This is a genomic window from Rahnella inusitata (assembly GCF_965118895.1).
GTDB lineage: Bacteria > Pseudomonadota > Gammaproteobacteria > Enterobacterales > Enterobacteriaceae > Rahnella > Rahnella inusitata_A.
Genome location: NZ_CBCPJJ010000014.1, coordinates 288,358 through 329,471, shown reverse-complemented (window position 1 = coordinate 329,471; position 41,114 = coordinate 288,358). Strand labels below are relative to the sequence as shown.

Annotated in this window: 32 protein-coding genes (1 of these 32 running past the window's edge); 12 read left to right on the top strand and 20 right to left on the bottom strand. The window is 54.7% G+C overall.

Annotated elements, in window-relative coordinates; translation table 11 throughout:
- Together envZ and ompR are read right to left on the bottom strand one after the other, a co-directional pair.
- A partial coding sequence (gene envZ / locus ACMHLI_RS14890; RefSeq protein WP_413530139.1) for a two-component system sensor histidine kinase EnvZ occupies positions 1-826 on the bottom strand: 826 nt, incomplete at its 3' end.
- Complete coding sequence (gene ompR / locus ACMHLI_RS14885) at positions 823-1,542, bottom strand: two-component system response regulator OmpR (protein WP_009635740.1); 720 nt, start codon at positions 1,540-1,542, stop codon at positions 823-825. The genes ompR and envZ, both read right to left, overlap by 4 nt.
- Before the next feature lie 658 nt (positions 1,543-2,200).
- Between ompR and ACMHLI_RS14880 the strand changes: the two genes are divergently transcribed.
- The 4 genes from ACMHLI_RS14880 to ACMHLI_RS14865 all read left to right on the top strand — a co-directional run bounded on the left by ACMHLI_RS14880 (position 2,201) and on the right by ACMHLI_RS14865 (position 7,220).
- Positions 2,201-2,755 carry a fimbrial protein gene (locus tag ACMHLI_RS14880; RefSeq protein WP_413530138.1) on the top strand — a complete coding sequence of 185 codons (555 nt, stop codon included), beginning with the start codon at positions 2,201-2,203 and terminating at the stop codon, positions 2,753-2,755.
- 94 nt (positions 2,756-2,849) lie between these two features.
- Positions 2,850-3,536 (top strand): molecular chaperone, encoded by a 687-nt coding sequence (locus tag ACMHLI_RS14875; RefSeq protein WP_413530137.1) that lies wholly within the window; start codon positions 2,850-2,852, stop codon positions 3,534-3,536.
- Positions 3,537-3,669: 133 nt separating this feature from the next.
- Positions 3,670-6,117, top strand: a complete 2,448-nt coding sequence (locus ACMHLI_RS14870; protein WP_413530136.1) for a fimbria/pilus outer membrane usher protein — start codon at positions 3,670-3,672, stop codon at positions 6,115-6,117.
- Between the two features lie 11 nt (positions 6,118-6,128).
- Positions 6,129-7,220, top strand: coding sequence for a fimbrial protein (locus ACMHLI_RS14865; protein WP_413530135.1), 1,092 nt, complete (start codon positions 6,129-6,131; stop codon positions 7,218-7,220).
- A 54-nt stretch (positions 7,221-7,274) separates the two neighbouring features.
- Here the strand turns inward: ACMHLI_RS14865 and pbpC are convergent, their stop codons facing one another.
- Both pbpC and ACMHLI_RS14855 read right to left on the bottom strand, forming a co-directional pair.
- Positions 7,275-9,644: a penicillin-binding protein 1C gene (gene pbpC, locus ACMHLI_RS14860; RefSeq protein WP_413530134.1), complete on the bottom strand. Its 2,370-nt coding sequence runs from the start codon at positions 9,642-9,644 to the stop codon at positions 7,275-7,277.
- Positions 9,645-9,719: 75 nt separating this feature from the next.
- A complete protein-coding gene (locus ACMHLI_RS14855; protein WP_413530133.1) occupies positions 9,720-15,725 on the bottom strand; it encodes an MG2 domain-containing protein in 6,006 nt (2,001 codons plus the stop codon).
- A 274-nt stretch (positions 15,726-15,999) separates the two neighbouring features.
- On the opposite strand from ACMHLI_RS14855, the gene greB reads away from it, so the two are divergent.
- The 6 genes from greB (at position 16,000) to ACMHLI_RS14825 (ending at position 23,191) form a co-directional block, all read left to right on the top strand.
- Positions 16,000-16,473: a transcription elongation factor GreB gene (greB, locus tag ACMHLI_RS14850; RefSeq protein ID WP_413530132.1), complete on the top strand. Its 474-nt coding sequence runs from the start codon at positions 16,000-16,002 to the stop codon at positions 16,471-16,473.
- A 122-nt stretch (positions 16,474-16,595) separates the two neighbouring features.
- Complete coding sequence (locus ACMHLI_RS14845) at positions 16,596-18,929, top strand: Tex family protein (protein ID WP_413530131.1); 2,334 nt, start codon at positions 16,596-16,598, stop codon at positions 18,927-18,929.
- A 414-nt stretch (positions 18,930-19,343) separates the two neighbouring features.
- Positions 19,344-19,568 carry a ferrous iron transporter A gene (feoA, locus tag ACMHLI_RS14840; RefSeq protein ID WP_413530130.1) on the top strand — a complete coding sequence of 75 codons (225 nt, stop codon included), beginning with the start codon at positions 19,344-19,346 and terminating at the stop codon, positions 19,566-19,568.
- Between the two features lie 65 nt (positions 19,569-19,633).
- A complete protein-coding gene (gene feoB / locus ACMHLI_RS14835) occupies positions 19,634-21,952 on the top strand; it encodes a Fe(2+) transporter permease subunit FeoB (protein WP_413530129.1) in 2,319 nt (772 codons plus the stop codon).
- 8 nt (positions 21,953-21,960) lie between these two features.
- Positions 21,961-22,200, top strand: a complete 240-nt coding sequence (locus ACMHLI_RS14830) for a FeoC-like transcriptional regulator (protein ID WP_413530147.1) — start codon at positions 21,961-21,963, stop codon at positions 22,198-22,200.
- Positions 22,201-22,270: 70 nt separating this feature from the next.
- The gene (locus ACMHLI_RS14825; RefSeq protein WP_413530128.1) at positions 22,271-23,191 is read left to right on the top strand and encodes a LysR family transcriptional regulator; all 921 of its coding nucleotides are present in this window, start codon (positions 22,271-22,273) and stop codon (positions 23,189-23,191) included.
- Here the strand turns inward: ACMHLI_RS14825 and ACMHLI_RS14820 are convergent.
- The 11 genes from ACMHLI_RS14820 to bioH all read right to left on the bottom strand — a co-directional run bounded on the left by ACMHLI_RS14820 (position 23,171) and on the right by bioH (position 32,848).
- The gene (locus tag ACMHLI_RS14820) at positions 23,171-23,815 is read right to left on the bottom strand and encodes a hypothetical protein (protein WP_413530127.1); all 645 of its coding nucleotides are present in this window, start codon (positions 23,813-23,815) and stop codon (positions 23,171-23,173) included. The genes ACMHLI_RS14825 and ACMHLI_RS14820 overlap by 21 nt on opposite strands.
- Before the next feature lie 188 nt (positions 23,816-24,003).
- Complete coding sequence (gene mdcH, locus ACMHLI_RS14815) at positions 24,004-24,939, bottom strand: malonate decarboxylase subunit epsilon (protein ID WP_413530126.1); 936 nt, start codon at positions 24,937-24,939, stop codon at positions 24,004-24,006.
- A 24-nt stretch (positions 24,940-24,963) separates the two neighbouring features.
- Positions 24,964-25,590, bottom strand: a complete 627-nt coding sequence (locus tag ACMHLI_RS14810; protein WP_413530125.1) for a malonate decarboxylase holo-ACP synthase — start codon at positions 25,588-25,590, stop codon at positions 24,964-24,966.
- A 19-nt stretch (positions 25,591-25,609) separates the two neighbouring features.
- Positions 25,610-26,572, bottom strand: coding sequence for an AEC family transporter (locus ACMHLI_RS14805; protein ID WP_413530124.1), 963 nt, complete (start codon positions 26,570-26,572; stop codon positions 25,610-25,612).
- A 188-nt stretch (positions 26,573-26,760) separates the two neighbouring features.
- The gene (gene mdcE, locus ACMHLI_RS14800; RefSeq protein ID WP_413530123.1) at positions 26,761-27,576 is read right to left on the bottom strand and encodes a biotin-independent malonate decarboxylase subunit gamma; all 816 of its coding nucleotides are present in this window, start codon (positions 27,574-27,576) and stop codon (positions 26,761-26,763) included.
- Positions 27,573-28,415, bottom strand: coding sequence for a biotin-independent malonate decarboxylase subunit beta (locus tag ACMHLI_RS14795; RefSeq protein ID WP_413530122.1), 843 nt, complete (start codon positions 28,413-28,415; stop codon positions 27,573-27,575). Before ACMHLI_RS14795 ends, mdcE begins: the two co-directional genes overlap by 4 nt.
- A complete protein-coding gene (locus ACMHLI_RS14790; RefSeq protein WP_413530121.1) occupies positions 28,405-28,707 on the bottom strand; it encodes a malonate decarboxylase subunit delta in 303 nt (100 codons plus the stop codon). The genes ACMHLI_RS14795 and ACMHLI_RS14790 overlap by 11 nt, the downstream gene beginning before the upstream one ends.
- Before the next feature lie 20 nt (positions 28,708-28,727).
- Positions 28,728-29,603 carry a triphosphoribosyl-dephospho-CoA synthase gene (locus ACMHLI_RS14785; RefSeq protein WP_413530120.1) on the bottom strand — a complete coding sequence of 292 codons (876 nt, stop codon included), beginning with the start codon at positions 29,601-29,603 and terminating at the stop codon, positions 28,728-28,730.
- A gap of 5 nt (positions 29,604-29,608) precedes the next feature.
- Positions 29,609-31,270, bottom strand: a complete 1,662-nt coding sequence (gene mdcA, locus ACMHLI_RS14780) for a malonate decarboxylase subunit alpha (protein ID WP_413530119.1) — start codon at positions 31,268-31,270, stop codon at positions 29,609-29,611.
- Positions 31,271-31,578: 308 nt separating this feature from the next.
- Positions 31,579-31,848, bottom strand: coding sequence for a YdgH/BhsA/McbA-like domain containing protein (locus ACMHLI_RS14775; RefSeq protein ID WP_413530118.1), 270 nt, complete (start codon positions 31,846-31,848; stop codon positions 31,579-31,581).
- Between the two features lie 229 nt (positions 31,849-32,077).
- Positions 32,078-32,848, bottom strand: coding sequence for a pimeloyl-ACP methyl ester esterase BioH (gene bioH, locus ACMHLI_RS14770; protein WP_413530117.1), 771 nt, complete (start codon positions 32,846-32,848; stop codon positions 32,078-32,080).
- 46 nt (positions 32,849-32,894) lie between these two features.
- Between bioH and gntX the strand changes: the two genes are divergently transcribed.
- Both gntX and nfuA read left to right on the top strand, forming a co-directional pair.
- Positions 32,895-33,578 (top strand): DNA utilization protein GntX, encoded by a 684-nt coding sequence (gene gntX, locus ACMHLI_RS14765; RefSeq protein ID WP_413530116.1) that lies wholly within the window; start codon positions 32,895-32,897, stop codon positions 33,576-33,578.
- A gap of 103 nt (positions 33,579-33,681) precedes the next feature.
- Positions 33,682-34,257, top strand: a complete 576-nt coding sequence (nfuA, locus tag ACMHLI_RS14760) for a Fe-S biogenesis protein NfuA (RefSeq protein WP_112167529.1) — start codon at positions 33,682-33,684, stop codon at positions 34,255-34,257.
- 137 nt (positions 34,258-34,394) lie between these two features.
- Here nfuA and malQ read toward each other — a convergent pair whose 3' ends face one another.
- The 5 genes from malQ to ACMHLI_RS14735 all read right to left on the bottom strand — a co-directional run.
- Entirely contained in the window at positions 34,395-36,527 is a 2,133-nt protein-coding gene (gene malQ, locus ACMHLI_RS14755) for a 4-alpha-glucanotransferase (protein ID WP_413530115.1), read from the bottom strand.
- An 8-nt stretch (positions 36,528-36,535) separates the two neighbouring features.
- Positions 36,536-38,950, bottom strand: coding sequence for a maltodextrin phosphorylase (gene malP, locus ACMHLI_RS14750; protein ID WP_413530114.1), 2,415 nt, complete (start codon positions 38,948-38,950; stop codon positions 36,536-36,538).
- A 306-nt stretch (positions 38,951-39,256) separates the two neighbouring features.
- Positions 39,257-39,946 (bottom strand): L-ribulose-5-phosphate 4-epimerase, encoded by a 690-nt coding sequence (locus ACMHLI_RS14745; protein ID WP_413530113.1) that lies wholly within the window; start codon positions 39,944-39,946, stop codon positions 39,257-39,259.
- On the bottom strand, positions 39,943-40,803 hold the full coding sequence (locus ACMHLI_RS14740) for an L-ribulose-5-phosphate 3-epimerase (protein ID WP_413530112.1): 861 nt from the start codon (positions 40,801-40,803) through the stop codon (positions 39,943-39,945). The genes ACMHLI_RS14745 and ACMHLI_RS14740 overlap by 4 nt, the downstream gene beginning before the upstream one ends.
- Before the next feature lie 10 nt (positions 40,804-40,813).
- A protein-coding gene (locus ACMHLI_RS14735; protein WP_413530111.1) for a 3-keto-L-gulonate-6-phosphate decarboxylase UlaD crosses the window boundary here: on the bottom strand, positions 40,814-41,114 show its 3' portion. Its footprint extends 356 nt past the window's final position; only the last 301 of its 657 coding nucleotides appear in the window; the start codon falls outside the window, past its right edge — the gene reads right to left on this strand; the stop codon is at positions 40,814-40,816.

The following is a 41,114-nucleotide window of genomic DNA, read 5'->3' as shown; positions in this document are numbered from 1 at the left end:
CTTCAATGTCTTTATTGATCGACTCTGCAAGATACCCATCGCCGTCGCTCATCATTTCTGTGGCTAAACGGATGCGCGTCAGCGGGGTGCGTAAATCATGGCTGACACCCGCCATCAGTAAAGTGCGGTCATCGGCCAGCAGTTTTACACCGGCAGCCATCTGGTTGAAGGCTCGCGTTACCGAACGGACTTCAGACGCGCCGTATTCACGCAGCGGCGGAGGGATAATCCCTTTACCCACCTGCAACGCAGCGTGCTCAAGTTCCACAAGGGGTCGGTTCTGAATACGAATGAATAGCCATGCGCCGCCGATCGCCAGCAACATAATCGCGAGCGTATAGCGGAACAGCGGGGAAAAATCACCCTGATGGATTTCAGTAAGAGGAACGCGTACCCAGATGTCAGGCGATAGCCAGGTTTTCAGCCATACCACCGGCGTGTTTTTGTTTACTTCCACACGCACGTCAGTCGGCCCACCGAGCTGCTGGGCCATCTGCTGACTCAGAAATTCGTAGTGCTGCGCCCAGCGCAGACCGCTCTCCTCAGCCGCAGAGTTGGTATAGAGAGAGATGCCCAGTTCGCGATAAATCTCGCGACGAAACGCCGGTGGAACTGCCAGCAACGTGCCATCTTCCAGCTGCAAACGGTCTGTCATCAGCATACGGACTTCGTATGCCAGCACCTTATTGAACTGCTGCAGGCTCGGTAAGATGGCGAAGTTCAGCACCACCAGATAGGTCGTCACCAGGCTGACGAACAGCAAGGTGACGATTAATAACAGTGTTCGGGCAAACGAGCTACGCGGTGAAAAGCGTATTCGTCTCATGCCTTACTGCCGTCCGGGACGAAGACGTAGCCCAGACCCCAGACGGTCTGGATATAACGCGGATGCGCCGGATCTTCTTCTACCATGCGGCGCAGACGGGAAATCTGCACGTCGATAGAACGCTCCATTGCACTGTATTCACGGCCACGCGCCAGATTCATCAGCTTGTCACGGGACAGCGGTTCACGCGGATGGCTCACCAGCGCTTTCAGGACGGCGAACTCACCACTGGTCAGCGGCATAGGCTCATCTTCGCGGAACATCTCGCGGGTACCGAGGTTCAGTTTGAACTTACCGAACGAAATCACTGCTTCTTCCTGAGAAGGTGCGCCCGGCAACTCGTTGGCCTGGCGGCGCAACACGGCACGGATACGCGCCAGCAGTTCCCGTGGGTTGAATGGCTTAGGGATGTAGTCGTCGGCGCCAATTTCCAGGCCGACGATACGGTCAACTTCTTCACCTTTCGCCGTCACCATAATGATCGGCATCGGGTTGCTCTGGCTGCGCAGGCGGCGGCAGATAGATAAACCGTCTTCACCCGGCAACATCAAATCCAGCACCATCAGATGGAAGGATTCACGGGTCAGCAGGCGATCCATCTGCTCGGCATTCGCAACGCTGCGCACCTGGAAGCCCTGCTCTGTCAGATAACGTTCTAAAAGTGCGCGCAGACGCATGTCGTCATCGACAACCAGAATCTTGTGATTTTCTTGCATGTAACTCTCCCAAAGGCGTGAATGCCTGAAGCTTCTATTGTTAGAAATATGAGCCAAAACAGACAGCGTTTAATGGTATATATTCTAGTCGAAATTGTAACAATGAATACGGATTTCCTAATTTATCAACAATATCAGAGGAATCTACCGTCATCTAGGATTGGTTTGTTACGGTTTGTCGCGATCCCAGTTGGACATTTTTTACACACCCCCTGACCTCAACGGCTCAACACTCAACCATTACATTTCAATAGTTCATTGATAAAAAGAAATTTCAGAAACAAGATTAACTTAAAATAAACGAATAAATATAACTCTTTACTGCAGCCGCTGATATTTCAAGAAACTCACTTACCATAACTATTAAATTAAAATGTTTAATAAAAGGGAATTTGTAACGTCCACCCCCGATTAAATCATTTAACCAAAACACCAAATAATCATCTGGGTGAATTAAAAAATAACGAATGATCATTTAAATGAATATAAAAATCCCGGCTTTATAAAGCTAACGTGATAATGATCGATACACACTATTCAATGTGTAAAACAGTTGATAGAATCCGCGTTCACAGGAATTTGATTAGTATCACGAATATATTAATCAAGCGTGCCTGTGACTAAACTCTTGATTTTTTATTTCAGAATGGACGCGAAAATGAAAACGACATACAAGCTCATAGTAAGTGGGTTACTGCTGGCATTAGCCGGTAACAGTTATGCGATAGATGGAAGAATAAATTTTCACGGTGAGATTATAAAAACCGCTTGTATCATTAATGGTGGTAATGATGTTGAAGTTGAATTAGGCACCTATTCTGCGGCACAATTCCGCGAGATTAATGATACGTCACCCAATATTCCTTTTACTCTGCCACTGGCTAACTGCCCTGTTGCAAAGGTGCAAAATGACCCCATCCCGCACTTTCGTGTGTGGCTGGAAGCTGAAGCGGTAGACGCAACACATCCAAATTTAGTGAAATTAGGAAATAGTTTTGGCGATACTATGGCCGACGGTGTAGGGATTCAGATTCTGGATGCCGCAACAAAAGACGTGATGCTTCTCAATACATTACCAACCATAACTTACGACATCAACAGCGCTACGATGAACGTCAATCTGCTGGCGAATTATCAGTCCTACAAAACCCCTGATCTGATCACTGCAGGTCCGGCTGATGCAAGCGTCAATGTAACGCTCGATTACCGTTAAGCCACTCCTCAGAGGCAGGCCCAGTAAAATGGGCCATTTTTCATTACCCGGGTAACGGAATATCTATCATTCATTACTGGATGCAATCATCTAAATGCGTAATATCATCAATTCAATCATTACATTTACTCTTCTGTTTTTTCTACCGATTCAGCTGAGCTATGGTGGCGGAATTCTTGTGGGCCGCACGCGGGTAATTTATGAAGCAAATAAAAAGGAAGCTTCATTACCCCTTAGTAATAAATCTGACAGTAAACCCTTTCTGATCCAATCATGGGTCGATAATGGTGATGGTAAAACACGCGGGCCTTTTGTCGTGACCCCACCGTTATTCAGGTTAAACGCTAATGAGGAGAATAATTTACGCATATCGTATACAGGTGGTGAACTGCCCAGGGAGAAAGAATCGATATTTTATATTAATGTCCGGGCTATACCTTCTACGCCGAAAAATGAATCAAACGAGTTACGACTCGTCATTAAGACAAGGATAAAACTTTTTTATCGCCCTGATAAATTACAAGGGAAAGCATTTGACGCTTACAAGTTACTGACTTTTTCACGCGTCAATGGTCATCTTATTATCAATAACCCCTCTCCTTATTACGTGGTATTCAGCTACCTGATCGTCGGTAACAGCATGCTTAAGGATACCGACATGATTGCACCAGGCAGTCAGCTCAACGTGACATTACCTGCGAACAATACCGGTAATACCGTTGAGTGGAGAGCAATCAACGACTACGGCGGAGATACCGAGCCGGAAAAGCGAGCGCTTTAGTTTGACCACGCGTTAATTCGCCATCAGGAAGATCAGGGAAGACGACTATGGGTAACGAAGCGCATACACAAATACCGGGAAACAGCACGTATGCTCCCCGTCAGCAGGGTAAAACCTTAGCGCCTGGGGTAAGTTGTATTTTTTTGTGATCACATTTCTTGTTCATTCAGTCCACGCTGAAGAAGTCTATTTCGATCCGAGATTATTGGAAAACAATGGTCAGGCAGCCGAAAATGTGGATCTTTCTGTCTTCGCACTAAGTGAAAAGGCGCAGGTTGCCGGTGTCTATAACACTGTAATTTACGTGAATCAGGAAAAAGCATTACAGCAAAACATCCGCTATGACCAAAAGTCTGACGGCTCTTTGAGCCCGGAAATCACTCCTGATTTGCTTCGTGCGTTGAATGTTCGCGTTGATGCCTTTCCGTCCCTGATGCAACACCCGCATGACGCACCACTTAACAACCTGACCTTATATATTCCGGCTGCGGATGCAAAGTTCGATTTCAACAGAATGCGTCTGGATTTCAGCATTCCACAAGCCGCTATGGAACGTAAAGCCAGTGGCTATGTTGACCCCAAAAAATGGGACGATGGCGTACCTGCTCTATTTTCTAACTACGCATTTTCGAGCTCACAGCGGAAGAATAAAAACGGCAGTGATGATTCCAGTCAGTATTTGAATCTGCAAAATGGCTTGAATCTGGGCGCATGGCGCCTTCGCAACTACAGCACATACAGTAACAGCGATGGCCAGCAAAGCTGGGATGCAATCTCGACTTATGCGCAACGGGATATTAAATCCCTCAAGTCTCAGTTGCTAATAGGCGAAAGCTCCACGCCGAGCGATCTCTTTCCCAGCCTGCAATTTACCGGTGTTCAATTGTCTTCCGACGACAATATGTTGCCCAACAGCCAGCGTGGCTTCGCACCCACCATTCGCGGCATTGCCAATTCCAATGCCGAAGTGACCATCAGACAAGACGGCTACATCATTTATCAAAGCTATGTCGCGCCGGGTGCGTTCGAAATTAATGACCTTTATCCTTCGTCTTACAGTGGTGATCTGGAAGTAACGGTTAAAGAAGCCGACGGCACGGAACGCAAATTTAACCAGCCCTTTTCTGCCGTACCCGTTATGCAGCGACCTGGGCGTTTGAAGTACAGCAGTACCGTTGGCCGCTATCGCTCGAACGATAGTGGCGATAAAGAACCGGAATTTGCACAGGGCACGGTGATCTACGGGGTTTCAAATGAAATAACCACCTATGCTGGCTTATTAGTGTCGCCTGATTATGTTTCGGGTCAGGCAGGGATGGGTTTCAGCCTGTTGGCCCTCGGTTCGGTATCTGTCGATGTGACTCAGGCTCAGACCCGACTGGACGACGACCAAAATAGCAGCGGTCAGTCCTATCGTTTTCAATACTCAAAAAATGTCGAAACAACGGACACTAACTTTTCCGTAGCCAGCTATCGCTATTCGACCAGCGGTTTCTACGATTTTGACGAAGCTAATCAGTCTCAGGACAATGCGTCTCAGGATGGACATAAACGCAGCAAATACCAGGCCAGTGTTAATCAGGCGCTATGGGAAGGGGCGAGTCTCTATTTATCGGCTTATCAGCAGGACTACTGGCGCAGCACCAACAAAGAGAAAAATATCTCCCTCGGCATGAACACCAGCTTGTACGGGATCAGTTACAACTTCTCTTACTCTTACAGCCAGATGGAAAATCAGGAGAACGATCAGCAGTTTGCACTGAATATGCGCGTTCCTTTGAGTCGATGGCTACCACAGAGCTGGGCGACATATAACGTCACGCATCAGAAAAATGGCGACACGCGCCAACAGGTTGGCCTCAGCGGGACTGCACTGGATGATTACCGGCTCAGCTATTCCCTTCAACAAAGCCATGCGGATCAGGGGGGTGGCGACAGCAGTAACCTGAATGCATCCTATCGCTCATCCTACGGCACAATGAATGCCGGTTATTACTACGACGATCATTCACAGCAAACCAGTTATGGCCTTGCAGGCGGCATTGTTGCCCATGAAAAAGGGGTCACGCTTTCTCAGCCGCTCGGCGACTCTTTTGCACTGATTGATACCAATGGCGCCAGCGGTGCACGGGTGCAAAATATTCCCGGCCTCAAAACAGACTGGCGAGGCTACGCCGTGGTGCCTTATCTCACTTCTTACACTGAAAATCGAATCGTGATTGATACCACCACATTGCCGGCAGATGTGGATGTTACAAATACTTCTGAACTGGTTATCCCTAATAAAGGCGCCATGGTCGTTGCACATTTCGACGCCCGTATTGGCGTTCGCGTATTGATTAAACTCACGCGTTCTGACGGATCTGTTGTGCCTTTCGGCGCTGTGGCGGTCAGCGAAGACCAGACATTAGAGAATATCGTCGATGATGGCGGGGTTCTGTATCTATCCGGCGTCAAAGTCGATCAACCCATCAGATTACACGTGAAATGGGGCACCAGCGTAAACCAGCAATGCAAAGCCAGCCTCAATCTCAGGCAAGCAGCAGCCTCTGTTCAATCCGTCACGAGCCCCTGTGTTTAAGGACATAAATAATGAAGAATAATGCCGGCAAAATATTTGGGATGGTGCTGATCATCCTGGGCGCGTGCGCTGCCCCGTGTTATGCGAGCACGGCTATTTGTGAACCCGCTACTGGCGGCGCTACCTCTTATGAAAACATGATTTTGCGTGATGTACGCAGCGACGAAAATTCGAGAGGTAATAGTTTCGAGGAGACACTCAATAGCAGTCAGCAAAATTATCAGATCACCTGTAACTGCTCAAATACCGATGCGGCGAGCGCTAATGGGGTGTTAATTATGTACAGCCTGCAAACATCTTTACCCCTCGGGCACACGACAAATTACTATAAAATTAATGATCACCTGGATGTCATGACCCAAATTGCTATTCCGAAAAATGACTATGTTACCGTGCCCACCGCCAAAGCAGTCAGTGATGGAACACATCACTGGGATAAAGAAAATACCGGCATCTGTCAGCAGCAAGCTTCGCAGGATAACCTGAACACGGGCTCGCAGGGGAAAGTGACATTTTACATCACTACGCCTTTCGTCGGCGAAATCACCATCCCGCGTACGGAAATTGCCCGCATTTACGCCTCTTCCGCCACGGTAACAACCACCGCACCACCGCTGGGCTCGCCCGTCGCCATTATTTATCTCAGTGGCACTCTGAGAGTACCGCAAAGTTGTGAAATCAATCAGGGGGAAATCATCGCAGTCAATTTCGGCGCTATTCAGGTAGGTAAATTCACTAAAAAAAACACCCCTCCGGATGACTACCGGCGCGTGACTTTCAATATCCTCTATGACTGTACGCAAAGCGGTCTGCCTATTATTCCTGCCAATAATAAACTGCTGATGACCCTCGATGGCCAGGACGTTCAGGATCAGTACTATCTGGTAGCCCGACGTCGTCCGTCCGATAATAAAGCAGATATAGGGATCGTCGTCGAAGATGCCGGTGGGACTTACGTGCCATTTGCACAAGGTATATTGCCGATGAATCAGAATGGGCTGGGGAAAATTACGCTGACGGCCTTTCCAATGAATTTGGTCGGCGGTGAACTGGATACCGGTGCTTTTGACGCCACTGCCACGCTGAAAGTCGATATTCGCTAATGAACGAATGATACAAAAGGCCGCGCAATCATTTCTTGCAGCGCGGCCTTAACCCTAATTCACAATCTCAATACTGATTAACCGGCTGTCCGCTCGTCCGCGATCGTCAACGGCGCGAATGCGGTACTGGCCGTTGTTGATCGGGCGCCAGTCGATGGCGGTTTTGCTGGCCGAGCTGCCAAGGTAGATGTCATCGACAAACCAGTACACCGTTTTGCTGTCAGCGTCGGTCACCGCATTGAAAGAAATCCGGTCACGACCCTGCTGGGATTGTCGCAGCGTATAAGTGGTATTTTTCAGCGGCGAGGTAATGCGCGGAGGATTGCCGCCGACATCAACGCCGTTATCTTTGCAACGGTTCACCGGCGGTTTACGCTTCGGCAGTCCGGCCTGCGCAAACACGTTCGCCAAGTCCGATGGCCAGAACTCGAACACTTCGATGCGGGTTTCGTCTTCATCAAAAGGCGGGCACGCCACGTCGCCGGTCAGTTTATCCAGCCGCACCGGGCGATAAACGGTGTCGACTTTGATCGGCGACTTGCCAGGAATGAACCAGGTTTTGCCTTTTTGCTGACACCACGGCGTGGGTAAATCACCGCTGGCGAGGCAGATATCCACTCGTTTTAGCTGTTTAGGGAACGGGCGTCTGGGTTCCTGTAACGCCGGATAGCTGGCACTGATACTGTCAATAATGTTGAAGAAAAGTGGCGCGGCAGCCTCAGCACCGACAAACACGTTGTTGCCCTTACTGTCGAAATTCCCCTCCCACACCACCAGTACGTAAGGGCCGAAAATCCCGACGCTCCACGCATCGCGAAATCCCCACGAAGTGCCGGTTTTCCAGTAGACCGGCAGCGAGGACGGCTGCTGCGCCAGCGTATCGCCGGGGCGGCGGTGCTGACGCAGCATGTCCAGCGTCATAAAGCTGGCTTCTTCGCTCAGCAGCCGGACCGGCGTAGTCGGACGAGGGTCGCTTTGCTGCATACGTAATGGTTGCAATACGCCACGATTAGCCAGCAGCGCGTACAGTTTTCCCAGCTCCTGCATCGTCACTTCGCCACCACCCAGTACCAGCGAGAGGCCATAGTGATTCTCACTGGACATGTTGGCGACGCCGGAAAGCCGCAGAAACTGATAGAACGATGGCTGGCGAAGCTGCGACGCGACGTACACCGCCGGAATGTTGCGGCTGAAATTCAGGGCATCGGTTGCGGTCACCGGCCCGAGAAAGCGCCGGTCGAAGTTCTCCGGCGCGTAAGCGCCAAACGCAGAAGGCACATCTTTCAGGATGGTCATCGGGTGCAGCACGCCCTGCTCCATTCCGAGTGCATAGATGAACGGCTTGAGCGCGGAACCCGGGGAGCGTTTGGCGTTGGTGCCGTTGACCTGCCCCTGAATACTGCGGTTGTAATAATCCGCCGATCCCATCAGCGCTCGCACGCCCATATCCCTTGTATCGACCAGCAGCACCGCCGCGTTCTGGATTCCACGGCTTTGATTGCGGGTAATAAACGCGTTCACCTGCCGTTCTATAAGCCGCTGCAAACCGGCGTCCAGCGTGGTATCGACGCGGTTATTCGTCTGGATTAACTGCTGATTTTGCTGGCGCAGCTGCTCGATAAAGTGCGGTGCGATATACGGCATTCGCTCGGGCTGACGCAGCGCCAGTGGCAGTTTAAACAGCGAAAGCTGGCTGCTATCGGTGGTGTACTGCGCCTGCCAGCGGACGAACAGACGGTTGCGCGCCTGCGTCAGCGCCGTGCCGAGCACGCCGGTTTTAGCATCAATACGAAAGCTCGGCGATTGAGGCAGCACCGCCAGCGTCAGCGCTTCCGGCAGCGTCAGGTCTTTCGGTACTTTGTCGAAATAGATCAGGCTGGCCGCGCCGATGCTCTCGATATTTCGACCATAAGGCGCGTAGTTTAGATAGGCTTCGAGAATGTCATGTTTGGAATAACTCAATTCCAGCTGCACTGCGCGCAAAACTTGCATGATTTTGCCCGACGGCGTGCGGGTATTGAGATGCCAGCGCATACGCGCCAGCTGCATGGTGATGGTGGAACCGCCCTGCATTTTGCCGCCCGCGACGTAGCTGCGCCAGAAACCGCGTATCAGGCTGAACGGATTGAAACCAGGATTGACGTAAAACCAGCGGTCTTCGTGCAGCAGCAAACCGTTGATCGCCAGCGGAGAAACCTGCTCCAGCGGCGTCCATAAACGGTAGCGGTCATCGTTGGCCAGCGTGATACGCATCAGCGTGCCCTGGCGGTCATAATAGACTGTGGAGAAAGGTTGCCCCTGCGAAAGCGGCGGATGCGGCCACAAACGGCAGGCCAGCACAATCAGCGCCAGTAAAAAGACGCCCATGGCAATGTTTTGCAGCAGGCGTTTCGCTGCTTTGAAAAATGCGGGAAAGGTAATCATCTGGCTACTCTGGAAAAGTTGCGCCCCGCGTTCAGAGGCGGGGCGCAGTCTTCAGTGAGTGTGTTGCACCCGCTGTTATTTATTGTCAGCCGCAGGCACGACAATCAGTTTTTTATCACTGACGGACAATGCCTGAACTTCGCGGTCATACATCGCCTCGCCATACGCTGGCGGGATCACAAAGCTGCCGGTGTTGGTGGCTTTGATCTGATACACAAACTCCTGCACGTCGGTACTGGCGCTGCCGTAAATGACCACGCGATCTTCGCGAATATCGCTGTAATCCGGCGCCCACGTCGAGCCCGATGCGGCCAGCGGCGACTGCCAGGATGCCGACGCATCGGCCTCACTGGTTTCGTTACTGCTGTCCGCTTCCGGTTCCGGTGGCGTCTGCTGTACCACTTCAAATCCACCCGGCAGCAAATCGACAATCGCCAGATTGCTCTGCCCTTCTTTCGAATTGGCGCGGACTTTCAGATGCACATTGATCTTCTGCCCCAGCGTCACCTGCGTGACCGCATTGCCTTTTTCATCGGTGTAATCACGGGTAATTTCCAGACCGCGCGAAATGGCTTTTTTCGGAGCCGCCAGATCGTAACCGGCCTGAGTGACCACATACCAGGCGGGCGCATCATTGCCGTTTTCGACCCGCAGCGCTTTCGCATCGGCGGTGAAATTGGCTTTGGCAAACAGCCCCTGAATGCTGGAAATCAACTGCGGTTCAACATTTTTGGTTTTGCTGATCTGCGTGATTTTTAGCGCATCCGGCGCCGTTGCCTGCGCCGCGACCTGTGCGGAATAACTCTCCAGCGCCAGAATACTCATCGCGGAGGAATACGTGGTGTAACGCTCTTCTTTCAGCGATTTGACCATGTTTTCCAGCACCTGCGGCGGAATAGCAGACACTTTTTCCGGGAAGTGGCGGGTGATCAGATACAGCCGCGTCGCGTCCTGTACCAGCGGGTCGAAGTAACTCTGCGTCCACCAGCCTTTGTCGTAAGCCTTGCTCAGCTGCTTCCACGTCGGTTGCAACAGCGTATTGGCTTCATCATCCATTTTCAGCATGCGGTAGGACGAGGCCAGATATAACGCGCTGAGATCGGTTTTCCACGTGTCAGGGTAGCGTTGTTGCAGCGTATCCTGCACCGAGGCCAGCGAACTGGTCGTGATTTCGCCCTGACGTGTCAGCAGATATACCGCCCACGCGCGCAGACGCAGGTTGTATAAATCGTCATTCTGATTTGCCGCCAGCACGCGCAGTGCCGCGTTGGCTTCTTCCAGCATTCCGGCCGGTAACGCCACGCCCGCGGCTTTAGCTTCCAGCAGATATTGCACCACGTAAGGCGTCACGAACGGATCGGTTTCCGGCGACGAGCGCCACAGGCCAATCGCGCCGCTGTCGTTCTGACGCGAGCGCAGGATAGCCAGCATGTCTTTCAGCTTTTTGCTGGTTCCGGCCTGACTCAGATTGCCTTTCATTTCCGGATGCAGACCTTCAAGGATCATCGGAATCGAACGGCTGACGATCTGCTCCGAACAGTAGTAAGGATAATCCGCCAGATATTGAGACAACCCGCTGGTCAGCACCAGTGGCGAATTTGACACCGCCGCCTTGCGCACCGCGTAGGCATCAAACATCTGACGCAGATTATCGACGTTCTGACTGCTGCCGCTCATGCGCCCCATAACAGACTGCGTACGGAATGGCATCGCCGGACGCACCGACGTACTGATCGTGCGGCGGCTGGTTTTATCGGCATAGGTCGCTTCAAATACCAGCGGCGCATCGCCTGGAACGGCGTTGGCACGCAGACGGAAGTTAATCACGCCCTCGCGTTTTTCCGCCAGCGACAGGTTCTGATCTGCTTTGCCGACCACTGCCAGCTGCGGCGGCACGCTAAGATGCACGGCGATCGCCACGCTCTTACCGTTCAGCCCTTCAAGGTTATTGCTTACGCCCACGCTGACGTCAAACTCATCGCCCGGCGCCACCATCGACGGCACGTTCGGCGTCATGATGAAGTTGTCACGCACGGTGGCAGAAGTTTGCGCTTTGCCGATTTTGTCCGGCGTGACGGAAATGGCCATCACGCGGATTTTGCCGTTGAAGTAATCCGGCACCTGATAATCGAACTGCTTTTCACCATTCACTTCGGTAATGCCAGACCAGTAGGCCACCGGCTTATCACGTTTACGTTTGAACGGATTGACGTTCAGATCCAGCCCTTCGCCGCCGTCACCTCCCGGTGCCGCAGCCAGCTGCATCAGCTTGCTAAATTCCGGCAGGATCAGGTCGAGGATTTGCGAGCTTTCCACGCCCAGCTCACGCTTGCGGAAGAAGTACTCCAGCGGATCTTTCAGACGATAACGCGCCACCTGCAGGATGCCTTCATCGACGGCAAACAGCGCCACCTGCTGCGGGCCGTCAGTCATGACCGTCATCGCCAGGTTTTCACCCGGTTTGATCACGTCAGGCGCCTCGACTTCCAGATAGTTTTGACGCGCTTTGGTGCTGATTTTAAACGGCATTACGCCATAACTCAGCGGGCTCATGAAGATTTCATCTGAATTCACATCACGCACAAACTGCACGTTGATGTAACCATTGCCTTCCATGCCCGCCGGAACGGTGATTTTCTGCACCGAACTGGTGGTATCAGTGTGGAACCACTGCCAGCTGTAGACTTTGTCTTTCTCGATGGTGATAAGACCGCTGCCGGTGTAAGGCGCATTGATCGACACTTCGATTTCATCGGCCGGCAGATATTCGCCCTGATTGAGTTTCAGCTTCAGCTCGGCGTTGCGGTCCAGCGAGCGGCTGAGGTTGGCGTTCCCGGCGACGCTATAACCGATGCGGTTCAGCACGTTACCCTGCGCATCTTCGACCACCAGCACGAAATCACCCGGTTTGTCGGTTGCCAGCGTCAGGTCATTGCCCTGCGCCGTCAGCGATAAAGGCTGTTCTGAAAGCTGCACTTCCTTCATTTTCGACTGGTATTTGTAAACGCCAGAATCCTGTTTGGTCAGTACAGAAATGTATTTCTGTTCGATCAGCGCCACTTTCAGCGCAGGCAGGGCGATTTGTTTTAGCGTCGGGTCAACGGCAATCACATTCAGATGACGCACCGCGCCGTGATTGATGTAACCCAGATCGCCATCCGGTTTTACACCGACCAGATAATCATACGGTGACACCAGCACCCGCGCGGTAGCTGACACTGAGCGTCCGCCACCGGCCACAAAGGCTTCCGACAGCAGTTGCAGCTGATAGGTCGCATCAGCGTACGATTTCAGATCCAGCGGAATCGTCGCGGCACCTTTTTCATCGGTAGTGCGGTCTTCCAGCTCCGTTTCGAAACCGTCGCTGTTCTGGCGATTTTCGTAGAACGCATATTCCGGGAACTGATCGAAGCTTGGATACATCGGGCGCAGCGTCAGTTTCGAGGTCACGCGATGATCCTGCGCAGGCGTACCGAACAGGTTTTGTACGTCAATATTGGCTTGTAATTCAGAAGGTTTGACCCAGCCTTGCTTACGTTCCGGCGTCAGCTGGAGTTTCACTTTCAGCTGGTCCGGCTCAAATTCCTTGACGTTCACCGAGGTGTGGCCGAGGAACGTCGAAGACTCATTATCTTTACCGATCAGATACAGATAGACGTTCCATTCACCGGTCGGCGAATTTTCGTCGGTGGTGTAACTCAGTTCGTTGAAACCACTGGCACCGAGCGTCAGCGGAAGGGTACTCATCAGCTTATCGCGCGGATCGTGAATTTCTGCACGCACCGGCACGCCCGCCAGACCATTGCTCCACTCGGCGGCACGAGTGATCAGACCGATATTGAATGTATCGCCCGGACGATAAACGCCGCGATCGGAGAACAGATAACTGCTCAGCGTGCGCGGGTCATTCGGAGTGATTTCGCCGTCGACGTCAAAACGTGAGAAGTCGAGGCCGCGATCGTTATCGCGATCGGCAGGCAGGAAGGAAACATCGCCCTCTTTTTCTACCAGGAACATCACCGGCTGACGTTCACTGGTGTAAACATCCAGCGCAGGGAATCGCACGTGGCCGTCGGCACCGGTGTTTTGAGTCAGCAGCGTGACGCCATTTTTCGCAATCACCGATACTTTGGCGTTACTGACCGGCGTACCGCTGTGAATCGACTGCACAAATACATCGCGGGTTTTATCCTGCGAACGCTTGGCAATAATCCCCAAATCGGTGACTACCACAAAGCGCGAATCACCGACCGGCGCTTCGTCCCCGCTCTGGTCGTCGTCCTGATACTGATTGCCATCGTCATCGGTGGCCGGTTTTTCTTCTTTCTTCTTCGGATCCCACTCCGACAGCGTCAGCAGGAATACGCCACGATGGGAGGCCGGATCGGTCGAAAGATAACGGGACAGATCGACGCCCTGATAATTCACTTCACCCGGCTTGTCGTTATTCACCGCCGTCTGATATTTGAAGTGCTCAGTAAAGTACTCGTCATTCAGACGGTTAAATTCCGCCGAAGAATACTGACGGCTTTTGAAGGAGACAATGTGTTGCAGCTGGCTTGGGATCACGCGCTTGATGTCCAGACGCATGCCCGGCACGTTGCGCGCCGCGACGCTGATTTGCTTATCACCGTTCACCGACAGCAGCGAACCCTGTGACATAAATTGCAGCGATTTCGGATAATCCGGTACCGCTACGATGCGGTAGACTTTTTCCGGCATTTTGTAGCCGCCGGAGGAGGTCAGCAAGTTGTCGATTTCCACCAGCATCGAACGGTGCGCAGGCGCATCGAAGCGGAAACTGAACTGCGGCTGATAATCGCTTTCGGCCTCATTAAGCTGAATGTTTAACGGCGTGGACTGCGCGAGCACGTTGTTTTCAACGCTTTGCACATCCCAGCTGGCGTAATCATCCGGGCCGGTCGCGGACTCTGAATCATTCGGATCATGCTGCGGCAGCAGCCAGACTTTCACCGCGCGGCGGATATCTTTGTCTTTCACCGCATCACTGAAGCCTAGGATCAGCGCACGCTGACCTTTCGAACCTTCGGCATCCACAACCTGCGCGCTGGCTTCGTTGACGGTCAGGCTGTAAAGCGTGGGCACGGAAACCCAGCCGTTACGCGCCTGTGTGGTGGTATTCGAGGCTACCGAGGCTTTCACACCCTCGCCTATCGTCACATGCACGGCACCGCCGTGATCGAGAGATTTCAGCGGTTCGGAATGCACCCAGGCATTGAGTTTTTTCTGGTCGTAGACCACGGAGTAATTCAGCGCGGACTCGGTTTTAGCGTTGCCTTCAGTCAGGGCGAGAGAAACCTGTTTCTCAAAGCTGGCAACGTCTACCGGTGCATTGAATTTGACGTTAAAAATCGCGCTGCGTTTCTGTGGATCCTGCGGGTCCTGATAGTACTCGGCCTCGCCCAGCTGATAATCAAACGCAGGCGCGGTAAATTCATACCTGGTCACCGCCAGTTTGATTTGCGGCGCTAGCAGCACGTCAGGGGTAAAATTCACTTCATATTTGGTGCCCATCGGCAGCGGATTTTTCGGCACGAAGGCTAACGTATAGCCGCTCAGCCATTTCCACTCGCCTTCGGCGGCAGGTTTCAGAGAAATCCCTTTTTCCACCACTTTGCCGACGTCAGTCAGCGGCGCGGCGGAATTTTTAAAGTAAAACGTCACCTGCTGCGGTGCCAGCTTTTGCGCGGCGTAGTTCACCGCTTCCGGGCCACTGACCCGTACGCTGGTTTCCTGATACACCATCGGTGCCGGTTCGATCGGCTGCGGACGGTTTAACCACCAGTGATAGCCGTAAACGGCCGCACCCGCGGCGCACAGCAATACCAAAATTGTCAGGCTGATGGCTTTCGGGTGTTTATCTACCCCGCCTTCCATGCGCGCAAAACTGCGCCTCAGTCCGCCGGACATTGCCGTCCACCAGACCGGCGCACGCCAGTCGATGTTGCCGACAACAGGTTTAATGACGCGACCGAGCAGACCGAAAATAAAGGCCAATGCGCGCAGGACGCCTTTTATCAATGTAAAAGGCAAACGCAGTAAAAATTTGAGTAAATCCATTTGTAGCTGTACCCCTAATCCCTGTGACCCGTTACCAGAAGTGATTTTTTGATAAAATTATTATGTATTCAAAATATTGCGAAAAATCTCAAACGGTAAGAAAACCGCAATAAGTACGGCGAAGGATAATAATTATTCGTTTAAAAAGCCATCAGATAAAACGTAGCATCCCGTCAGTTTTTTCGGCCAATTTCTGCGCTGTCAGTCACGCGATTGTGTGAAACAATGGCCGCAGGAATTTTGGAATACACACGTGTGGAAGGCGACAGGTAGCATGAAGACCAAACTCATTACCCGCGAAGGCTATGACAAACTCAAAACTGAGCTGGATTTCTTGTGGCGCGAAGAACGACCGGAAGTCACTAAAAAGGTAACCTGGGCCGCCAGCCTTGGCGATCGCAGCGAAAATGCCGATTACCAGTACAACAAAAAGCGCCTGCGCGAGATCGACCGTCGCGTGCGCTATCTGACCAAATGTCTGGAGCAGTTACGCATCGTCGATTACTCGCCGCAGCAGGACGGCAAAGTGTTCTTCGGCGCCTGGGTGGAAGTGGAAAACGACGATGGCGACATCAAACGTTTTCGCATTGTCGGCTACGATGAAATCTTTGGCCGCCGCGACTATATTTCTATCGACTCCCCGATGGCGCGCGCGCTGCTGAAAAAGGAAGTCGGTGACAGTCTGGTGGTCACCACGCCGGTCGGTGACGCGACCTGGTACGTCAATAACATTGAATACGTCAAATGATCAGCTAACTCTCAAAACGTGAGGCACATCGTCCTGACGGCTGGCATTTTCAGCCTTCAAACCGTATAACTGTGCCCCTGCTTTTTACGTCACTCACTAACGAAAAAACTGATACCAGACTTATGAATGATCAACTGAGCCGCATTATCGCAAGTGAATTGCAGGTTCGCCCGGAGCAGGTTGCTTCCGTGGTGCGTCTGCTGGATGAAGGTAATACCGTGCCATTTATTGCGCGGTATCGTAAGGAAGTCACCGGTGGGTTGGATGATACCCAGCTGCGTCAGTTGGACACCCGTCTGGGTTATCTGCGTGAGCTGGAAGACCGCCGTCAGACCATCCTCAAATCCATCGAGGAACAGGGCAAACTGAGCGACGATTTGGCCAAAGCGATCAACACCACGCTAAGCAAAACCGAACTGGAAGACCTTTATCTGCCGTTCAAACCGAAGCGCCGCACGCGCGGGCAAATCGCTATCGAAGCAGGTCTTGAACCGCTGGCAGAACTGCTGTGGAACGATCCGAAAAACGAACCTGACGCGACGGCTGCCCAATTTGTCGATGCCGATAAAGGCGTCGCCGACACCAAAGCCGCGCTGGACGGCGCACGCTACATCCTGATGGAACGTTTCGCCGAAGACGCCGCGCTGCTGGCGAAAGTCCGCGACTATCTGTGGAAAAATGCGCATCTGACTTCGCGTCTGGTCGAAGGCAAAGCGCAGGAAGGCGCGAAGTTTAGCGACTATTTCGATCATCATGAACCGATTGCCAAAGTCCCGTCGCACCGTGCGCTGGCGATGTTCCGTGGCCGTAACGAAGGCGTCTTACAGCTGGCGCTGAATGCCGATCCCCAGCACGACGAACCGCCAAAAGAGAGCTATGCCGAACAGCTGATCATCGATCATCTGGGTCTGCGCCTTAATAACGCCCCTGCCGACGTCTGGCGCCGCGCGGTGGTGAACTGGACGTGGCGCATTAAAGTGCTGCTGCACCTCGAAACCGAGCTGATGGGCACCGTTCGCGAACGCGCTGAAGATGAGGCGATTAACGTTTTCGCCCGCAACATGCACGATCTGCTGATGGCCGCCCCGGCCGGTATGCGCGCGACGATGGGTCTCGATCCGGGTTTGCGTACCGGTGTGAAAGTTGCTGTTGTGGATAACACCGGAAAATTGGTGGGTATCGATACCGTTTATCCACACACCGGTCAGGCTGCTAAAGCCGCGCAACAAGTTGCGGCGCTGTGCATCAAACATAACGTCGAACTGGTGGCGATCGGCAACGGGACGGCTTCCCGCGAAACCGAACGCTTCTTTATCGAGCTGCAAAAACAGTTCCCGGCGGTAAAAGCGCAGAAAGTGATCGTCAGCGAAGCCGGGGCATCTGTCTATTCCGCCTCCGAACTGGCGGCGCTGGAATTCCCGGATCTCGACGTGTCCATTCGTGGTGCGGTGTCAATCGCCCGTCGTTTGCAGGACCCTCTGGCCGAACTGGTGAAAATCGATCCGAAATCCATCGGTGTCGGCCAGTATCAGCACGACGTCAGCCAGTCACAGCTGGCGAAAAAGCTCGATACCGTGGTGGAAGACTGCGTGAATGCCGTGGGTGTGGATCTCAACACCGCGTCCGTGCCGCTGCTGACACGCGTTGCCGGTCTGACCCGCATGATGGCGCAGAATATCGTCAACTGGCGCGATGAGAACGGGCAGTTCCGCAACCGTGAGCAACTGCTGAAAGTCAGCCGTCTGGGGCCGAAAGCCTTCGAACAGTGTGCGGGCTTCCTGCGTATCAACCACGGCGACAATCCGCTCGATGCCTCAACGGTTCACCCGGAAACGTATCCGGTGGTGGAGCGCATTCTGGCGGCGACGCAACTGGCGTTGAAAGATCTGATGGGCGATTCCAATGCGCTGCGCGGCCTGAAAGCCAGTGAGTTTACCGACGAGAAATTTGGTATGCCGACGGTGACCGACATCATCAAAGAGCTGGAAAAACCGGGGCACGATCCGCGCCCTGAGTTCAAAACCGCGACCTTTGCCGATGGCGTGGAAACCATGAATGATCTGATGCCGGGCATGATCCTTGAAGGTTCGGTCACCAACGTGACTAACTTCGGCGCGTTCGTCGATATCGGCGTTCATCAGGACGGGCTGGTACACATTTCGTCTCTGGCTAACAAATTCGTCGAAGATCCGCATACCGTGGTGAAAGCCGGCGATATTGTTAAAGTCAAAGTGATGGAAGTTGACCTGCAACGCAAACGTATCGCGCTGACCATGCGTCTGGATGAGCAACCGGGCGAAGCCCCGGGGCGTCGCTCTTCCGCGCCCTCCGCAGGGGACAATCGCGATGGGCAGAAACGTCCAACACAAAACAAACCGGCGGGTCGCAATGCGGCTCCGGCAGGCAATAATGCGATGGCCGATGCACTGGCCGCCGCGTTGGGTAAAAAACGCTAACCTTTACGTTTTAAGCCATTAAACGAAAGCCGCTGAATTTTAGCGGCTTTTTTTATGTACCTTTTTTCGACACTTTTTAAAGTCTCTCCTAATGAATCAATCACTGCGGTAAATCAATAAAACAGAGATTCCACAGGCATAGGATATGCAACGCGGTAGGGACATCCGTGAAGAGGCACGCCTCTTTTCTTTTTGTCTTTTTACACGTACTAATTATGATAACTATTCTCGTTTGTACTTCCTTGCGTATTCAAACTACAGTTAACGTAAGGTCGATAATTGCGCACCAGGGACAATTTCTGAGCAGTTTTTTTTGCAACATAAATCGCATTTAAGTGGAATATCCGGGCACGGAAGCGCGGCGTAGCTTTTGCAACGCGGCCCCCACAAACCCGATCGCTTCGCGAGGAACTTATGCAACTTCAATCACAACGTGCTTACAAAATTACCGGCTTTTCTCATGAGATTAGCCCGGCGTATCGCCAGAAACTGCTGTCACTCGGCATGCTGCCGGGATCATTCTTCAACATCATCCGCGTCGCACCAATGGGCGACCCGATACAGATCGAAACCCGCCGCACCAGTCTGGTGGTTCGCAAGAAAGATCTTGATCTGCTTAAACTCGAAATGCTGGCCTGACTTCTTTGCGCAGGTCACATTAATCCCTGCGCGCTTTCCCCTTTCTCACACGCAGACCTGAACGTATGAAAGCACTGACCATTGGCCTGATTGGTAATCCCAATTCAGGTAAAACCACCCTTTTCAATCAGTTGACCGGTTCACGTCAGCGCGTAGGCAACTGGGCGGGGGTGACCGTCGAACGTAAAGAAGGCCAATTCTCCACCGAAGATCATAAAATCACGCTGGTGGATTTACCGGGCACTTACTCCCTGACCACCATCTCCGAACAAACCTCGCTCGACGAACAAATCGCCTGCCACTACATTCTCAGCGGCGACGCCGATCTGATGATTAACGTCGTGGATGCCTCCAACCTTGAACGAAATTTGTATCTGACCCTGCAACTGCTCGAACTCGGCATTCCGTGCATCGTCGCGCTGAACATGCTCGACATCGCTAAAATCCAGAACATTCATATCGATATCCCGGCGCTGTCTGCGCGTCTGGGCTGCCCGGTTATTGCGCTGGTGTCTACCCGCGCCTCCGGCATTAAAGAACTGAAATCCGCCATCGACCAGCTGCCACCGGCCACGATGCTTGCGCGCGTGACCTACCCTCCGCTGCTGCAAAAGGAAGTGGACGTGCTGGCCGCCGCCATGCCGTCAGAGATGGCGCTGCAACAACGCCGCTGGCTGGCTTTGCAAATTCTTGAAGGCGATATCTACAGCCAAACCCACGCCGGTAACGCGCAACAGCTGCTGCCGGAAGTGAAAGCCCGACTGGCCGCGCAGGAGCTGGACGATCCGGCGCTGCTGATTGCCGATGCGCGCTATCAGTCTATCGCCCAGCTGAGTGCTGAAATCAGCAACTCGCACCTCACCGCGCCGAATAAACTGACGCAGGTGCTGGACCGCGTGATCCTTAACCGTTTCCTCGGCGTACCGATTTTCCTGCTGGTGATGTACCTGATGTTCGTTCTGGCGATTAATATCGGCGGTGCGCTGCAACCGATTTTCGATATTGGTTCCGCGGCGATTTTCATTCAGGGCATGCAGTGGATTGGTTATACCCTGCACTTCCCGCAGTGGCTGACCATTTTCCTCGCGCAGGGTGTGGGCGGCGGGATCAACACCGTTCTGCCGCTGGTACCGCAAATCGGCATGATGTACCTGTTCCTCTCCTTTCTTGAAGATTCCGGTTACATGGCGCGCGCCGCGTTCGTGATGGACAGGCTGATGCAGGCGCTTGGTCTGCCCGGCAAGTCCTTCGTGCCGCTGATTGTCGGGTTCGGCTGTAACGTTCCGTCGATTATGGGTGCCCGAACGCTGGACGCCCCGCGCGAACGCCTGATCACCGTGATGATGGCACCGTTTATGTCCTGCGGCGCGCGTCTGGCTATCTTCGCCGTTTTCTCCGCAGCGTTCTTCGGGCAGGACGGCGCCTCCGTCGTCTTCTCACTGTATTTGTTAGGCATTGTGGTCGCCATCCTCACTGGCCTGCTGCTCAAATACACCATCATGCGCGGCGAAGCCTCCCCGTTCGTGATGGAACTGCCGGTGTATCACGTTCCGCATCTGAAAAGCCTGCTGCTGCAAACCTGGCAGCGTCTGAAAGGATTCGTGCTGCGCGCCGGTAAAGTTATCGTCATCGCCAGTATTTTCATCGGCGCACTCAACAGTTTCTCGTTCAGCGGCAACGCGGTGAATAACATCAATGATTCAGCGCTGGCCTCGGTCAGTAAAGTGCTGACGCCGGTGCTCGCGCCGATGGGTGTGCATAATGACAACTGGCAGGCGACAGTCGGTCTGGTGACCGGTGCGATGGCCAAAGAAGTGGTGGTCGGTACGCTGAACACCCTTTACACGGCCGAACACATCACTAATGAAGAATTTGATGCTGCGAATTTCAACCTGATGGACGAACTGGGTGGCGCGGTAAAAGAGACCTGGCAGGGGCTGAAAGATACGTTCAGCATCAGCGTGCTGTCTAACCCGATTGAAGCCAGTAAAGGCGATGGCGAAATGGGTGTCAGCTCGATGGGCGTAATGAGCAGCAAATTTGGCTCAGCGATTTCAGCCTACAGCTATCTGATCTTCGTGCTGCTGTACGTGCCTTGCGTGTCGGTGATGGGGGCGATTGCCCGTGAAACCAGCCGCAGCTGGATGACCTTCTCGATCTTCTGGGGGCTGAACGTCGCCTATTCTCTGGCAACGTTGTTCTATCAGGCAGCCACCTTCAGCGATCATCCTGGACACAGTACCACTCTCATTCTTATCGTCCTTGCCTTCAACGCGCTGGTGCTTATCGCCCTGCGCAAAGCCCGCAGCCGCGTCAGCGTAAATTTGCAACCGCGTAAAGCGTCAGCCTGCTGTGCGTCCACTACCGACGGCGATTGCCACTAGGAGACATGATGGCCAGTCTGATTGAGGTACGCGACAGTCTCGCACTGGCTGGCCGGGCGGATGCCCGCCAGCTCAGTCTCCAGCTCAATATCCCGCAGCCGCTGGTGCAGGCGATGCTTGAAAGGCTGGTCGCCATGCGTAAAGCCGAGGCCATAGAAGCCGACGACAGCTGCCTCTCCGGCGGCTGCAAAAGCTGCGCCGAAGGTAAAAAATGCCTGACGGTCAGCTATCAGCTCATTTCGCATTGATTCGAATCCTTTCTCAATAGCCGCACTGCGGCTATTATCCTCAGGCCGCAAACGCGCCGCAGGAACCCGTATGATCGACAGTGAAATCACTTTCCGCAAACTCGAAATTTTCCTCGCCTATATGGAAAAACAGAATATCAGCCGCGCCGCCGAGCAGCTCGGGCTGAGCAGCGTCAGCGTGCATCGCGCGCTACATTCTCTGGAAGAAGGTTTGCGCTGTCCGCTGTTCATCCACAAAGGCCGCAATCTGTTGCCACTGCCTGCCGCCGAAGCGTTGCTTGAACACGCCACGCAGGTCATCGAACAGATGGAGCACGGCATTCAGGCCACCCAGCGCGCCGCCGGATTTGGCGACAAACGCCTGAAGCTCGGCACGCTGTATTCCCTGACGCTGGAAACCATTCCGCGCCTCATCATGGGGCTTAAACTGCGCCGTCCGGAACTTGAGCTGGAACTGGTCATGGGCTCGAACAATGATTTGCTGCACAAGCTGGAAGACGGCCAGCTCGATGCCATCCTGATTTCCACCAGTGACTCCAGCATCGACGCTCAGCGTTACGATCAGCTGCCACTTTTTCAGGATGATATCTTCCTCGCTGCCCCCGCCAGTTCAGAAATGGCAACCGAGGGCACGGCGGATTTGCGGGATTTTAAACAGGAAAAATTTGTCTCACTGGCCGAAGGATTCGCGACTTACCACGGGTTTCAGGAAGCGTTTCAGATTGCCGGATTCGAGCCGGATATTGTAACGCGGGTAAATGACATTTTCTCGATGCTGAGTCTGGTGCAGGCGGGCGTCGGGTATACGCTGATCCCGGGCAGAATGAAGGGAGTGTATGAAAATACGGTGCGGTTACTGCCGCTGGCCGAAGCCTACCAGATGCGCCAGACCATCGCGCTGGTGTTCCCGCACAGCCGCGAGCACGATCCCAACCTGCTCGCCCTCGCAGCCGAAAGCCGGATGTATGCGCTAGCGAGCCGCAAGCGCTGAAAGGCGCTCGCTGTTTTGCGCAATTAACACCACCGGCCAATGCGTTTTGTCCGGATGATCACTCCATATGGCAGATTCCGGAATACTCACACCGTCGTACCGCATTCTGGTGCCATCGTAAGGGTAAAATTGGCCTTTCTCAGTATCCAGCACGAAAACCACTAATCCGGCAGAGTCTTGCGCAAGCCGTTTCCACAATGCCCGTCCGCCGGTGTATTGCTCATTATCACTCATCAGTGTGAGATTTTTTTTAGTGACCAGCGTTTCATATAACAAGGTCGCTAAACGGTAATCTCGCATTCCTGAATTGACGACAACACCTTCGATTTGAAATGCCTTCTCGTCTTCCCAAAACTCGCGTACGTCGAGAATTTCGTCATCATTTTTCCGGCGGGAAAGTTCCAGCGTGGCAATCACGTGGTGTCGCTTTTCGCCACGGTTATCTGTTCTGGTTTGCGCTTCTGCAATGGCGATAAACGGAATTTTTTCATCATAAATGACCAACATGTCGACATTGTTGAAATGTATCTCATCAATGATCTCAAACCGTCGGGCCAGGGTAGCTGTGCTGTACGATCTGTCGAGCACTATCATTTTTGAATCCCCGCGAATTAAAACTGGCATGATATCCCTTCATGTAAAGAGGCAACCCTTCAATCAGCAATTGAAGAGTCATTGGACAATAGCATATTGCGCAATACTCCAACAAAAAGGAACGCGAAATATACAAATTACTTTTGTAATTCAGCGTATTACTGAAAAACGTAACACACCAAAAACATCAGTTCATGCCCAACCTATCACAACAATTTCTACCGCTCATTTTCCCGTAACCGCGCTGCGAGACGTCTCGCAACCTGCATGCCGGACTGGCATAAGGACAGCGCTTCGCCCTGTTCCATCGCGCGTCGGGTGAGGCCGCTGAGCACCGCGCCGGGGGGCATTTCGATTGCCAGACGCACATCGCGCTCATACGCCGCGCCCATTGCGTCACGCCAGTTCACGGTGCGCGCCATATTCATCGCCAGATCGTCGGCGATTTTCTCCGGCTGCCAGTAAACACGTCCGGTGGTGCCGCTGAGATAGCCACAGGTCGGGCGGCAAATCGTCACCTCTTTGAATGCATCCACCAGTTTTGCGGCAGGTTCATCGAGCAACGCACAATGCGATGGCACGCTGACCGCCAGCCGGTGGGTTTTCTGCGCGCCCTGCACTTTGGCAAGCGCCATCACTTGCTGCATCGCGGCGTCACTGCCGGCGATCACCAGCTGGTCTTCGGCGTTAATATTCGCCAGATAAACCGGTGATTCAGAGGTGTTGACCTGCGCCACTAATGCTTCGACTTGATGCTGACGCAGGCCGGTGATCGCCGAAAGGCCAAACCCCTGCGGATACGCCTGCTGCATCAGTTCGCCGCGCAACGCGACCAGTTTTACTGCCTGTGAGAAATCGAGCGCACCGGCGATCACCGCGGCAGGAAACGCACCGATCGACAGGCCGCTGCAAAAATCGGCCTCGATACCCTCGGCCAGACATTGTTTTGCCCAGACCACACCGGCAATGAGTAAACAGAGCTGAACCGCACGGCTATCGCGCAAGGCGTCGGCGGTGTCTAAGAGCAGGACGTCTTCGCCGAGCGCGCGGCTGGCCTGCTCAATCAGGGAATGCGTCAGGGCGTTGTCCGGTAAACGGTGCAGCATTTGCGGCACCTGCGGCCCCTGACCGGGGAAAGTAAAGAGGATTTTCATCGTGCTCCTTGCTGGTGGCAGACCTCAGCCTGCCGGCGATTGCCACGGGTCCCGCACCCGCAACGGGCCGGTGTCAGTTTTCAGCATCACGTCACCACCACGCAGCCATTCGCTGAGGGCAAAACCGCCCTGTGGTGTATTGATCTGGACATCGGCGCGACACACGAGCCGCTGAAGCTGGTCATAAAATTCGGTGAACTGCGCGCGGCTGACCGGTGTGTCGCAGCGCACCAGCAAATCCAAATCGCTGTCGGCATGCATCACCGGAAGGTCACTGGCCAGCGCATAGGCACAGCTGCCCGTCACGCCCCATATAAAAGGCAGCTGCATTCTGCACAACGTGATCAGCGCCTGCACCGGTTGTTGCGATACAAACGGTGAGTGCAGAAGCACATTGACGTCGCTGACCAGTGATTCCGGCGTCACCACCCGCACGATCGCCGCCGGGCTAAGCCAGGCGGCGGCACGCTGAATGCGTGTCAGCCCGCGAATGCCCACCGGAACAGCGCCGTCAGCACGCGCATCGCGACGCACTACCAGCGGCAACGCGGTGCGCCAGCTGCTGTTTACCCAAGCAGGTAAAGCATCGTTACTGTCGAGCGCAGAGCGGTCATCTGTCCAGATAAAATCATGGGCACGCGGTTGAGACATCGTTTTCGATCCTTTCTTATCAGTGAAGTGAAGCGGTCAGCGTGATAAACAGCGGCAGCGTCACAATGCACAGCACCGAGCTTATCAGCAGAGACGCTTCGGCATCCGGCGACTGCACACCAAAACGGTTACCGAATACGATGCCGAAGAAACCGGCGGACAGCGCAATCATCAGGATCGCCGTCACCGCCACCTGACCGCTCAGGCCAAACGCCAGCACCAGACCCCAGGCGATAAACGGCTGGATCAGGTTTTTCGCCACACAGGATAACAGCACCGGAGCGTTAATTTTCAGCTTACGGGCGGAGAGGATCACACCGGTCAGGAACAGCGCAGAAGCGGTCGCTGAAAGACCCAGAGGCTTGATCGACGCCAGGAAGATTTCCGGCATTTTAATGCCAATCGCCGCCAGAATCACACCCAGCAGCGGTGCCCAGACGATCGGTTTTTTCACCGAACGCCACATCAGCACCGGCAACAACGCCAGTGATGAGCCCTGATTTTCGCCGCTCAGACGTGCTTTTTCACGTTCCAGAATCAGCAGGCAGAACGGCGTCATCAGCACCGAACCGCAGGCGATAGAAACCGCCACGGACAACGACGTTGAAGGCGCATCACCCATCACGCTGCTCAGAATAGGCAGACCGAGCGCGGCATAGTTTGGCAGCGCAACAGTCAGCGTCAGGACGGCAGCATCCTGTGCAGACTTCTTAAACACTTTGGTGCAGATAAAATAGATGGCCGCGTAGGTTATCCACATCGCCAGCACCAGCACCAGAATCAGCGGTGACTGTTCGACAATGCCCGACCACGGCGTTTGTACGGTCGCTGCAAACAGCGCAGCGGGTAAAGCGAAATCCATCACAAAAATATTCAGTAAAGAGACATTCTGGTTATCCACCATTTTCGCTTTCCCGGCATAAAAACCGAGGATCATGATGACGAAAATAGGGGCAAGCGCGTGCAAAATTACGTAAGTCATAGCGAGTTTCCTGAGACAAAAATGAATGCTCAGTCAGCGCCGGTGCGATGGTTTTTTTAGTATGACAGTCCAATTGCAGACAACAGCAGGCTCGCACCCTGACCAATCATCAGGGCGGAACCCGCAATGCGGCTGCGTCACGCTGTTTGCAGGTGCGTTACCGGTTGAGACTGAAAGTAGTTAACGAATTACCATTCCTGGCGCATCTGCTGGCGAACGCGCTGCGAGCTGGCGCGGTTTTCGGCACCCAGACGATTGCTGAGGCTTACGCCTTCTTTGCGTGCGTCCTGGATGTTTTGCCAGACCGTGTTTTCGACACGGGCGATATCGTCAGGCGTGGCGCTGTCGGGATCGGCGATGTCGAGCAGTTGCGACAGCAGCCCCAGCGTGGCGTAGTTTTCAATGTCGTAGGCCATCGGCGGAATGGTCGCCGCCAGTTTTTCCAGCGCATCGACAGAGCGCAATGTGATACGAGCGGCGGATTCTTTCCCCATCGCGTGGATCATCACGCCGTTATTTTTGAAAGCGATCAGCTTGTTGGCCTGATAGCCGTGCGCCAGAAACGCACCGGACATCGCTTTGCCGACAATCAGCCCGACAACCGGATGCCCGGCCAGACGCGCATTGGCGTAAGCCCCTGCGGCACCGGCCAGCGCCTGATGAATACCGAACGCTTCTTCGCGACGTCCATACGCCTGACTTGGCACATCAATTACCGCCACGATAGCGCGCTTGGTGGCTGCGTTGGCATCGGCGGCAATCACATCGTTGACGATTTTCGCCAGCGTCCAGCCTTCCAGCAAACCGACTTCACCGCCCGCGGCGCGCGGATAATGATTGTTTTTATCCGGCACCACGGCGATGAAACGCACGGCCTGATCGTTAATTTTGCCGTCTGCCGCTTTAACGGAGGGGCACAGCCCGGCCACCGGCGTGGCGTCTTTGATCAGTTCGGCGAACCAGTAATCACCCCGGCTCACAGTGTGGCTATCAAAAGTGCTCATGCGCGATCCTCCCGGTTAAACAAGGCTTCCGTCACGTCACGGCTGGCCTGCTGCGCGGTGTCAAAACCGGTCAGTTTTGGCAGGTAATAATCATAATTATCAGAACGGTGTGTCGCAGGGACGCCCTTTTTGATGAAGGCCAGTACGTTGTCTTTCACTTCAATAAGGGAATCTTTGACCAGCGCATCAACAAAACCGCTGTGATAACGCACTTCGCCGCCGGTCATGCTCCAGATAAACGGACGGTCGCGGGAATCGTATTCATCGATACCGGCTTCCTGTTCGATCACCTGCGGGCCGTTCAGGCCGAGGCGCGCTTCGCGGGTGACAATCAGATAGCTGCACAACGCGGCGGCAATCGACATCCCGCCGAAGCAGCCGACGGTTCCGGCCACGACGCCAATCACCGGCGTATAGCGGCGTAAATCCACAATCGCGGCGTGAATGTCGGCGATGGCCGCCAGCCCCAGATTGGCTTCCTGCAAACGTACACCACCGGTTTCCAGCAGCAGAACCGCCTGCGTCGGGATACCGTTGCGGTTATCCTCCGCCGCCATTTCCAGCGCAGCGGCCATTTTGGCTCCGGACACTTCGCCCATGCTGCCCCCCTGGAAGCTGCCTTCAATCGCGACAACCACCGCAGGCTGGCCGTTAATCTGGCCTTTGGCGACGACCATACCGTCATCGGCCTGCGGGACGATGCCCTGCGGTTCCAGCCACGGCGACATGATGCGATCGAACGGCCCCAGCAGTTCGCGGAAAGTCCCGGCGTCCAGCAATTTGCGGGCGCGCTGACGGGCATTCAGCTCGATAAAGCTCTGATCGGCATCAGTTTGCATGTTCAGCCTCCTCAAAAACCTGTTCGATACGCAGACGGGCAACCCCTGGTGTGGCGCCAAAATCATGGATGTCGAGGCGACCTGCCGGTAATTCGCGCAGGGTACTCAGACGGTCGAAAAAGTGCTGCCACAGACTGTGGCTGCCATCGACGGAAGTGGTTACTGAAATCTTCAGCGCCTGCGTGGCGTGAGGTTCATACAGCGCTTCTAAGTCGCCGGAACCCACCACGCCGGCCTGGGCGTGAACTGCCAGCGGTTGGGCCGCCGGATAACTAAATTCAAAACGTTCCATAACACCTCTTTTTACTGATGTTAGTTAATTTGTATCGTGTGCGGCTGGCTGACGCTGTCAAGAAACAGGGTTGCGGCCAGTAAATCGGCGGCACCGCCGGGTGATGTGTTATCGGCCAGCATGCGGTGCTCGAGATGACGTAATAACTGTTTGCCCGCCATCGTTCTCATCCCGCCGGCAGCGAGCACCGCCTGCGCGCCCTGATGCATGGCGTTCAGCGCCGGTAATCCGCCGCGTGACAGTACGCAGGTATCGCAAAGCCGGGTCATGACCGCCAGTAAGGCATCGACCTGCGCTTCGCTTTCGCTGGCACCGAGTGAACGGCTGCGATGGAGCTGCGGCAGCGCGCAGTCGATAATGTGCGGGAATCCGCCCTGAGCCTCTTCGCGCGCGCCGGGCACCTGATAACGCTGCACCGCGTGCGAGCCTTTACTGAATTTTTTCGGGCTGAATGCGTCGGGCAGCGCAGCGATTTTTGCAGCGCGCCGAGCAATGTGTTGCGGCAGCAGGCTTTCAGGCTGCATGGCGACGGCGCTGACCAGCAACCCCATCGCCCAGATAGCGCCCCGGTGCGTGTTGACGCCGCCAGTTTCCGCCATCATCTGCGCCTCACCTGCACGGCCTAAACGTCCGATGTCCTGACGCAGGGCGATATCCGCCGGGCGCTGCCAGCTGTGTAACGCCAGCGCATAGAACGTCGGGGTCAGGCTGTGCGCTGAACGCACCATCAGATCCAGATTCAAATCCTGATGTGCACCAGAACTCCGGCTGTCCACCAGCCCCGGTTTCGGGCTAAGCCGCGCTTCGTCGATCAGCGCCTGCGTCGCCGTATCTGCCAGCCTTTCGGCCAGTTCTTCCGCTGTCAGCACAGCGCCAATCGTTAAAGTCTGCGGCATCGTCATTACCAGCTACGGAATTTTGCGGGCGGGTTATACAAGCCGCCGGACCAGTCAACCAGATCGCTCACGCTGCCAGCCGCCAGTAATGAACGGGTGGCGTCGGTGCGGCGAATGCCCATGTCTTCCGGGAAGACCACCAGTTCCTGACGGCGCAGGTCAGCAACGCGTTTAGCATCAACGCCCAGACCGATGTCAGTGATCCCGGCCACGGCGGCGACCATCGCACGGCGTTCTTCCAGAGAGCGGGCGCGATACAGATAGGCAATCCCTTCCTCGGTCAGCACATGGGTGACGTCGTCGCCGTAAATCATCACCGGTGCCAGCGGCATACCGGATTCTTTACCCACATCGACCGCTTCGAGTTTTTCCACGAACGTCGGTTTGCCACCGGCCTGGAAGGTTTCCACCATCTGCACCACCAGCTTTTTACCGCGCGCCATCGGGTCCGGCTCTTCGATCATATCCAGCCAGGCAGGCGTGGCGTGTCGGCGACCGTGCGGGTCATGTCCCATGTTTGGCGCACCGCCGAAACCGGCCAGACGTCCACGGGTCACGGTGGAGGAGTTCGCGAGGCCATCAACCTGCAAGGTAGAACCGATGAACATGTCCACCGCGTACTGACCGGCCATCTGGCAGAACGCGCGGTTAGAGCGCATCGAGCCGTCCGAACCGGTGAAGAACACGTCCGGACGGGCGCGGATATACTCTTCCATCCCCAGTTCGCCGCCGAAACAATGAACGGTATCTACCCAGCCACTTTCGATAGCAGGGATCAGCGTCGGGTGCGGGTTCAGTGTCCAGTGTTTACAGATTTTGCCGCGCAGGCCGAGCTGTTCGCCGTAGGTCGGCAGCAGCAGTTCGATAGCTGCGGTGTTAAAGCCAATGCCGTGGTTCAGCGACTGCACGTTGTGTTTGGCGTAGATGCCTTTGATGGCCATCATCGCCATCAGCACGTGAACCGGTTTAATCAGGCGCGGATCGCGGGTGAACAACGGTTCGATGAAGAACGGCTTATCAGCCACCACCACGAAATCAATCCAGTCGCCGGGAATATCGACGCGTGGCAGATCGCAATCGTCTTCGACCAGTTCGTTGACCTGCGCAATCACGATGCCGTTTTTAAAGGCGGCGGCTTCGACCAGCGCAGGGGTGTCTTCGGTGCTCGCGCCGGTGTAGAGATTGCCTTTGCGGTCCGCTTTGAAACCGGCGATCAGCGCAATGTTCGGCACCAGATCGACGTACAGGCGGGAATAGAGTTCGATGTAAGTATGAATAGCCCCGATTTCCATCTGACCGTCTTCCAGCAGCTGCGCGATACGCAGACTTTGCGGGCCGGAGAAGGCGAAATCGAGTTTGCGGGCAATGCCGCGTTCGAAGAGATCCAGATGTTCGGCGCGGCTGACGCTTGGCATGATCATATGTAAATCATGCAGCTTTTCAGGGTTCACTTTGGCCAGCGAGCGTGAAAGAAAATCAGCTTGTTTCTGGTTATTCCCTTCCATCACCACGCGGTCGCCGGAGGCAATCAACGCTTCAAGAATAGGAATGATTTTATCGGTGGGTAGCACTTTACCCTCGGCCACGGAACGGACACTGTCGATACGCCGTTGTTTTTCATTGCGGCGGGTGTCCCACACTTTCGTGGTCTGCGGATGTTGCGGCATGCCAAACCTCCCTGGGTTGAGCTTGCTGAAGCCTTCCCGACGTGACGAAACAGAAAGAACGGGGGAAGTTCAGGCAAGTGGCGGTTGCATCACATTGGACCTGTTTAGGTAACGGGTTAAGTGTAGGAATCTAAAGGGAACCCATCAATTAAGCGCTCTGATACTTCGTTACTCTAAGAGTAACGATTAAAATTAACGTCGATAAATCAGTAAAATGGAGAATTCAGAAAGGGAGGCGGCGCACAAAACGAGTGGAAATAAAAAGGGATGCGCAGCGGCATCCCTCAGTGTGGTTCAGAACCAAAGCCTTATTTGAAGACTTCAGCCGTTGCAGAGATTTTCTTTTTCTCTTGGGCTGCAATCACAACGTAGTATTTGCCGCCTTTTTCATCAGCCAGTTTGGACAGCTCATCTTTAGCATCCATTGGCGCGGTGTATTGATTGCTGGTCGTGACCACGCCCAGGCTGGTGTAGCCTTTCTCTTTGGCTTCTTCTTTGGTGATCATATCCGCCGCCATGGCGTTGATAGAAAATAACCCGGTCAGCATTGCAGCAATGATAATTTTATTGGTTTTCATGACATTACCTTTAAATAGAATGAATAGTTTTCAAAAAGCCGTCAGGATATGAACGTAAGGTATCGTTGCGCTGGCATGACCTTCATGGTTAAACGCCAGTAAACTCCCCAGAGACGCAAACAGACAGGCGTAACAACTTACGCTTGCCATTCACTCCGTCACATCGACTTAAGTATTGGTCACCTTTGGAAATTATCCAGAAATTTGAAAAAAATATTTACATTGCCTTTCATTTTGCAATCAGGAAGGACTCAACCATCGAACAGAAGGCGTCCGGATGCGAGATAAACGGCGCGTGTGAGGCCTTGGCCATGATTTCAGAGCGTGACTGCGGCCACAGATCATCCAGCAACGGCACCACTTTGCGTGGCACCAGACCGTCCAGCGCGCCATAAATTCGCAGCAACGGCACGGTCAGCGCAGTCATTGGCTGGCGCAGATCGACGCTGCGCAAGATGTCCAGGCCCCCGTTGAGCACCTCAACGCCCGGCATCGGCAAACCGAGCACGACGGATTTCAGCAGACGCGCATCCTGCCGCGCGCTGTCGCTGCCCAGCGTTTGCAGCGCCAGAAAACGCTCGACGGTGCGCTGGAAATCTTCACTCAGCTGATGCTGGAACCCGTGCAACACTTCGGGGCGGATACCCGGCCAGTCGTCCTGTGCAGCGAAACAGGGTGAGGAGGCGACAGTAATAAGTTTTTCCACCCGCTGCGGTGCTGTCAGCGCAATCTGACTGGCGACCAGCCCGCCCAGCGACCAGCCCAGCCATGAGGCTTTTTCGGGCGCGGCGGCCAGCACGGTTTCCGCCATCTCTTCGAGCGTCATCGCGCCAAATCCTTCGCTGCGGCCATAGCCCGGCAGGTCGATCAGATGCAGACGAAAATGCGGCGCAAGTCGCCCGGCGGTGTAACGCCACACTTGCGCATTCAGCCCCCATCCGTGAAGCAGCACAAGATGGCGATCTCCTTCGCCGATTGTCTCCCGGTAAAGCGTGTTCATAGCGTATTGTCCGTGTCTGTCTGAATGGCAAAAGGAATCCGCCACTATGCTAACAATTGCCAGCCGCTGTTGGCTATGCCAGTGTCCGCTGCATCTTGCAGTTCAGGGGATTTGCAGTTTGTGCCTGAAAAATCTGCCCGCCATACCTCCCTGCTGCCCGCGCTGCGGATTGCCAAGTGCCGCAACACATCTCGAGTGTGGCCGCTGCTTGCAAAAACCACCGCCGTGGGATGCCATGACCTTCGCCTTCCCTTACGAAATGCCGGTCAGCGGACTGGTGCTGCGCCTGAAATTCTCGAAACAGCCGGAGCTGGATACTGCGCTCGCCCGCCTGCTGCTCCTGCGCTGGCAGGCGCGCTGGCGCGAAAGGTCATTGCCACGGCCGGACGTTATCTTGAGCGTTCCGCTACACCAGAAGCGCTATTTCTCACGCGGCTATAATCAAAGTGAACTGCTCGCCCGCCCGCTTGCGCGATGGTTGCATTGCGATTTTCGGCCTTATGCCATCCGCCGCGACCGGCGCACACCGCCGCAGCAAAGCCTGACCGAGCGGGAAAGAAAGTGGAATTTGCGTAAGGCATTCACCTGTCATGAAAATCTGCACAATCAGCATGTAATGCTGGTGGACGACGTGGTCACCACTGGCAGCACCGTGCGGGAAATCAGTAAAATCCTGCGTAAACAGGGAGTTGCTTCGCTGCAAATTGGCTGTATTTGCCGGACACTGTAAGGTTGAGCACGTGCTGCTAACACTGCGGCAACACGAGGGATGACGGGTAAATGCAAAGGGCGTATTATAACCAACTGGAATAGTCAACTATTGAGCTAATGTTATGATCCTTGTTACCGATGCTGCCCAAGAGCACTTTGCCAAACTGCTGGCAAACCAGGAAGAAGGCACCCAAATCCGCGTATTCGTGATCAACCCGGGCACGCCAACCGCAGAGTGCGGTGTCTCCTATTGCCCACCCGACGCGGTTGAAGCGACGGATACCGAACTGAAGTTCGAGAAGCTGTCTGCTTTCGTCGATGAACTCAGCGCGCCTTATCTGCAAGACGCGGTGATCGATTTCGTGACCGATCAGCTAGGTTCCCAGCTGACGCTGAAAGCGCCAAACGCGAAAATGCGCAAAGTGTCTGACGATGCGCCGCTGATGGAACGTGTTGAATATCAGCTGCAATCGCAGATTAACCCGCAGTTAGCCAGCCACGGCGGCCGTGTTTCCCTGATGGAAATCACCGACGACGGCATTGCTATCCTGCAATTCGGCGGCGGCTGTAACGGCTGTTCAATGATTGATGTCACCCTGAAAGACGGCATCGAGAAAGAACTGCTGCAAAACTTCCCAGAGCTGAAAGGCGTTCGCGATCTGACCGAACACCAGCGCGGCGAACACTCATTCTACTGATCAACCGTTGATCGGCCAGAATGCAAAAAGCACCCGGTGAATTGGGTGCTTTTTTTATGCCTTGAATACGGGTATCTCCATGAATACCCCAACCCTCCCCTTCGCAGGGAAGGGAGTTGCCCGAATCCGTCCTTGATTTAGCTCCTGCTCCTGCGAAGGGGGAGATTGGGAGGGGGTTTAGCAGACGACTCAGAAGCCGCCCTTCTTAGCCGGTTTACATCCGCCAGCAACGTAGTGACGTGTTCGTCGGCAAACATATCTTCAAGCGAATGCGTCAGCTTGCGCCGCCAGTTGGGGTACTCCGTATTGGTGCCGGGGACGTTGACCGGCGTGGACATTTCCAGCCAGTCTTCCGGTTGCAGGCCGAGCAACGCGCTGGCGCTGCCTGCCAGATAATATTGCAAAGCCCGGTTTAGCTCAGGCGACATCGGCATATTTTCAGCATGGCGCGAAGTTCCTTCCGGTACGCAGTGTTGCAGATGCAGCGCGTTAAGCAGCCCCTGCTTGCTGTGTTCCCGTTCGCCACGCAGCTTCTCCAGCACCTGCGGATCCGGATACACACCCAGCGACTCACCGAGCGTTAAATCCCCGCCCTCCCAGTATCCGCGCAGCGTCGGTAAATCATGCGTGGTGACCGTGGCCATTGCCTGCACCACATAATCCTGCGGCGGGCGATAGGTGAAGGTTTTGTCATGCTCGAAATACAGCACTTTGTAGGAATAGACGCCGCTGTCGCGCAGGCTGGCAACAATCTCTTTCGGCACAGTGCCAAGATCTTCGCCAATCACCATGCACTGATGCCGCTGGCTTTCCAGCGCCAGCACGCCGAGCAAATCTTCCAACGGATAACGCACATACGCACCGTTGCCCGCCTCCTGATCGGCCGGTATCCACCACAACCGCAGCAGCCCCATCACGTGATCGATACGCAGCGCGCCACACTCCGCCATATTCGCGCGCAGCAAATCAATAAACGGCTGATAGGCACGGGCTTTCATTTCATGCGGATCGATGGGCGGCAGCCCCCAGTTTTGCCCCTGCGGCCCGAGGATATCCGGCGGTGCGCCGATGGTAGCGTTCAGGCAATACAGCGCCGGATCCGACCAGGTTTCTGCCCCGCCTTCTGCGACGCCGACCGCTAAGTCACGGTACAACCCGACAGGCATTTCCAGCTCAACGCTGCGCTGATAACACGCCGAAAACTGCGTGTGTGCCAGCCACTGTTGCCACATGAAGAATTCAATTTCACTGGCGTAACGTTCGCTGAATTCCGCCACGTCTGCGCCTTTCGCATTACGATACGCATCGGGCCAGACCGGCCAGCCCCACTGGCCTAAATCCAGATCCCGCAGGTGAGTATGCAGGGCGTCGAACAGCGCCTGCTGGCGTAAACTTTCGCCGCCGGTTTGCACAAAATGCCGGAAGTCACGCTTACGCGGGCTGGCTTCCGCCAGCTCATCAAACAGTGGCCACGCCAGTTTCAGCGCGGCGGATTTGAGCTTCATCACCAGCGGATAATCGACGTATTCTGTGCTGCGCGCCTGTAACAGGGCGTCGTGCGTATCGATGGAGTGCCACCAGCTTTGCGCCTCCGGGCTTTCGGCAAATTCCTTCACGGCGTTTACGTCGATATACGTCAGATTCAGCCAGCGGCGGGACGACGGGCTGTACGGGCTGGCGCTCAGCGGATTCGCCGGATAGAGCGCATGAATAGGATTAAGCCCGACAAACGCGCCGCCGCGCTGCCCGACTTCTTCGACCATTTTTTTCAGATCGCCGAAATCGCCGACGCCCCAGTTATTCTCTGAACGCAGCGTGTAGAGCTGGATAGTCGCGCCCCACAGTTTTTTGCCTTTGCACAATGCCTGCGGTTCGAAACAGCGCGGGGGCACCACAATAATCCGGCACGGCCAGACCTGACCGTTTTGCGATAACGTCAGCTGATGATAGCCCGCAGGCAGACCTGCGCTGAGATTCAGCACGTTGCCGCCCTGAATCTCACCCTGCGTCTGGTCACCGTTCTCAGGCATCAGCTGCCACGCAAATTCACCGCTGCCTTCCGGCGTCAGCAGCACGTTTTTGCCTTCAGTAACCACTTTCACCGGCGGAATCGGTGTAACGTCTTCCACGTCCTGCGGGTCACGCCCCATCGCTGCCAGCAGGGCGATACGGGTGTCATCGGAAACCGTTTCAACCTCATCGGCCATATTGATAAAACTGTCTATAATCCCCGCCCGGCGAGCGGCTTCAACGAGTTGCTTATCCTCCATGCCTGCTCCTAACGTTTGGCCTGCCAGATGCGCTGCTGGTAATCGCGGATGGAACGGTCGGCGCTGAACATCCCAACGCGTGCGGTGTTGAGCAGCGCGCGGCGCGTCCATTCATCGGCGTTGCGGTAAAGTGCATCCACCTGTTTTTGCGCTTGGCAATATTCAGCGAAATCGGCCAGCACCAGATACGGATCGCCGCCGTCGAGCAGGCTGTTAAGCATCAGATCGAAGGCTTTCTTATCGCCATTGGCGTAAAAACCGCTGGCCAGCTCGTCGAGAATCGCTTTCAGGTGTTTATCTTTTTTCACCACCGCTTTCGGCTTGTAGCCTTTTTTCAGCTGCGCCTTCACTTCATCCACCGTCAGGCCAAAGATGAAGATATTGTCCTCACCGACCTGCTCCGCAATTTCGACGTTCGCGCCATCCAGCGTGCCGACGGTCAGCGCCCCGTTGAGCGCCAGCTTCATATTGCCGGTGCCGGAGGCTTCTTTCCCCGCCGTAGAGATCTGCTCAGAAACGTCAGCCGCCGGGATCATCAGTTCTGCGACCGACACGCAATAATCCGGAATAAACACCACCTTGAGACGATCCGCGACGATCGGATCGTTGTTGATCTTCTCCGCGACCTGGTTGATCGCATAGATAATATTTTTGGCGAGGTAATAACCGGGCGCGGCTTTAGCACCGAACAGGAAAACGCGCGGCACGATGTCGAGTTTCGGGTTATCGCGGATCTGGCGGTACAGCGAAAGGATATGCAACAGGTTGAGATGCTGACGTTTGTACTCGTGCAGACGTTTGATCTGCACATCGAAAATTGCCTCCGGATTGAGCCGGATGCCCATGCGATGCCAGACGTATTCCGCCAGCCGCACTTTGTTGTCGTGCTTGATTTTGCGGTACTGTTTGCAGAATTTTTTATCTTTAACGCCGCTTTCCAGCTCTTTTAGCAGATCTAAATTCGTGACCCAAGTGTCGGTTTTCAGACGGTCGTCAATCAGTGCTGACAGCTCAGGATTACACTGTTTCAGCCAGCGGCGCGGCGTGATGCCGTTGGTGACGTTGTGGAATTTCTCCGGCCACAGCTGGTGGTATTCCGGGAAGAGATCTTTGACCACCAGATCCGAATGCAGCGCCGCGACGCCGTTCACCGCAAAACCGGCGACCACGCACAAATTCGCCATGCGCACCTGTTTGTCGTGGTGCACCGCCAGTTTCGCCCAGACAGCCTCATCGCCCGGCCACTCTTTACTGACCAGTTTCTTAAAGTTGGTGTTGATTTGCTTAATGATCTGGAAATGGCGTGGCAGCAGGCTGCGCACCAGACTTTCGTCCCAGGTTTCCAGCGCTTCAGGCATTAAGGTGTGGTTAGTGTAAGCAAAGGTGCGGCTGGTGATGTGCCACGCGTCATTCCAGTTCATCTGATGTTCGTCGATCAGCACACGCAACATTTCAGGGATGGCGATGGTCGGATGGGTATCGTTAAGCTGAATAACTTCGTAGTCCGGCAGCTCGCTGATTTTACGCCCCAGGAAATGATGCCGCCGTAAAATATCTGCCACCGAGCAGGCGCACTGGAAATATTGCTGCATCAGGCGCAGGCGTTTACCTGCCTGATGATTGTCATTGGGATAAAGCACTTTGGTGAGTTTAGCGGCGTCTATGCCCTGTTGTTCCGCTTTCAGAAACTCACCGTCGTTAAACTTATCGAGATCAAAAGGATGCGGATGGGTGGCTTCCCACAGCCGCAGCGGCTGAGTAACGCCGTTGCGATAGCCCATCACCGGCAGATCCCAGGCTTCGCCGCGCAGGGTAAATTCCGGTTCCCAGCGTGCAACGCCCTGCTCATTTTTGACGATTTTCCCGCCGATACCGACGCTCACCGCCAGCGAGCTGTTGTGGCGAAACCACGGGTAATCGTTGCGGTGCCAGTCGTCCGGCGACTCTTTTTGCTTACCATCGACAAACCGCTGGCGGAACAAACCGTACTGATAATTCAGGCCATAACCGATGCCCGGTTGCCCGACTGACGCCATCGCATCCAGATAACAGGCTGCCAGCCGCCCCAGCCCGCCGTTACCGAGTGCCGGATCGATTTCTTCTTCCAGCAGGTCGGTCAGATTGATATCGAACTGTTCCAGCACGCTGGCGATTTTCTCATACCAGCCGAGATTGATCAGGTTGTTGCCGGTCAGTCTTCCGACCAGAAATTCCATCGAAATGTAGTTAACGTGGCGGGTGACTTTTTTGCTTTTGCTGGTGACGGTATCGCTTTGCGGCGGCAGCTGTTCTGCAACGGCGGCGCTGACCGCATGCCACCACTGGTGCCGGGTCATGTCCTTCGCGCTGGTGAGTCCGAACGCTTGCCACTGGCGGGTTAACGCCGCCAAAAAAACATCCTGCTTGAGCGTGATCTTCGACATAGGGCAGTCTCTTTTCTGTCAGAGGGGACGGAATATTTCCGTGAGAAAAAGCCTGATTGCGGTAAAAAGTGTGATCCCAATACACTTATGTATAAACCCAATGTCGAAAAAATGCTCACAAGAGGTCAGAGGAAAAATGCATGAAATCATGTCGAAGGAAGATTTTTAGATTTTTATCGCCAGCCAATACCCCCTCTCAACCTCCCCCTTCGCATGGGGAGAAGCCAATAGCAAAACCTGAAGACGGCTTAATCGGCTCCCTCCGCTGCGAAGGGAGTTGGGATATTAATGGCAATTCAGTGTTCGCTACTTTTGCCCGTAATACGCATCCGGCCCATGTTTTCTGCTGAAATGCTTATGCAGCAGATAATCGTCCATCGGCGGTTGCGCGCGTTGCAGGGTGCCGGTGATCCACGCCATTTTCGCGACTTCTTCCAGTACCACGGCATTGTGTACCGCCTGCTCCGGCGTGGTTCCCCAGCAGAACGGGCCGTGCTGGGCGACCAGAATGCCCGGCATATGCAGCGGATTGATCCCTTCCAGCGTTTCGACGATCACCCTGCCGGTTTCCAGCTCGTACTGCCCGGCGACTTCTTCGCGCGTTAATGGACGCGTACAGGGGATCGCACCGGAAAAATAATCTGCATGCGTGGTGCCGAGCGCCGGAATGGCGACGCCCGCCTGCGCCCATGAGGTTGCGTGGGTGGAATGCGTATGCACGATGCCGCCGAGTTCAGGGAAGCGGGCGTACAGTTCGAGATGCGTGGCGGTGTCGGAAGAAGGTGTGTAATGCCCTTCAACGACGTCTCCTTGCAGGTTCAGCACCACCATGTCGTCTGCCTGCATTTTTGCGTATTCCACGCCGCTCGGCTTAATCACCACCAGGCCGCGCTGGCGATCTATGCCGCTGACGTTGCCCCAGGTGAAGGTCACCAGACCGTATGCCGGCAGCGCCATATTGGCCTCAAACACCCGCTGCTTCAGGGACTCCGTCATGCCATTTCCTCCATGTTCAGCCCGGCTTTCTGCATTTTATCCACCACCCAGGCGCGCGCGTTGCGCACTTCCTGCATCGGATCGGCGGCGGTTTCGCTCCACATTTCGATCAGGTACGGCCCGCGATAGCCGCTTTTTTGCAGCGTTTCGAAACAGCGCTCGAATTCCACTACGCCGCTGCCGAACGGCACGTTTTTAAATACGCCCGGCTGCGTATCTTTTATATGCACGGCGACGATGTGCCCCGCGCCGCTTGCCAGCTCCATCTGCACGTCGTTATCCCACGCCGACAAATTGCCGATATCCGGATAAAGCTGGAACCAAGGATTGTTCAGGTAATGGGTGTAGCCGAGCGCCTTGCTGATCGAATTCATCAGCGGGTAATCCATAATTTCCATCGCCAGGGTCACCTGCGCGCGGCTGGCCATTTCCACCGATTCCTGCAAACCATCGCGAAAACGTTCGCGGGTGTGATCGTTGGCCTGCTGGTACCAGACATCGTAGCCGGCAAGCTGGATCACGCGGATACCCAAATCCTGCGCCAGCACGATGGCTTTACGCATTATTTCCAGCCCCTGATTACGGGTTTCATCGTCCTCCGAGCCGAGCGGAAAACGGCGATGTGCGCTCAGGCACATCGACGGAATGCGGATACCGGTGCGCGAAATCGCATCGACCACCAGCAGACGCTGCTCTCGTGACCAGTCAAGCCGCGCCAGCCGGTGATCGGTTTCATCCACCGACATTTCAACGAAATCGAAACCCAGCTCTTTCGCCAGCGTCAGGCGCATCAGCCAGTCTTCGCCCGCAGGCAGGGCTTTTTCATAGATACCGAGTGGAACGGCTTTATGCATCATGCGAGATTCCTTAGCCCCAGAGCTGACTGATGGATTTTTTAAACTGACGCGCCGCCTCGACCGGATCTTTGGCATCGCGGATGCTGCGACCGGCAATAAAGACGTGGATCGGAATGCCTTTAAACAGCGGCAAATCTTCCAGCGCCAGCCCGCCGGTAACGGTCACTTTAAAGCCCATATCGGCAAGACGTTTGATGGCGGTAATATCGGCTTCGCTCCACGCCACGCCTGCTGCCTGTGCGTCCCGGCTGCGGTGATACACCACTTGCCCGATGCCCGCGTCGCGCCATTCCTGCGCCTGTTCCCACGTC

Coding starts and splice junctions, on each gene's coding strand:
- ompR (WP_009635740.1), bottom strand. CDS start 1,542: ATGCAAGAAAATCACAAGATTCTGGTTGTCGATGACGACATGCGTCTG.
- ACMHLI_RS14880 (WP_413530138.1), top strand. CDS start 2,201: ATGAAAACGACATACAAGCTCATAGTAAGTGGGTTACTGCTGGCATTA.
- ACMHLI_RS14875 (WP_413530137.1), top strand. CDS start 2,850: ATGCGTAATATCATCAATTCAATCATTACATTTACTCTTCTGTTTTTT.
- ACMHLI_RS14865 (WP_413530135.1), top strand. CDS start 6,129: ATGAAGAATAATGCCGGCAAAATATTTGGGATGGTGCTGATCATCCTG.
- pbpC (WP_413530134.1), bottom strand. CDS start 9,644: ATGATTACCTTTCCCGCATTTTTCAAAGCAGCGAAACGCCTGCTGCAA.
- ACMHLI_RS14855 (WP_413530133.1), bottom strand. CDS start 15,725: ATGGATTTACTCAAATTTTTACTGCGTTTGCCTTTTACATTGATAAAA.
- greB (WP_413530132.1), top strand. CDS start 16,000: ATGAAGACCAAACTCATTACCCGCGAAGGCTATGACAAACTCAAAACT.
- ACMHLI_RS14845 (WP_413530131.1), top strand. CDS start 16,596: ATGAATGATCAACTGAGCCGCATTATCGCAAGTGAATTGCAGGTTCGC.
- feoA (WP_413530130.1), top strand. CDS start 19,344: ATGCAACTTCAATCACAACGTGCTTACAAAATTACCGGCTTTTCTCAT.
- feoB (WP_413530129.1), top strand. CDS start 19,634: ATGAAAGCACTGACCATTGGCCTGATTGGTAATCCCAATTCAGGTAAA.
- ACMHLI_RS14830 (WP_413530147.1), top strand. CDS start 21,961: ATGGCCAGTCTGATTGAGGTACGCGACAGTCTCGCACTGGCTGGCCGG.
- ACMHLI_RS14825 (WP_413530128.1), top strand. CDS start 22,271: ATGATCGACAGTGAAATCACTTTCCGCAAACTCGAAATTTTCCTCGCC.
- ACMHLI_RS14820 (WP_413530127.1), bottom strand. CDS start 23,815: ATGCCAGTTTTAATTCGCGGGGATTCAAAAATGATAGTGCTCGACAGA.
- mdcH (WP_413530126.1), bottom strand. CDS start 24,939: ATGAAAATCCTCTTTACTTTCCCCGGTCAGGGGCCGCAGGTGCCGCAA.
- ACMHLI_RS14810 (WP_413530125.1), bottom strand. CDS start 25,590: ATGTCTCAACCGCGTGCCCATGATTTTATCTGGACAGATGACCGCTCT.
- ACMHLI_RS14805 (WP_413530124.1), bottom strand. CDS start 26,572: ATGACTTACGTAATTTTGCACGCGCTTGCCCCTATTTTCGTCATCATG.
- mdcE (WP_413530123.1), bottom strand. CDS start 27,576: ATGAGCACTTTTGATAGCCACACTGTGAGCCGGGGTGATTACTGGTTC.
- ACMHLI_RS14795 (WP_413530122.1), bottom strand. CDS start 28,415: ATGCAAACTGATGCCGATCAGAGCTTTATCGAGCTGAATGCCCGTCAG.
- ACMHLI_RS14790 (WP_413530121.1), bottom strand. CDS start 28,707: ATGGAACGTTTTGAATTTAGTTATCCGGCGGCCCAACCGCTGGCAGTT.
- ACMHLI_RS14785 (WP_413530120.1), bottom strand. CDS start 29,603: ATGCCGCAGACTTTAACGATTGGCGCTGTGCTGACAGCGGAAGAACTG.
- mdcA (WP_413530119.1), bottom strand. CDS start 31,270: ATGCCGCAACATCCGCAGACCACGAAAGTGTGGGACACCCGCCGCAAT.
- ACMHLI_RS14775 (WP_413530118.1), bottom strand. CDS start 31,848: ATGAAAACCAATAAAATTATCATTGCTGCAATGCTGACCGGGTTATTT.
- bioH (WP_413530117.1), bottom strand. CDS start 32,848: ATGAACACGCTTTACCGGGAGACAATCGGCGAAGGAGATCGCCATCTT.
- gntX (WP_413530116.1), top strand. CDS start 32,895: ATGCTAACAATTGCCAGCCGCTGTTGGCTATGCCAGTGTCCGCTGCAT.
- nfuA (WP_112167529.1), top strand. CDS start 33,682: ATGATCCTTGTTACCGATGCTGCCCAAGAGCACTTTGCCAAACTGCTG.
- malQ (WP_413530115.1), bottom strand. CDS start 36,527: ATGGAGGATAAGCAACTCGTTGAAGCCGCTCGCCGGGCGGGGATTATA.
- malP (WP_413530114.1), bottom strand. CDS start 38,950: ATGTCGAAGATCACGCTCAAGCAGGATGTTTTTTTGGCGGCGTTAACC.
- ACMHLI_RS14745 (WP_413530113.1), bottom strand. CDS start 39,946: ATGACGGAGTCCCTGAAGCAGCGGGTGTTTGAGGCCAATATGGCGCTG.
- ACMHLI_RS14740 (WP_413530112.1), bottom strand. CDS start 40,803: ATGATGCATAAAGCCGTTCCACTCGGTATCTATGAAAAAGCCCTGCCT.